Genomic DNA, 57,671 nt, shown 5'->3' on the forward strand with positions numbered 1-57,671 from the left:
GTGTTCCATCTTTTCCGGCAAGGTAGTGATTGACTACAGCTAATCTGGTTTCGAGGGAATATTTTGGCTTTGCCATAAAAAACTGCACCTTACTCAGTTGGGTATCCAACTTTTGGGGTGCAGTCCATATCCATTACCGGGCTTGTGACTCAGATCACGTTTATAACTAGCGCATTATTTTATCGCCGCGCGAGACGCCAACGATGCCCGAGCGCGCAACTTCAACTATTTTCGCCACTTCGCGAATCGTATTCAGAAAAGCGTCCAGCTTATCGCTGGTGCCGGCAAGCTGAACCGTGTACAGCGTTGGCGTGACATCAATGATTTGTCCGCGGAAAATTTCCGCGCTGCGTTTCACCTCTTCGCGCCCGTATCCGCTGGCCTGAACTTTTACCAGCATGATTTCACGTTCGACATGCGCGCCCTGCCCCAGCTCGCTCACTCGCAGAACATCCACCAGCTTATGAAGCTGCTTCTCTATCTGCTCGAGGACTTTTTCGTCGCCGACAGTTTGTATGGTCATGCGCGACAGGGTTGGATCATCCGTTGGCGCGACGGTCAGACTTTCAATGTTATAGCCACGTTGAGAGAACAGGCCGATAACCCGGGAGAGCGCCCCGGATTCGTTTTCCAGTAAGACAGATAATATCCGGCGCATATCAGGTTCTCTCCGTTTTGCTTAACCACATTTCGTCCATTCCCCCACCGCGGATCTGCATCGGGTAAACGTGCTCCGTCCCGTCAACCGTGACATCCACGAACACCAGACGCTGATTTTTTACCGCTTCCAGCGCTTGCGCCAGTTTGCTTTCCAGCTCATCAGGTTGAGTAATGCTGATACCAACGTGCCCGTAAGCCTCTGCCAGACGGACGAAATCAGGCAATGATTCCATATAAGACTGAGAATGGCGGCCCGAGTAAATCATGTCCTGCCACTGCTTAACCATGCCGAGATAGCGGTTGTTAAGGTTCAGCACAAGCACCGGCAAGCCGTACTGGAGCGCGGTAGAAAGTTCCTGAATATTCATCTGAATACTGCCGTCACCGGTCACACACACAACGGTTTCTTCAGGAAGCGCGAGTTTCACGCCAAGCGCTGCGGGTAACCCGAAGCCCATCGTGCCAAGGCCACCGGAGTTTATCCAACGACGCGGTTCATCAAAGGTGTAATAAAGCGCGGCAAACATCTGGTGCTGGCCTACATCCGATGTGACGTACGCTTCACCTTTGGTAAGCTTATAGATAGTTTCAATAACCGCCTGAGGCTTAATCTTTCCGCTTTCCCGATCAAACTCCAGGCATTGTTTTGCCCGCCAGTGTTCAATCTGTTGCCACCAGTCGCGGATGTCATCACAGGACTGGAGCGTTTCTTCGTTGGCAAGCAGTTCGAGCATTTGTTGCAGCACCAGGCGGGCGTCACCCACGACAGGAATATCTGCGCCGACCGTTTTCGAAATCGAGGTTGGGTCAATATCAATGTGCAGCACGGTGGCATTCGGACAATATTTTGCCAGGTTATTGGTTGTGCGGTCGTCAAATCTTACGCCTACGCCAAAGATCACATCAGAATTATGCATGACCATATTAGCTTCATATGTTCCGTGCATTCCTAACATGCCCAGCGCCTGCCGATGCGTGCCCGGGAACGCTCCCAGCCCCATTAAAGAGGAAACAACGGGAATATTCAGCTTCTCGGCAACTTCACGCAGCTCTGCATGACAGGCGGAGGTGATGGCGCCGCCCCCAACGTACATCACCGGCTTTTTCGCACCCAGCAAAGTCTGCAGGGCGCGTTTTATTTGGCCTTTATGACCCTGAGTGGTCGGATTATATGAGCGCATGCTCACCGTTTCCGGGTAGCTATAGGGGAACTTATTTGCAGGACTCATAATATCTTTCGGCAAATCGACCACCACAGGTCCCGGACGGCCGCTAGCGGCTAGCCAGAACGCTTTTTTGATAATGCCTGGGATATCCTCAGCCTGCTTAACCAGGAAGCTATGTTTTACCACCGGGCGCGAGATCCCGACCATGTCGCATTCCTGAAAAGCATCGTAACCGATGAGGGAAGTAGCGACCTGACCTGAAAGTACAACCAGAGGAATGGAGTCCATATAAGCGGTAGCGATACCGGTTATGGCGTTAGTTGCGCCGGGCCCTGAAGTCACCAGCACAACCCCAACCTCCCCGGTTGCTCGTGCCAGGCCATCAGCCATATGTACGGCAGCTTGTTCATGGCGTACCAGCACATGATCAATTCCACCAATTGTATGGAGCGCATCGTAAATATCGAGTACAGCGCCCCCCGGATAGCCGAATACATGCTTAACGCCCTGATCGATTAGCGATCGGACGACCATCTCGGCTCCTGACAACATCTCCATGGTTTGCCTCCAGGCTCACGTTTTTGACTGACGACAGAATTCATTTCCGCTCGGTCATTAAGGCAGGTTCTTACGCTCTGCCTGACTTTTTTATTTTAGGGATTCCTTCCTAACATAACCGTTGAAAATCGGGCAGGCAATCGCCTGACTACGCAGCCACATCATCGTTTTTAACTTCCTTGCTACAAAATGCCGACATATCGGAGTTAAGCCCTGATTATAAGCAAATACTATTACTGAATATGTTATGAACGTGAGAATTACAGGTGGAATCTAAATAACGAGGGAGATTTTATGGATTACGAAGCGACCGCCAGAAAGTGCTACAGCATAAAATGCTGGCAAAGAGACAATAATAAGAAAAACCGGCCTGTTTTTGACCGGCAGCTCATGCAGATAACATTAGAAATTACTTACGGCACACAGCAGTGAGTAATTCAGCCATCCATTGATGTCCTCTATCTTTGTTAGCGGCCTCGTGCCATGACAGATAACAGGTACGCGTATTTTCCTTGAGAGGTAGATCAAATATATTCAGATGTAAACTTTCAGAAAATTCTTCAGCCAACCAGCGAGGCGCTATTGCCACTAATTGCGTCTGCGAGACGACATTAAGCACGCTTGTCAGCGCCATACCTTGATAAGAAATACAGGCTTGCCTTTGCGGCGTTTGGTACCAGAGGGCGCTAAATGAAGCAAAACGTTCCAGAGAAACCACCGCATGCTGTTCGTTATAAATATCTCTGTCTCTTAACGTTGATATTAAACGAGGATGCTTTTGGCTGGCCACCAGAACCATTTCGTCTTCAAACAACGGCACACAGCTAAATTCCGAACGGCGAAACTCATCATAGCTGATAACGAATTCTGTTTCCTGATAGCGTAACTGGTGTTCAATATCTTTATTTAAGCAGGACTTAAACAGCAATTGAATATTGGGCGCCGATTGTCTGACGTTATTAAAAATGATGGATGTCAGTAAATTATCGAGTGGACTGCTGACGCAAAGCTGAAAAACACGCTCACTCTCACCGGCTTCAAAGCCGGTGCCTGGCAATTCATTTTGAACAAGCTGCAAAGCCTGGCGGACTGCGCCAAACAGTTGAAATGCACGAGCAGTAGGCTGTATGCCGCGCCCATAGCGCACAAACAATTCATCGTTAAACATAACTTTCAGGCGCGCCACTGCATTACTGACCGCAGGCTGCGACATTCCTAACAATTGAGCCGCCCTGGTAATGTTCTGTACCTGCATCACCGCATCAAAAACGGTCAGTAAATTTAAGTCTACCGTACGTAACTGGTATTTATTCCCGTCGTTGACGGACGGACGCTCTATATAGTCATCAGACATGATTTACTCCAGTAACAGGACAGTTCCTTCTGCACGGAAGGTACTATACGCAATTCCTTTCAACCTTAAAAAATATACTGATAGCAACAATCGACAGGTCTATTGTTTTAAAATCCCTACCATTCTTCTCAGGTATCCATGACACAAACAAATGTATTATTGTTGCAACAAACTTCACATAATGAATGGAAAAACCTGTGCGCTTCCACACAGGGTTTTACGGGCAGGCAATAAAATCACAAAACGCTCCAATGTACAATAATTCACATGATGAATAACAGTTTAAGGACTAATAAAATATTTAAAACAACCCTTTTCTCACTTTAGGAATTTACTATATGCAAATGTCTTTATGCTTCAAAAAACTAAAAACATCCACAATCGCTAAAAATATTAAAGGCAGGCGCGATAAAAATCTTGTTTATTAACCAGTTAGTACTTCAATTAACATGCAGTTCTCTACGTAATAAAAAACAGTTTTATACACCATTCATATATTTTTAAATTTACGTTTTTTTTAGCATAATAGACTACTTCTGATATTCACCGATTATGACTGTGCTAACGTCCATCAACCGCTGAGGGTTGACACAGCAAAGCAGATCAAGTACCAATAAATGCATATCGCAAACACTTGAGGCTTGAAACATGATTCGCACCTATCGCCTACTAGTTCTACTACTAAACGCATCTTATTTGCGCGGTAGACTGGTGGGCGACATCAAGCGTTGATTCAAGCCATCAGACTGAAAAAACCCGCGCCGTTGCGCGGGTTTTTTTATGCCCCTAACTTCGGCGCTAAAACAAAACAAGGACCATAACATGAGCCAACAAGTCATAATTTTTGATACGACCTTGCGTGATGGTGAGCAAGCGCTGCAGGCCAGCCTGAGTGTAAAAGAAAAGCTGCAGATAGCGATGGCGCTGGAACGTATGGGGGTTGATGTTATGGAAGTCGGTTTCCCGGTTTCCTCGCCTGGTGATTTTGAATCCGTACAGACCATCGCCCGCAACATCAAAAATAGCCGTGTATGTGGTCTGGCCCGCTGCGTAGAGAAAGATATCGATGTCGCAGCGGAATCCCTGAAAGTCGCGGAAGCTTTCCGAATTCATACCTTTATCGCCACCTCTCCGATGCATATCGCCACCAAGCTGCGCAGTACGCTGGATGAAGTAATTGAGCGCTCGATCTATATGGTGAAACGCGCCCGTAATTACACCGACGATGTTGAATTCTCCTGCGAAGATGCGGGGCGTACCCCAATCGCTGACCTGGCGCGCGTAGTAGAAGCCGCGATTAACGCAGGCGCAACCACCATCAATATCCCTGACACCGTCGGCTACACCATGCCGTTTGAGTTCGCCAATATCATCACCGGTCTGTACGAGCGCGTACCAAACATCGATAAAGCGATTATTTCCGTACATACCCACGACGATTTAGGTCTGGCGGTAGGTAACGCCATCGCCGCGGTTCACGCTGGCGCTCGCCAGGTTGAAGGCGCGATGAACGGTATCGGTGAGCGTGCGGGTAACTGCTCGCTGGAAGAAGTCATCATGGCGATTAAGGTGCGCAAAGACATCATGAACCTGCACACCAACATCAATCATCATGAAATTTGGCGTACCAGCCAGATGGTCAGCCAAATTTGCAATATGCCGGTGCCGGCTAATAAGGCCATCGTCGGGACCGGGGCTTTCGCTCACTCTTCCGGTATCCACCAGGATGGCGTGCTGAAAAATCGTGAAAACTACGAAATCATGACGCCCGAATCTATTGGCCTGAATCAGGTACAGTTGAACCTGACCTCCCGCTCAGGACGTGCCGCAGTGAAGCACCGCATGGATGAGATGGGCTACAAAGAGAGCGACTACAGCCTGGATAATCTGTACGACGCCTTCCTGAAGCTGGCGGACAAAAAAGGCCAGGTATTCGATTACGATCTGGAAGCGCTGGCCTTCATTAATAAACAGCAGGAAGAACCAGAGCATTTCCGTCTGGACTACTTCAGCGTGCAGTCTGGTTCTAACGATATCGCCACGGCCTCCGTGAAGCTGGCCTGCGGCGATGAAATCAAAGCTGAAGCCGCGAATGGCAACGGCCCGGTCGATGCTATTTACCAGGCGATTAACCGCATCACCGACTACGACATTGAGCTGGTGAAATATGGCTTAAGCGCCAAAGGTCACGGTAAAGATGCGCTGGGTCAGGTGGATATCGTAGCAAATTACAACGGCCGCCGTTTCCATGGCGTGGGGCTGGCGACCGATATCATTGAGTCATCAGCCAAGGCTATGGTGCACGTGCTGAACAACATCTGGCGCGCAGGCGAAGTCGAAAAAGAATTGCAACGCAAAGCTCAACAACAGAATAAAGAACAAAATCAGGAAACCGTGTGACATGTCAAAATCTCATCATATAGCAGTATTACCGGGCGACGGCATTGGCCCAGAAGTCATGGCGCAGGCGATGAAGGTACTGGATGCCGTTCGTACGCGCTTCGATATGCGAATCACCACCAGCTCCTATGACGTCGGCGGCATCGCCATTGACCGTCATGGCAATCCTCTGCCTCCGATTACCGTTGAAGGCTGTGAGCAGGCGGACGCTATTCTGTTTGGCTCCGTTGGCGGCCCAAAATGGGAACATTTGCCGCCGACACAACAGCCAGAACGCGGTGCGCTGCTGCCGTTGCGCAAGCATTTCAAACTGTTCAGCAACCTGCGCCCTGCGCGCCTGTATCAGGGGCTGGAGGAGTTTTGCCCGCTGCGTGCCGATATCGCCGCAAACGGCTTCGACATTCTGTGCGTGCGTGAACTGACCGGCGGCATTTACTTCGGTCAGCCAAAGGGCCGCGAAGGCACCGGCATGCATGAAAAAGCTTTTGATACCGAGGTGTATCATCGCTTTGAAATTGAGCGCATCGCTCGCATCGCCTTTGAATCCGCACGCAAACGTCGTAACAAAGTCACCTCAATCGATAAAGCGAACGTGCTGCAAACGTCCGTAATGTGGCGCGAGATCGTTAACGAAATCGCCAACGAGTACCCGGACGTTGAGCTGTCGCATATGTACATCGACAATGCCACCATGCAGTTGATTAAAGACCCGTCCCAGTTCGACGTGCTGCTGTGTTCCAACCTGTTCGGCGACATTCTGTCCGACGAATGCGCGATGATCACAGGCTCGATGGGCATGCTGCCTTCCGCCAGCCTGAATGAACAAGGCTTCGGCCTGTACGAACCTGCGGGCGGCTCAGCGCCGGATATCGCGGGCAAAAATATCGCAAACCCAATTGCGCAGATCCTCTCTCTGGCTTTATTACTGCGCTACAGCCTGGACGCTGAAGAGGCCGCCGCGGCCATCGAAAACGCCATTAACCTTGCGCTGGAAGAAGGTTTCCGTACTGGCGATTTAGCTCGCGATGGCAAAGCAATCAGCACCGATGAAATGGGCGACACCATTGCCCGCTTCGTGGCTCAGGGGAAATAATCATGGCGAAGACGTTATATCAAAAGTTGTACGATGCGCATGTCGTGTATGAAGCGGTGGACGAAACCCCGCTGCTGTATATCGACCGCCATCTGGTTCATGAAGTCACATCTCCGCAGGCGTTTGATGGTCTGCGTGCGCACAATCGCCCGGTGCGTCAGCCGGGTAAAACCTTCGCGACCATGGACCACAACGTTTCCACGCAGACGAAAGACATCAACGCCTCCGGCGAAATGGCCCGCATTCAGATGCAGGAATTGATGAAAAACTGCAAGGCATTCGGCGTTGAGCTCTATGACCTGAACCACCCCTACCAGGGCATCGTCCATGTTATGGGCCCGGAGCAAGGCATTACGCTGCCGGGTATGACCATCGTGTGCGGCGACTCCCATACCGCAACCCACGGCGCATTCGGCGCGCTGGCGTTTGGTATCGGCACCTCCGAAGTTGAACACGTGCTGGCAACGCAAACCCTGAAACAGGGTCGTGCGAAAACCATGAAAATTGAAGTTACCGGCACCGCAGCGCCGGGCATCACGGCAAAAGATATCGTGCTGGCGATCATCGGCAAAACCGGCAGCGCTGGGGGCACCGGGCACGTGGTGGAATTCTGCGGCAGCGCCATTCAGGCTCTCTCCATGGAAGGCCGCATGACGTTGTGCAACATGGCTATCGAAATGGGCGCCAAAGCGGGCATCGTTGCGCCGGATGAAACTACCTTCAACTATGTAAAAGGCCGTCTGCATGCGCCAAAAGCCGCCGACTGGGACGAAGCGGTTGCGTACTGGAAAACCTTCAGCACCGATGAAGGCGCTAAGTTCGATAGCGTTGTCACGCTGGACGCCGCCGAGATTGCTCCGCAGGTGACCTGGGGCACCAACCCAGGCCAGGTGATTTCCGTTACCGAAAATATTCCGAACCCGGAATCCTTCGCCGATCCGGTCGAACGTGCTTCTGCCGAAAAGGCGCTGGCTTATATGGGCCTGAAACCGGGCATTCCGTTAACCGAAGTGGCTATCGACAAAGTCTTTATCGGCTCCTGCACCAATTCACGCATTGAAGATTTACGCGCCGCGGCAGAAGTCGCCAAAGGCCGTAAAGTCGCACCGGGCGTGCAGGCGCTGGTCGTGCCAGGTTCTGGTCCGGTAAAAGCGCAGGCGGAAGAAGAAGGCCTGGATAAGATTTTCATCGAAGCCGGATTTGAATGGCGTTTGCCTGGCTGCTCAATGTGCCTGGCGATGAACAACGATCGTCTGGAACCGGGCGAACGCTGCGCCTCCACCAGCAACCGTAACTTTGAAGGTCGTCAGGGCCGTGGCGGGCGCACCCATTTGGTTAGCCCGGCGATGGCCGCGGCCGCCGCTGTTTCCGGCCACTTTGCTGACATCCGCACGTTGAAATAAAGGAAAACACCATGGCAGAGAAATTTACCCAACATACCGGCCTGGTCGTTCCGCTGGATGCTGCAAACGTTGATACTGACGCAATTATTCCGAAGCAGTTTTTGCAGAAGGTTACGCGTACCGGTTTCGGCGCGCATCTGTTTAACGACTGGCGTTTCCTGGACGATGCAGGCCAGCAGCCTAACCCGGAATTTGTACTGAATTTCCCGGAATTCAAAGGCGCATCCATTCTGCTTGCGCGTGAAAACTTCGGCTGCGGCTCGTCCCGTGAACACGCGCCGTGGGCGCTGACAGATTACGGCTTTAAAGTCGTCATCGCGCCAAGCTTTGCGGATATCTTCTACGGCAACTCGTTCAACAACCAGCTTCTGCCGGTCACGCTGAGCGAAGAAGAAGTCGATGAGATGTTTAAGCTGGTAGCGGCAAATCCGGGTATTAAGTTTGTTGTCGACCTGGAAGCGCAAACCGTGAAAGCGGGCGATAAAACGTACTCTTTTAATATTGATACGTTCCGCCGCCACTGCATGTTAGAAGGGCTGGATAGCATTGGGCTGACGCTGCAGCACGAAGGCGCTATTTCTGCCTACGAACAGAAGCAACCAGCGTTTATGCAGTAAGCTCCACTGCCGCCCCTTTCCTACAAAGAGAGGGGCGCAGCCGGACTGCCCGTCACCCTGCCGCCCGGCGTCTTTTTTACCCAACCCTTCGCTAAACGGCTTACTTATTTTTCATTTTAACTATCCCGCCGTTTTTCCCAATCAGATATCTGTTGCCATCGAAAGAGAAAAAGGGCTCTTCATCATTGTACTTGTAGATAGTCATAAATTTTTCTTTATCAATGCAGTTTTTTGGCGTTTGCATATCATAGAAACACATGCGGTCATATTTCCCTTCCTCTTTATACCCCTCGCCAAAATCCCAGAAAATCATGACGTAAAAACCATCTTCCGCAGGTTTTGGAGCATTATATTTTTCTTTTATTATGCTTTTATTTTCCAGCCACCACCTGATTTTACCTTTATCAGTAAAAGGGAGATTGCGCACTAAAATATCACTATAGTTATTCCGCTGATGGACGGCGACGATTTGCGCCGGATGCAGTGCTCGCCAGATAAAATAGCCCAGCAGGACGCTGCCGGCCAGGAACAGCATAAAGATAATTTTTTTACTTTTTGCTTTCATTACGCTCTCCGACGATCTCTATGGTGGCTGCCATATTGGTTATAAAAGGTTTAAAACCAAGCCGGTTGTATCTCTGAAGCACAAACCAGAGACGGAAAAAACGGAGCTTTTTAAACGTTGTATTCAGGACATCCTCCTTCACAAGGCCAACACCATCCTTTCTTCTATAATATACAGTTATGCAAACTCGCTATTTCCGACTACAAACAGAAACAACCGGCGTTTATGCAGTAATCTCCACTGCCGCACGGCATCTTTTTTACCAAATCCTTCGCAAAACGGCTTACTTATTTTTCATTTTAACTATCCCGCCGTTTTTCCCAATCAGATATCTGTTGCCATCGAAAGAGAAAAAGGGCTCTTCATCATTGTACTTGTAGATAGTCATAAATTTTTCTTTATCAATGCAGTTTTTTGGCGTTTGCATATCATAGAAACACATGCGATCATATTTCCCTTCTTCTTTGTAGCCCTCGCCAAAATCCCAGAAAATAATAGTATAACTACCATAAGATGCAGGTTTAGGAATACCATAGCGACTTTTTAGCCTATTCTTATTTTCCAGCCACCAGGCTATTTTCCCTCGATCGGTAATCGGGAAGTTTTTTACTAAAACAGAACTGAAGTGTCCATCCTCATGCACGGCAACAATTTCTATCGGCCGGAGGCTTCGCCAGATAAAATAACCCAGTAAGAGGCTGCCAGCCAGTAATACCACTGAAAGGATTTTTTTACTTTTTGCTTTCATTACGCTCTCCGACGATCTCTATAACCGCTTCCATATTGGTGATAAAAGGTTTAAAACCAAGCTGGTTGTATCTCTGAAGCACAAACCAGAGACGGAAAAAACGGAGCTTTTTAAAGGTTGTATTCAGGATGTCGTGCTTATCGAGGCCAAAATGATCCTGTATTTTATACTGTACGACCGCGCGGAAGCGATGGCCGGAAATCTGGAGCGATTTGATGGTGATATCGGTAGCCCAGGTATCGTGAACGGTGATACCCATCCCGTTAAAATTATCCTGAAAGCGATCAAATTTTGGTAACTTACCACTCATGATGGCGTCCCGTAACCTGTCCTTATATTTTTCCGGATAACACATCTTTTCCCAGTCAATATTTTTCTCTAAAACGGCTTTTAACTGCAGACGAGAGCTATTATCCGGCGATCTGTCATTAAGAATATGCGCCTTCAACGCCGCGTCCAGATACAGGTCAGTAAACGGCGCGCCATTGCCGTACTGCATATGAGAGATCATCTTTTCAATAAGCGTCTTATACGGGCCATACATAGAAAATGAACGTGATAAATAACGAAACTCATCAAAAAGGATGCCGGCGCACTCCTGACGGCTAACCTTTTCATCTTCGCTGCGGGAGCCATAAATTCGTATTTGATTAAACGGGGTAATTTTAGTCAGTGTGTAAGGATTAACTCTTGAAGAAACGTCCGTTAAATTAAACTGTGATTTTAGCTGCGCCTCCGACAGATCGCCGTAGCGCATATCGTCCGCGCCATAGTCATCCATACGCTTTTGGGTTTTGAATATCTCGCAGGGGAATTGCAATTTATCCATAGAAATACACTCCTTGTATAATCGTCATTTTGCTTTCTACAGGAGGATAAGCGATTAACCACCGGGGGAAAAACGCAGATGCTTAAATCTGATTTTTGCCCATTATTATCAGGACAACGTTTAAATATTCTGTACCCGGCTCGTCAGCGCCAATGCCACCACCGAAAGCCCGGCAATCAGCCAGTACACGGAATAGTGGCCATAACTTTCCGCAAGCGTCCCTTGTAAAACACCCGCCAGAATCACCCCGGTTGAAATACTATTAGTAAACAACGTTGTAGCAGAGCCCGGCCGCCCCGGCATTAAATCCTGAAACCAAAGCATGCCGATCCCGGCCACGATCCCGATAAACACCGCGTTAAAAAGTTGCAAAACCAGTAGCGCCGCCCGGCTGTGGAACATAATCAGCCCAACGTAGAACAGCACGCCGGCGGCCACGGCAACCACCATCATGCGTCGCTTCCCGAAACGTTTCACGTAATAGCCCGCCAGAATCATTGCCGGGATTTCCAGGCCCGCCGCCGTGCCCATCAGCAAACCGGCAAGGGACTCCGGCAGCCCTAAATCGCTGCTGATCCACAGCGGCATGTCGATGATATACATGGTATTGCAGGTCCACATCAGCATCGAGGCGATAAACAGCATGCGCACGTTTTTATCTTTCCAGCCGCTGATCTGCGTGAGCGCGACGTCGGCAGGCTGCTCAATTCTTGCAACGGAAGGCAAGGCAAAGAAGATAAGCGCCAGCGAGATGACAAAGATCCCCGCAGCAATCAGGAACATGGTGGTAAAGCCATAGTTCAGCGCCAGCATAAAGGAGAGCGGCGGGCCGATAACCCAGGCAAGCGAGAGCTGGGCACGCATCACCGAGCTGAACATCACCACTTCACGCGCGGAACTGTCCGCATATTCACGCGCTAAAGCAAAAATCTGCGGCATGGCGGTATTTGCGATGGAGGCGAACAGCACGCCGATAGTGATTAACGTCAGATAATGGCGATTAAAAGCAAACAGCACGCAGTTTGCCACCGCCATCAGGCAGCAAACCATAATGAGTTTGCGTCTGTCGCCCCGGTTGTCGGAACGTTTGGCCAGAAGCAGGCTGACCAGAATACCTGCCACGGCGTTCACGGTATAAAACAGGCCAACCCAGAAGGGACGGACTTCCACCTCACGCGACAAAAACAGGCTCAGAGTCGGTGCCTGGAGCGCCCCCGCGATACCCATCATAAAAGCAACTACCATAAAAGCGGCGTACACCGGATTGATACGTCGTCTTTTAGTGAGAAACCAGGCCATGCGGGATCCTTTAAAATTACGCGCGTTAAGTGCTGAAATCATAAACTAAAAAAGCCAGCAGTTATAATCTGCTGGCTGGTGAAAAGCACCAATACTCAGTCACACTTCGATGTCGGCGGTTCAGGGTTTCCCGATCGTTGGGGCTGTAACCTCCCACTGCATTAAGTCTTCGAGCATCCTCAGACGTTGCCCTGCTGTCAGGCGAGCCAGCCATCCAGACTCAACGAATTTCGTTGCGGCAAAGTAATTTCGGTAAAACTCAGCGGCTGATGATCGTTTCATATGCCCCTCCTCGCTTTCATCGTTGATGATTATTGGCGTAATATAGGGAAAGTTAAATTGATGAGTTTCCGCCTGGAGTTCCCCTTTTATGTCTTCTGGCCGTTTGCAACAACAGTTCATCCGTCTTTGGCAATATTGCGACGGTAAACCGCAAGAAACCACGCTCAACGATCTGGCGGAGCTGTTGAATTGCTCGCGCCGTCATATGCGTACGCTATTGAATACAATGCAGGAAAAAGGCTGGCTAAGCTGGAAGGCGAAAGTTGGGCGCGGCAAACGATCGCAGCTTGAATTTCTGTATACCGGCCTTGCGCTTCAGCAGCAGCGGGCCGAAGATCTTCTCGAACAGGATCGTATCGATCAACTGGTGCAGATCGTGGGGGACAAAGCCACCGTCCGACAGATGCTCATTTCCCACCTCGGCAGAAGCTTCCGCCAGGGCCGCCACATTCTGCGTGTGCTCTACTATCGCCCGCTGTTAAATCTGCTGCCCGGTTCCGCATTACGTCGTTCAGAAACGCATATTGCCCGCCAGATATTCAGCGGCCTGACGCGGATAAACGAGGAAAACGGGGAACTGGAAGCGGATATTGCTCATCACTGGCAACAAATTTCCCCATTACACTGGCGCTTTTATCTTCGTCCCGGCATTCATTTTCATCATGGCCGCGAGCTGGACATGCTGGATGTCATGACCTCTTTGCAGCGCATAAACAGCCTGCCGCTTTATGCCCACATTAATCAAATCAGCACGCCTACGGCCTGGACGCTGGACATTCACCTGTCCCAGCCGGACCGCTGGCTCCCATGGCTGCTTGGCAGCGTGAACGCGATGATCCTGCCGCGCGAATGGCAAACGTTAGATAATTTTTCCCGCCAGCCCGTGGGCACCGGCCCCTATTCCGTAGTGCGTAATAACAATAACCAGCTCAAGATTCAGGCCTGGGATGACTACTTCGGTTATCGCGCGCTGATTGATGAGGTGAATTTCTGGGTGCTGCCGGAAATTGGCGAGGAGGTGAGCTGCGCGGTACAGCTTCAGGGCATGCCGGATAGCGAAAAAGCGGTAGAAAGCCGGCTGGAAGAGGGCTGCTACTACCTGCTGTTCGATAGCCGTTCTTCACGCGGCAGCCATGACGGCGTGCGCGCCTGGGTAAGCCATGTGCTTGCTCCCATTCATCTTCTGTATAGCGCAGGCGAGCAAAATCAGCAGTACTGGTTCCCGGCCTACGGCCTGCTTCCTCGCTGGCACCATACGCGCCCGCAGCCCGCAGGCGTGAAGCCCGCCGGGCTGGAAAGCCTTACCCTTACCTTCTATCGCGACCACGTAGAACATCGCGCGATCGGCAATATTATGGCGCAGCTTCTCGCCGCACACGGCGTCCATCTGCAGATACAGGAAGTAAGCTACGAAGAGTGGCATCAGGGCGATTCTGCCAGCGATATCTGGCTTAACAGCGCCAACTTCACCCTGCCGCTGGAATTTTCACTTTTCTCTCATCTCTACGAAGTGCCGTTAATACAAAAATGCATCGACATTGACTGGGAAACGGACACCAGCAAGTGGCACAAAGGCGAACTAAAGCTTCCGGAGTGGTGCCAGCAACGCGTTGAGAAACATGATATTTTGCCGCTCATTCACCACTGGCTGCGCATCGAAGGCCAGCGCAGTATGCGCGGCGTAAGAATGAACACGCTCGGCTGGTTCGATTTTAAATCCGCCTGGTTTGCGCCGCCTGAACCATAGCGCTTCCGAATCATTCACAGAATCATTACAATGGCGCGTTCTCAACGGGGTGCCAGGACCATTGTCCGAGCTGAGATAATACCCGTCGAACCTGATCCGGATAACGCCGGCGAAGGGATTTGAGGCTTACCGCTCAAAGTCCTTTGCCACCCCTAATTTAAGAGGTGCAAAGTGTTCAAAAAATTACTGCCGCTGCTCATACTTGTTGCCGCCCCTGCTTTCGCTAAACCCCTGCTCACCGTTTATACCTATGATTCATTCGCCGCTGACTGGGGCCCGGGGCCTGCGGTAAAAAAGGCATTTGAAGCTGACTGTAACTGCGAACTGAAATTCGTCGCCCTTGAGGATGGCGTATCGCTGCTCAATCGTCTGCGCATGGAAGGCAAAAACAGCAAAGCCGACGTGGTGTTGGGCCTGGACAACAATCTTATTGAAGCGGCTTTGCAAACCAAACTCTTTGCCCCGGCTAACGTCGATACCAGCGCCCTGAAAATCCCCGGCGGCTGGAAGAGCGATACATTCGTTCCCTTCGATTACGGCTATTTCGCTTTTGTATACGATAAAAACAAGCTGAAAAACCCGCCGAAGAGCCTGAAGGAACTGGTGGAAAGCGACCAGAAATGGAAAGTGATTTATCAGGATCCGCGCACCAGCACGCCGGGCCTGGGCCTGCTGCTGTGGATGCAAAAAGTTTATGGCGACAAAGCGCCTGATGCGTGGGCGAAGCTGGCAAGCAAAACCGTCACCGTCACCAAGGGCTGGTCTGAAGCCTATGGCCTGTTCCTGAAAGGCGAAGGAGATCTGGTACTGAGCTATACCACCTCTCCGGCCTACCACATCATCGAAGAGAAAAAAGATAACTACGCCGCCGCAGATTTCAGCGAAGGGCATTATCTGCAGGTAGAAGTGGCAGGCCGCCTTGCAGCCAGCAAACAGCCAGAGCTTGCGGAAAAATTCATGAAGTTCATCACCCAGCCGGGCTTCCAGAACACCATTCCAACCGGCAACTGGATGTACCCGGTCACCGAGGTGAATCTGCCGGAAGGTTTTAGCAGCATCAAAAAACCACAAACCTCGCTGGAATTCACGCCGAAGGAAGTCTCTGACCTCCGCGCAAGCTGGATTAATACATGGCTTCGCGCAGTCAGCCGCTAATCCCCGGCTGGCTGTTTCCAGGGCTATTCGCCGCCACGCTTGTGGTGGCAGTAGCCCTGGCGGCTTTTCTGGCGCTGTGGATTAACGCGCCGCAAAGCGATATCCGTGCGCTGGCGCAGGATAGCTACCTGTGGCACGTCCTGCGCTTCTCATTCTGGCAGGCGTTTCTCTCGGCTGTACTTTCGGTATTCCCGGCAATATTCCTTGCGCGCGCGCTCTACCGTCGCCGTTTTCCTGGCCGCCTGGCCCTATTGCGCCTGTGCGCGATGACGCTGGTGCTGCCGGTACTGGTGGCCGTATTTGGAATACTGAGCGTTTACGGACGCGTTGGCTGGCTGGCTTCGCTCTGCGCGCGGCTGGGCGTGGAATGGACTTTTTCGCCGTACGGTCTGCAGGGCATTCTGCTGGCGCACGTCTTCTTTAATTTACCGATGGCCACGCGGCTTTTGTTGCAGGCGCTGGAGAATATTCCCGGTGAACAACGGCAGCTCGCCGCACAGCTTGGCATGCAGGGCTGGAATTTCTTCCGATTTGTGGAATGGCCGTGGCTACGCCGCCAGATCCTGCCCGCCGCCGCGCTTATTTTCATGCTTTGCTTCGCAAGCTTCGCCACGGTGCTGTCGCTTGGGGGCGGGCCGCAGGCGACGACCATCGAACTCGCTATTTTCCAGGCGCTGAGCTACGACTACGATCCTGCCCGCGCGGCACTCCTCGCGCTGGTGCAAATGATTTGCTGTCTTGGTCTGGTGCTCCTCAGCCAGCGGCTCAGCAAAGCGATTCCCGTCGGCACAAGTCAGGTTCAGGGCTGGCGAGATCCGCAGGACAATTTGCGCCGCAGGCTGTGCGATGGCGCGCTAATCATCCTCGCGCTGTTGCTGTTGCTGCCACCGCTGTTAGCGGTAATCATTGACGGCATCAATAGCGGATTCAGCGCGGTGCTTTCGCAGCCGATGCTCTGGCAGGCGCTATTTACCTCGCTGAGAATAGCCATCGCAGCCGGGATCATCTGCGTCATAATCACCATGATGCTGCTGTGGAGTTCACGTGAATTGCGCCTGCGTAACCGTGCATTTGCCGGGCAAACGCTGGAGCTGAGCGGCATGTTAATCCTTGCCATGCCGGGCATCGTGCTCGCCACGGGATTCTTCCTGCTGCTGAACAATACCGTGGGTCTGCCGCAGTCAGCCGACGGTATAGTGATTTTCACCAACGCGCTGATGGCCATTCCTTATGCGCTGAAAGTGCTGGAAAATCCTATGCTTGATGTAGCCGAACGTTACGGCAAGCTTTGTCAGTCGCTGGATATTAAAGGCTTTCATCGTTTGCGCTTGATTGAACTTCGGGCGCTGAAAATCCCGCTGGCCCAGGCGCTGGCTTTTGCCTGCGTGCTGTCGATAGGTGATTTTGGCGTGGTGGCGCTGTTCGGCAACGACGATTTCCGCACGCTGCCTTTCTATCTTTATCAGCAGATTGGATCTTATCGTAGCGAGGCGGGCGCCGTAACCGCGCTTATCCTGCTGATGCTGTGCTTTGCTTTATTCACCTTGATTGAGAAACTTCCGGGGCGCCATGCTAACGCTGACTGATGTAACCTGGCTTTATCGCCACCTGCCGATGCGCTTCTCCCTTAACGTGACGGCAGGCGAGCGCGTTGCGGTGCTGGGGCCAAGCGGCGCCGGGAAAAGCACCCTGCTGAGTTTGATTGCCGGTTTTCTGACACCCGCAAACGGGGAAATAAGTTTGTGCGGTGAAAATCATACCCGAACCGCACCCGCTCAACGTCCTGTTTCCATGCTGTTTCAGGAGAACAATCTTTTCAATCACTTAAGCGTGCGAGAAAACATCGGGCTGGGCATAAATCCTGGGCTGAAACTCAATCAGGAACAACGAGAGCGCCTTGGAACGATTGCCGAACAGATGGCGATTGGCGATTTGCTGGATCGCTTACCTTCACAGCTTTCCGGCGGCCAGCGTCAACGCGTGGCCCTTGCCCGCTGCCTTGTGCGTAAACAGCCTATTTTACTGCTCGATGAACCCTTTTCCGCCCTCGATCCGGCGCTGCGTCTGGAGATGCTGCAATTACTGGACGATGTTTGCCGCCAGCAGCAACTCACCCTGCTAATGGTTTCCCACAGCATTGAAGATGCGGCACGCATAGCCGAAAGAAGCCTGGTGGTGGTGGATGGCCGCATCACCTGGGATGGCGACACGGCAACATTGCTAAGCGGCGAAGCGAGCGCTTCTGGTCTGCTGGGGATAAAAACGGGTCAGGCCTGACCCGTTAGAACCTTCCAGAGAATGTTAAGGTAGATCGGCATCAGCGGGTGCATCTGTAACGCTACAAAGCTGCCAGTCGCCAGCGCTATCGTTAAGGGAGCAAGCCAGTGCAAACGCGCACGCGGCAAATAGCGCGTCAAACGGTCTGAACCTGACTTACCGCTGCGCCACCAGCGCCAGCTCAGCCAACCCGCCAGCCACACCAGCAGCGCCACGCCGAGCAACAGCCATTTGAAGCTGCTGCTTTGCATATCCGCAGGAATATCGATGGCCGCTCCGGCCAGAATGCCCGGCATAAAATAGAGCGGCGGCCAGAAGATGCAGCCAATGATATTAGGCAGGATAAATTTCGAGACGGGCAAATCCAGCATTCCCGCCACCATCGGCACCAGCGGACGCGTCGGGCCAACAAAGCGGCCAATCAGAATGGTAAACATGCTGTGCTGATGAAGCGCATGCTCGGTTTTATCAAGCAACGCTTTGTTTTTCTTCATGAACGACCATCGGTGCAACGGCCCTTTAAACCGCCCGCCCAGCCAGAAGGAGATCCAGTCGCCCAACAGGCAGCCCACAATTCCCGCCGCCCAGGCGTGCCAGAAGCCAACCTGTCCACTGCCAATCAGCGCGCCGAGCCCCGCCATCATGACCGTGCCCGGCAGAATCAGCCCCACCAGCGCAAGCGACTCAAGAAAGGCCACCAACATCACCGCGATAAGCGAATACGCCACTGACTGTGTAATAAAGTGTTCCAGCAAAGCTTCCATAAAGCATCCGTCGAGAAACGAGTGGGCGATTCTCCTGAGTGATTACATCAGCGTCAAGCCAACAATTGTATGAATAAATAATAGCGACTATTCGCAGCCCGCGCGGAATTCACTCGGGCTTGCCCCGGTACACTTTTTAAACACCCGGGAAAAGTAGAGCTGGTCCTCAAAACCCACGTTGCGCCCGACGCTTGCAATCGGCATACGCGTGGTGCTCAGCAGCAGCTTTGCCTGGCTGATGCGCTGATCTTCACGCCAGCTTAAAACGCTGACGCCAAGCTGCTGACGAAACAGGTGGGAGAGTCTGGAAGGCGACAAACAGACGTGCTGCGCCACGCTTGCAATGTCGAAATGGCCGTCGGCAAGATGGTCGCTAATGTACTGGCAGGCATCGCGAACGCGGTTATCCAGCGGCGGGTTGAGCGATGCGTTCAAGACTTCCATGCGCCGCAGCAAAAGCTGCTCAAGGAGGTTAATCGCCAGCAGCTCCGCATAGCGTCCTTCCGCCTGCCCTGCGTCAATAATCTGCTGAAAAAGTTGTGAAAATCCTTCCTGGTGCGCATCGTCAGGACGGTAAAAACCCGTATGGGCGAAAATCGGTTCCCAGTTCAGCCACTCCTGCCAGTAGGCGCGCGGGCGGAAGTAAACCCACTGGTGATACCACTCTTTGCTGTCCGGCGCGCGCCCGTAGTGATGCACTTCGCCGGGCGGGAACAGCAGCATATCACCGGGACGGCAAACATAATTCTTCCCCTGATTGTTGATAACCCCTTCGCCACGCACGGTGAGATTAAGGATATAGCCTTTCATGCCCAGCGGCCGATCGATGAAAAAATCCAGCGGCCCCAGCGCTTCGATAGGCGTTAATCCTGCCACAAGATGTGCGTTAAAAGAGTAGCCGGGCAACAGGGGATCGTTTTGCAATTCAGGCATCATGAAGCTCGCTTTTCAGTCAGGGTAATAGAAACAATTTGTCCATATCCATGCTTAACGCCTCATCGCCCCCGGCGGCATTTCAACAAACAGGCTGATTTTTATCATAAAGCCACGATCTGCAAGCACCTATGCTTTTTAACGGGTCATCACACACTTTTACGAAGACAACCAAAGTGTCTATAACAGTGGCAGAAAAGTCCACATGGAATATTTGCGGAGCGTCACATTTCGCGCGTCCATAGCTATTTTATCCATAACTACAGCGATTACGACCTGACCCTTTTTTGCTGCAAAACCTACTGTTCACTGCATGAGTGTTTGACTGTATGGAGTGGAAAAATGTCGATTGCGCTGGGCCTCGATTTTGGCAGCGATTCTGTGCGCGCCTTAGCAGTGGATTGTGAAAACGGAGCCGAACTGGCCACAAGCGTTGAGTGGTACCCCCGCTGGCAAGAAGGCCGCTACTGCGATGCCGCCAGCAATCAGTTCCGTCACCATCCTCAGGATTACATTGAGTCAATGGAACGGGCGCTGAAAACGGTGCTGAAAGAGCTGACGGCCGAGCAGCGCGACGCTATTTGCGGCATTGGCGTGGACAGCACCGGTTCAACCCCTGCTCCGATAGACGCCAACGGCAACGTGCTGGCGCTGAATCCGGAATTCGCCGACAACCCGAACGCCATGTTCGTGCTGTGGAAAGATCACACCTCGGTCGAAGAAGCCGAAGCTATTACCCGTCTTTGCCATACTCCCGGCAAAAATGATTACTCGCGCTATATTGGCGGTATTTACTCCAGCGAATGGTTCTGGGCCAAAATCCTGCACGTTACCCGCGCGGACAGCCAGGTCGCCCAGGCTGCGGCTTCGTGGATTGAACTGTGCGACTGGGTGCCCGCCCTGCTTTCCGGCACCACAGCTCCGCAGGATATACGCCGCGGACGCTGTAGCGCGGGTCACAAATCTCTCTGGCACGAAGACTGGGGCGGCTTGCCCCCCGCCAGCTTCTTTGATGACCTTGACCCGATAATCAACCAGAACCTCGATTACCCCCTGTTCACCGAGACCTGGACGGCCGATATTCCGGTGGGCAACCTTTGCGCCGAATGGGCTGAACGCCTTGGCCTGCCGCAAAGCGTGGTGATTTCCGGCGGCGCGTTTGACTGCCATATGGGCGCCGTCGGCGCAGGCGCGCAGCCAAATACGCTGGTCAAAGTCATCGGCACATCCACCTGTGACATCCTGATTGCCGACAAACCGACCGTAGGCGAGCGCGCCGTAAAAGGAATTTGCGGGCAGGTGGACGGAAGCGTGGTGCCTGATTTTATCGGGCTCGAAGCCGGGCAGTCCGCCTTTGGCGATATGTATGCCTGGTTTGGTCGCGTGCTCGGCTGGCCGCTGGAACAACTGGCGCAACAGCATCCTGAACTGCGCAGTCAAATCAACGCCAGCAAAAAACAACTGCTGCCAGAGCTGACCGAAGCCTGGGCCAAAAACTCTTCTCTGCAACATCTGCCGGTCATTCTCGACTGGTTTAACGGCCGCCGCACCCCGAACGCCAACCAGCGCCTGAAAGGCGTAATTACCGATTTAAATCTGGCGACCGATGCGCCAGCGCTGTTCGGCGGGCTGATTGCCGCGACTGCATTCGGCGCCCGCGCCATTATGGAGTGCTTCACCGAGCAAGGCATTCCGGTCAACAACGTGATGGCGCTGGGCGGCATTGCCCGTAAATCCCCGGTCATTATGCAGGTGTGCTGCGACGTGCTGAACCGTCCGTTGCAGATTGTCGCCTCCGACCAGTGCTGCGCCCTTGGCGCAGCGATTTTTGCCGCCGTTGCCGCAGGCAAGCATGTGGATATCTCGCAGGCGCAACAGGCCATGGCAAGCCCAATCGAAAATACCCTTCAACCCATTGGGCAACGCGCCGAGCGTTTCGAACAGCTATACCGCCGCTATCAGCAGTGGGCCATCAGCGCGGAACAACATTATCTCCCTTCAGCCCCTGCCGCGGTATCAACCGTAAAGCAGGCTGCGACGACTCTTTAAGGACATAACGATGAACATTTTTGAACAGTACGAAGTGTGGTTTGTCATTGGTAGCCAGCATCTTTATGGCCCGGAAACGCTGCGCCAGGTGACGCAGCATGCTGAACACGTCGTAAATGCGCTGAATAAAGAAGCTAAGCTGCCATGCAAACTGGTTCTTAAACCGCTCGGTACTACGCCGGATGAAATCACCGCGATTTGCCGCGATGCGAGCTACAGCGATAAATGTGCCGGGATGGTGGTGTGGCTGCACACCTTCTCGCCCGCCAAAATGTGGATTAACGGCCTGAGTATCCTCACCAAGCCGCTGCTGCAATTCCACACCCAGTTCAATGCGCAGATCCCGTGGGGCAGCATTGATATGGACTTTATGAACCTGAACCAGACCGCTCATGGCGGCCGCGAGTTCGGCTTTATCGGCGCGCGCATGCGCCAGCAGCATACCGTTGTCACCGGCCACTGGCAGGATCCACAGGCGCATAAGCGTATCGGCTCCTGGATGCGTCAGGCCGTATCTAAGCAAGATACCCGCCAACTGAAAGTGGTGCGTTTTGGCGACAACATGCGTGAAGTTGCGGTCACCGACGGCGATAAAGTGGCCGCGCAGATGAAATTCGGCTTCTCGGTCAATACCTGGGCGGTGGGCGATCTGGTAGCGGTTGTTAATGCCGTCAGCGATGGCGACGTAAATGCTCTGGTTGATGAATACGAAAGCAGCTATCGCCTGACGCCTGCCGCGCAGATAAACGGCGAAAAACGTCAGAACGTGCTGGACGCAGCCCGCATTGAGCTGGGGATGAAAAAATTCCTGGTCGACGGGGGATTCCACGCTTTCACCACTACCTTTGAAGACCTGCACGGCCTCAAACAGCTACCGGGCCTTGCGGTTCAACGTCTGATGCAGCAGGGCTACGGCTTTGCGGGAGAAGGCGACTGGAAAACCGCCGCCCTGCTTCGCATCATGAAGGTCATGTCGACTGGCCTTGCCGGCGGCACCTCCTTTATGGAGGATTACACCTACAACTTTGAAAACGGCAACGACATGGTGCTTGGCTCGCACATGCTGGAAGTTTGTCCGACTATCGCGATTGCGGAAAAACCCATCCTTGATGTGCAGCACCTGGGCATTGGCGGCAAAGCCGATCCAGCGCGCCTGATTTTCTCTACTACAACCGGCCCGGCGGTAAACGCGAGCCTAATCGATCTGGGCGATCGTTTCCGCCTGCTGGTGAACTGCGTGGACGCGGTAGAAACCCCGCATCAGTTGCCAAAACTGCCGGTCGCCAACGCGCTGTGGAAAGCGCAGCCGGATCTGCCGACCGCATCCGAAGCCTGGATCCTCGCAGGCGGCGCGCACCATACCGTTTTCAGCCAGTCGCTGACGTTGGATGACATGCGCACATTCACCGAACTGCACGGTATCGAACTCGCCGTTATCGATAACGAGACCCGCCTGCCCGCGTTCAAAGACGCCCTGCGCTGGAACGAGGTTTATTACAGCTTTAAGCGCTGACTCTCCATCGCTTTTGTAGGGCGGGTAAGCCTGGCGCCACCCGCCGATAAGATGAAAGTGGCGGATGGCGCTTTGCTTATCCACCCTACGTAATTCCTGGGGCTCAATATGTTAGAAGATCTAAAACGCCAGGTGCTGGAAGCGAATCTGGCACTGCCGGAACACAATCTGGTGACGCTGACCTGGGGCAACGTCAGCGCGGTCGATCGCGAGCGCGGCGTACTGGTAATCAAGCCATCAGGCGTCGATTACGGCATTATGACCGTCGAAGACATGGTGGTAGTGAGCCTGGAAACGGGTGAAGTGGTTGAAGGCAACAAGAAGCCGTCTTCAGATACGCCGACCCACCGCCTGCTGTATCAGCATTTTCCGCATATTGGCGGCATCGTTCACACCCACTCGCGCCACGCCACCATCTGGGCGCAGGCCGGGCAACCCATTCCGGCTACCGGCACCACCCAAGCCGACTATTTCTACGGCGCCATTCCCTGCACACGCAGGATGACCGACGAAGAAATAAATGGCGATTATGAATGGCAAACCGGCGAGGTTATCGTGAAAACCTTTGCCGAACGTGGAATAGATGCGCAGCAAATGCCCGGCGTGCTGGTGCATTCCCACGGTCCGTTCGCTTGGGGCAAAGATCCAATGGACGCCGTACATAACGCCATTGTGCTTGAAGAAGTGGCCTATATGGGCATTTTCTGTCGCCAACTGGCGCCGGATTTACCCGATATGCAGCAAACATTGCTGGATAAACACTATCTGCGTAAACATGGCGCGAAAGCTTATTACGGGCAATAAACACTGTATATAAAAGCAGTAAACGCCGGCAAAGTGGTCTATAATCAGACCACTTTTTCTTTTAAGAGATGACAGCGTGTCGCAAGCTCGGCAGGGGTTTCTGTTAACGCGTCACTGGCGTGACACCCCGCATGGTACAGAGGTGGATTTCTGGCTGGCAACGGACGATGGCCCGGTTAAAGTGCGCCTGCCGTATCAGGAATCCGTGGCGTTTATTCCTCAGTCGCAGCAAAGCGAAGCCGCGCGTCTGCTTGCCGGCGAAAGCAAGTATCGGCTCGCCCCGCTCCCCTTAAAGGATTTCCATCGCCAGCCCGTCTGCGGCCTGTATTGCCGTCAGCATCGTCAGTTAATGCGCCTTGAAAAACTTCTGCGTGACGGCGGCGTAAAGGTTTATGAAGCCGATATCCGCCCGCCGGAACGCTTTTTGATGGAGCGTTTTATCACCGCTCCGGTGTGGTTTAGCGGTGAGGAACGCAACGGCGAGATAACCGAAACGCGCCTTAAACCAGCCCCCGGGTATCGTCCTTCGTTGAAGTGGGTTTCACTGGATATTGAAACCAACCGGCACGGCGAGCTGTATTGCATTGGGCTTGAAGGCTGCGGGCAGCGAATTGTCTATATGCTCGGCCCGGAAAACGGCGACGCCAGCCAACTGGATTTTACCCTTGAATATGTTGCCAGCCGTCCGCAGTTAATTGAAAAACTGAACGCCTGGTTCGCACAGTACGATCCCGATGTGCTGATCGGCTGGAACGTGGTGCAGTTCGACCTGCGTATGCTGCAAAAGCTGGCTGAACGCTATCAGGTTCCGTTGCGTCTCGGACGCGGCAATAGCGTACTGGAATGGCGCGAACACGGCTTTAAACAAGGGGTGTTTTTTGCGCAATTGCCAGGACGAGCGATTATTGACGGCATAGATGGGCTGAAGTCGGCTTTCTGGAATTTCTCTTCGTTTTCCCTGGAAGCTGTTTCACAGGAACTGCTCGGCGAAGGCAAGTCGATTGATAATCCCTGGGACAGAATGGACGAAATCAACCGCCGCTTCGCGGAAGATAAGCCTGCGCTGGCAAAGTACAACCTCAAGGATTGCGAGCTGGTAACAAGGATTTTCCACAAAACCGAACTGATGCCTTTTCTGCTTGAGCGAGCCTCGGTTAACGGCTTGCCGCTGGACAAACACGGCGGTTCCGTCGCCGCTTTTAGCCACCTTTATATTCCGCGCATGCACCGCGCCGGTTATGTCGCCCCGAATCTGGGCGAAGTTCCGCCGCAGGCAAGCCCTGGCGGCTACGTCATGGATTCCCGCCCCGGCCTTTATGATTCGGTGCTGGTGCTTGATTACAAAAGCCTGTATCCGTCCATTATTCGTACTTTCCTTATCGATCCTGTGGGGCTGGTTGAAGGCATGGCGCATCCCGAACCGGAACAGGCCGTCGAAGGTTTTCTTGGCGCGCATTTCTCAAGAACCACGCACTGCCTGCCGGAGATTGTCAGCCAAATCTGGTCAGGGCGCGACGAAGCCAAACGCCACGGGAATAAGCCGCTGTCACAGGCGTTGAAGATAATTATGAATGCCTTTTATGGCGTGCTGGGCACCAGCGCCTGTCGCTTCTTCGATCCTCGGCTTGCCTCGTCGATCACTATGCGTGGGCATCAGATCATGCTTAAAACCCGCGAGCTTATCGAATCCCAGGGCTTTGACGTAATTTACGGCGATACGGATTCCACCTTCGTCTGGCTAAAGAAAGCCCATTCAGAAGAAGATGCCGCACGCATTGGCAAGCGGTTAGTCAACTATGTGAATGAATGGTGGACGCAGCATTTACAGGACACGCACCAGCTAACCAGCGCGCTTGAAATCGAGTTTGAATCCCATTTCTGCCGCTTCCTGATGCCCACTATTCGCGGCACGGTAGAAGGCAGTAAAAAGCGTTACGCGGGGATGATTCAGGAAGGCGAGAAGCAGCGCATGGTCTTTAAAGGGCTGGAGACAGTACGCACGGACTGGACGCCGCTGGCCCAGCGGTTTCAGCAAACGCTCTATCTGCGGGTGTTCCGTAAGGAGCCGTATCAGGATTATATCCGTGAGACGATTGCCAGCCTGATGGCAGGCGAACTCGATAACCAGCTTGTCTATCGCAAAAGGCTGCGCCGTCCGCTCAGCGAATATCAAAAAAACGTGCCGCCGCACGTGCGTGCCGCTCGCCTGGCCGATGAACATAATCAGCGCCTTGGCCGCCCGCCTCAGTATCAGAACCGCGGCACGATTAAATACGTCATGACGATGAGCGGCCCCGAGCCGGTGGATTACCAGAGCTCGCCGCTTGATTACGATCACTACCTCACCCGCCAGCTCCAGCCGGTGGCGGAAGGAATTTTACCTTTCCTTGAGGATGACTTTGCTACACTGATGACAGGGCAATTAGGGCTATTTTGACGGTGACGAACGCGTTTGCTTCCAGTACCATAGCGCCCTCCTGAAACATCCATACATCTACTACCCAACCACCGCCCACTTTTGCGCGCGGTTGTTATGCTATTGCCTGCAAATCTTAGTAACTGATAATAGAGCCGAAATCTTATGCCTTTTACACTTGGTCAACGTTGGATCAGCGATACCGAAAGCGAACTGGGACTGGGAACCGTCGTCGCAGTAGACCCAAGGATGGTTACCCTGCTTTTCCCTGCCACCGGTGAAAATCGTCTGTATTCCAGAAATGACTCGCCTATTACCCGCGTCATGTTTAACCCGGGCGATACCGTTACCAGCCATGAAGGCTGGCAACTCAAAGTTGATGAAGTTAAAGAAGAAAATGGCTTATTCGCCTATATTGGCACCCGCCTGGACACCGAAGAAGCCGGCACGATGCTGCGCGAAGTTTTCCTCGACAGCAAGCTGGTCTTCAGCAAGCCGCAGGACCGTCTGTTTGCCGGTCAAATCGACCGCATGGACCGCTTTGCCCTGCGTTTTCGCGCCAGAAAATATCAGAGCGAGCAGTACCGTCAGCCGTGGAGCGGCCTGCGCGGCATGCGCACCAGTCTGATCCCGCACCAGTTGAATATCGCCCACGACGTGGGTCGTCGTCATGCGCCACGCGTGCTGCTGGCGGACGAAGTAGGCCTGGGTAAAACCATCGAAGCCGGGATGATCCTGCATCAGCAACTGCTGGCCGGCAGCGCCGAGCGCGTCCTGATCGTGGTGCCAGAAACCTTGCAGCACCAGTGGCTGGTTGAAATGCTGCGTCGTTTTAACCTGCGTTTCGCGCTGTTTGACGATGAGCGCTATGCAGAAGCCCAGCACGACAGCGATAACCCGTTCGAAACCGAACAACTGGTTATCTGCTCCCTTGATTTTGTGCGCCGCAGCAAGCAACGCCTTGAACATCTGTGCGACGCCGAGTGGGATTTAATGGTCGTCGACGAAGCCCACCACCTGGTCTGGAGCGAAGACGCGCCGAGCCGTGAATATCAGGCAATCGAACAGCTCGCCGAGCGCGTGCCGGGCGTGCTGCTGCTGACCGCAACCCCTGAACAACTGGGAATGGAAAGCCACTTCGCCCGTTTGCGTTTGCTGGACCCGGACCGTTTCCACAATTTCGAACAGTTTGTTGAAGAACAGCAAAACTACCGTCCGGTGGCGGATGCCGTAGCGCTGCTTCTGGCCGGCAACCATCTGACCAACGATCGGCTCAACGCCATAAGCGAGCTTATCGGCGAGCAGGATATTGAACCGCTGCTGCAAACCGCCAACAGCAATCGTGAAGGCAGCGATGCCGCGCGTCAGGAACTGATTTCCATGCTGATGGACCGCCACGGCACCAGCCGCGTGCTGTTCCGTAATACCCGTAACGGCGTGAAAGGTTTCCCGAAACGCGAGCTGCACACTCTGCGCCTGCCGCTGCCGACGCAGTACCAGACGGCGATTAAAGTCTCCGGGATTATGAGCGCCCGTAAATCCGTTGAAGATCGCGCTCGCGACATGCTGTATCCGGAGCAGATTTACCAGGAATTTGAAGGCGATAGCGGCACCTGGTGGAACTTCGATCCGCGCGTTGAATGGTTAATGGGCTATCTGACAAGCCACCGCTCCCAGAAGGTGCTGGTAATTTGTGCGAAAGCCGCCACCGCGCTGCAACTGGAGCAGGTTTTGCGCGAGCGCGAAGGTATTCGGGCAGCCGTGTTCCACGAAGGCATGTCGATTATCGAGCGTGACCGCGCCGCAGCCTGGTTTGCAGAAGAAGATACTGGCGCTCAGGTACTGCTGTGCTCTGAAATCGGCTCCGAAGGCCGTAACTTCCAGTTTGCAAGCCAGCTTGTGATGTTCGATCTGCCGTTTAATCCGGACCTGCTTGAGCAGCGTATCGGCCGTCTGGACCGTATCGGCCAGGCGCATGACATTCAGATTCACGTGCCGTATCTCGAAAAAACCGCACAGGCGGTGCTGGTGCAGTGGTATCACGAAGGGCTGGACGCCTTCGAACACACCTGCCCGACGGGGCGAGCTATTTACGACAATGTTTACACGCAACTGATTGAATACCTTGCCGCGCCGGAGAATACCGACGGTTTCGATGCGCTGATCAAACGGTGCCGCGAACAGCACGAAGCGCTGAAGCTTCAGCTTGAGCAAGGCCGCGACCGCCTGCTGGAAATCCACTCCAACGGCGGGGAGAAATCCCAGGCGCTGGCCGAAGCGATTTCAGAGCAGGACAACGACACCGGTCTGGTGAGTTTCGCTCTGAACCTGTTCGATATTGTCGGTATCAACCAGGACGATCGCGGCGACAACATGGTCGTGCTCACGCCTTCGGATCATATGCTGGTGCCTGATTTCCCTGGCCTGCCGGAAGATGGCTGCACGATAACATTTGAGCGTGATGTGGCACTGTCGCGTGAAGATGCGCAGTTCGTCACCTGGGAGCATCCGATCATTCGCAACGGTCTGGATCTGATTCTTTCCGGCGATACAGGTAGCTGCGCCCTTTCGCTGCTGAAGAATAAAGCGCTGCCGGTGGGCACGCTGCTGCTGGAGCTGGTGTATGTTGTGGAAGCGAAAGCGCCGAAACAGCTACAGCTCAACCGCTTCCTGCCGCCAACGCCGGTTCGTATGCTGGTGGATAAAAACGGCACCAATCTCGCAGGCCAGGTGGAGTTTGAAAGCTTCAACCGTCAGCTTAGCGCGGTGAATCGTCATACCGGCAGCAAACTGGTGAATGCGGTGCAGCAGGATGTGCATGCAATTTTGCAATTAGCGGAAGAGAAAGTGGAAGCGGCCGCTCAGGAGTTAATTAAAGCGGCGCGTGAAGAGGCGGACGAGAAGCTTAGCGCAGAATTGTCCCGTCTCGAGGCGCTCAAAGCCGTTAACCCGAACATTCGTGATGACGAGCTGGAAGCTATCGAAAGCAACCGCCTGCAGGTGCTTGAAAGCCTCGCGCAGGCTAACTGGCGGCTGGACGCGCTGCGTCTGATCGTTGTGACGCACCAGTAATGATTATGGAACCCTACAACCCGCCGCAGGCCCCCTGGCTGGTCATTCTTTATCAGGATAAGCACATCATGGTGGTCAACAAGCCTTCGGGCCTGTTGTCCGTGCCGGGGCGTCTTGATGAGCACAAAGACAGCGTGATGACGCGTATTCAGCGTGACTTCCCGCTGGCGGAGTCGGTGCATCGTCTGGATATGGCTACCAGCGGCGTGATTGCGGTGGCCCTGACGAAAGACAGCGAGCGCGAGCTGAAACGCCAGTTCCGCGAACGTGAGCCGAAGAAGCAATATGTGGCTCGGGTGTGGGGTCATCCGCAGCCTGAAGAGGGTCTGGTGGATTTACCGCTGATTTGCGACTGGCCGAACAGGCCTAAGCAGAAGGTGTGTTATGAAACCGGCAAGTCCGCGCAGACGGAATATCAGGTGCTGGAGTATGCGGCGGATAATACCGCCCGCATCCTTTTAAAACCGATTACCGGGCGATCGCACCAGCTACGGGTGCATATGCAAGCGTTGGGACACCCGATTCTGGGCGATCGTTTCTATGCGACGCCGGAGGCTCTGGCAATGGCTCCACGTTTACAACTTCACGCGGAAATGCTGACCATTACCCATCCCGCTTACGGTACGCCAATGACGTTTCGCGCACCGGCTGACTTTTAGCGGTTTGTAGGGTGGATGAGCGTAAACGCCATCCACCTGTTATGTCGGGTGGCGCTGCGCTTACCCGACCTACAAAAGAAGTTTCCTCCGCACTCGCTCTTTTTATTTGAACCCTTTCGCCGTTTTTAGCAAATCATAGGCTTTCTGGATTTCCTGCGCTTTCTGCTTCGCCATCTGCATCATTTCCGGCGGCAGCCCTTTGGCGACCAGTTTATCCGGGTGATGCTCGCTCATTAATTTGCGATAGGCGCGTTTAATGACCGTTGGTTCATCGCTGCTCTTCACGCCCAGCACGTTGCAGGCGTCCTCAAGCGTAGGCCCTCGCTGTTGCTGCTGAAAACCACCGCCCTGCTGCTGGCTGTAGCCGCCGCCAAACTGCTGGCCGCCTTCCATCATGCGCAGAAACTGGTCGAACTGAACGCGTGAAATACCCAGTTCTTCCGCTATCACGTAAAGCACCTGCCGTTCGTTGGGATGCAACGAACCATCGGCGAAAGCAGCCTGAATCTGGATTTCCAGAAACATCCTAATTAAATCAAAACGACCAAAACAGACGCTGCGTAGCTGACGCATTTTCTCGCGCAGCGGATAACCGTTCTCTTTACCGACGCGAAAAGCATGCTGCGCAGCACTTCTGGCGTCGCCGTGCAGTTGCATTCGGTCCATCAACAGGGACGCTATCTGTATATCCGCTTCGGTAACACGTCCTTTAGATTTGGTGAGATGCCCCATCACTTCAAAAGTGGTGCTAAAAAACAGAGACTGGCGCTGCTGTTGGTTAGAAAACCAGGCGCTACGGCGGCTGCGCACTTTATCGATCATATGACCGATCAATAGCCCTAAGACCACGCCCCAGAAGCCACCGCCCATGATAAGTGCTATTGCGACACCGAGTACTTTACCCCAATACTGCATATACTCCCCAAATCGTCATGCTGTCGGCTAGAATTTGCTTTATCATACCCGTCATTGATAGCGGTGCCTAACGGCAGGCTGCTGAACGGGCAGGATTAACACTAGCGCTGTGTTGATGAGTAAGTTAGTCTCTGACCGTTTGCCGACGCTAAGCCATTGATGATGGAACAACGAATAACACGTATGAAAAAACGTATTCCCACCTTGCTGGCCACCCTGATTGGCTCAGCGCTTTATAGCCAACAAGGCATGGCTGCCGATCTTGCCTCGCAATGTATGCTTGGCGTACCCAGCTACAACCGCCCTTTGATCGAAGGCGATACCAATAACCTGCCGGTTACGATTAATGCTGACCACGCGAAAGGTGATTACCCTGATAACGCGGTCTTTACCGGTAATGTGGATATTCAGCAAGGCAACAGCCGCCTGCAGTCCGATGAAGTTCAACTGCACCAGAAGCAGGTTGAAGGACAGCCCGACCCCGTACGGACGGTCGACGCGCTGGGTAATGTGCACTACGACGATAATCAGGTCATCCTGAAAGGTCCTAAAGCGTGGTCCAACTTAAATACCAAAGATACTAACGTCTGGGAAGGCGATTATCAGATGGTTGACCGCCAGGGCCGCGGCACGGCCGACGTGATGAAACAGCGTGGCAATAACCGCTATACAATCCTGGATAACGGGACATTCACCTCTTGTCTGCCGGGCTCTAATACCTGGAGCGTTGTCGGAAGCGAAGTCATTCAGGACCGTGAGGAGCAGGTTGCGGAAATCTGGAACGCCCGCTTTAAGCTTGGCCCGGTACCGGTGTTCTACAGCCCTTATTTGCAGTTGCCGATCGGCGATAAACGCCGTTCTGGCTTCCTTATTCCTAATGCGAAGTACAGTACCAACAACGGCCTGGAATTCACCCTGCCGTATTACTGGAATATCGCGCCAAACTTTGATGCCACCATTACTCCGCATTATATGGAAAAACGCGGGACGCAATGGCAGAACGAATTCCGTTATTTGACCGTAGCGGGTACGGGCCTCATGGAGTTTGACTATCTGGGTTCTGACGACGAATACAAAAATGAATCGGGCGTTAATCCAGACGACAGCGATCATCGTTGGTTATTCTACTGGCGTCACAGTGGCGTAATGGATCAGGTATGGCGTTTCAACGTTGATTACACCAAAGTCAGTGATGATAAATACTTTAACGACTTTACTTCACAGTACGGTTCCAGCACCGATGGCTACGCAACACAGAAATTCAGCGTCGGCTATGCCAATGAAAACTTTGACGCAACGTTAGCCACCAAACAGTTCCAGGTCTTTGATTCCCAGCGCACACGTAACTCATACCGTGCAGAGCCACAGCTGGATGTTAACTTTTACCAGAATGATATAGGTCCGTTCGATACGCGCATCTACGGCCAGGCTGTTCACTTCACTAACGTGAATGAAAGCCTGCCAGAAGCGACGCGTCTGCATATCGAGCCAACCATTAGCCTGCCGTTATCCAACGGCTGGGCAAGTCTGAATACCGAAGCTAAGGTAATGGCGACGCATTATCAGCAGAGCAATCTGGATGAGTATCGCTATTACGTCAGAAATAACGCATCAAGCCTTGCAGCGGCGAACAGACTGGACGAGACCGTTAACCGCACCCTGCCGCAGTTTAAAATGGACGGTAAGCTGATTTTCGACAGGAATATGGACTCAGCCGAAGGCTGGACGCAAACGCTGGAACCCCGTGTTCAGTATCTTTATGTCCCTTATAAAGACCAAAGCAATATCAATAACTACGATTCATCCCTGCTGCAATCCGATTACAGCGGGCTGTTCCGCGACCGAACTTATGGCGGTCTTGACCGTATCGCCTCAGCCAACCAGGTGACTACCGGGTTAACTTCGCGTGTTTATGATGATGCGGCGATTGAACGTTTTAACGTTTCTGCGGGTCAAATCTACTACTTCACCCAGTCGCGTACCGGCGATGATAATATCAACTGGGAGAAGGATAAGCAGACGGGTGCTGTTGTCTGGGCTGGCGATACCTACTGGCGTGTTACCGATCGCTGGAATTTACGCGGTGGTCTGCAATACGATGCGCGCCTTGATAACGTCGCGACCGGCAACGGCGTGATTGAATATCGTCGCGATGCCGACCGTCTTGTGCAATTGAACTATCGCTACGCCAGCCCGGAATACATTCAGGCGACGCTGCCAAGTTTTGCTACTGCAAGCCAGTACAAAGAAGGTATTTCGCAGGTGGGTATGACGGCGAGTTGGCCGGTTGTCGATCGTTGGTCAGTGGTTGGTGCTTACTACTACGACACTAACGCGCAACAAGTGGCAGACTCCATGCTTGCCGTGCAGTACAGCTCATGCTGTTATGCGATTCGTGTCGGTTACGAGCGTAAAATTAACGGCTGGGAAGACAACCAAAGCAAATACGACAACGTATTCGGCTTTAACATCGAGTTACGCGGCCTGAGTTCGAACTATGGCCTGGGCACGCAGCAGATGTTGCGCTCCAACATTCTGCCGTATCAAAGCTCGATGTAATTCACTTTGACTAATACTCTAAATGTTTCGCATTGCGACTAAGTTAATGGAAAAAGTATGAAGAACTGGAGAACGCTGCTTCTTGGTATCGCCCTGGTGGCGAATACTACCTTCGCGGCGCCACAAGTGGTCGACAAAGTAGCAGCCGTAGTGAACAACGGTGTAGTCCTTGAAAGCGATGTCGATGGCTTAATGCAATCGGTAAAATTGAACGCTCAACAAGCGGGCCAGCAGTTGCCGGATGACAATACGCTGCGCCATCAGATCCTGGAGCGTCTGATCATGGACCAAATCGTCCTGCAAATGGGCGAGAAAATGGGCGTAAAAATCACCGACGAGCAGCTTGATAAAGCTATCGCGGACATTGCCGCGCAAAATAAAATGACCATGGATCAGATGCGTAGCCGTCTGGCCTATGACGGTATCAATTACAATACGTACCGCGCACAAATCCGCAAAGAGATGACTATCTCTGAAGTGCGAAATAACGAAGTGCGTCGCCGTGTCACCATTCTGCCACAGGAAGTTGATTCCCTGGCGCAGCAGGTCGGCAGTCAAAACGACAGCAGCACCGAGCTGAATCTGAGTCACATCCTGATCCCGCTGCCGGAAAACCCAACCTCTGCTCAGGTTGACGATGCGGAAAAGCAGGCGCGTGATATCGTTTCTCAGGCGCAAAACGGCGCGGACTTCGGCAAGCTGGCTATCACCTATTCAGCAGACCAACAGGCGCTGAAAGGCGGTCAAATGGGTTGGGGCCGTATCCAGGAATTGCCATCGATTTTCGCCCAGGCTTTGGCTACCGCGAAAAAAGGTGACGTCATCGGCCCGGTACGTTCCGGTGTCGGTTTCCATATTCTGAAGGTGAACGATCTGCGCGGCCAGACCCAAAGCATTTCCGTGACCGAAGTACATGCGCGTCACATTCTGCTTAAGCCATCGCCGATCATGACCGATCAGCAGGCGCGTCTGAAGCTTGAGCAAATCGCAGCCGACATCAAGAGTGGCAAAACGACCTTTGATAAAGCCGCGAAAGCGTTCTCTGACGATCCGGGTTCTGCCAATCAGGGCGGCGATCTGGGCTGGGCTTCCCCGGACATCTACGATCCGGCCTTCCGTGATGCCATCATGAAGCTCAATAAAGGCCAGACCAGCGCGCCTGTGCATTCTTCCTTCGGGTGGCATTTAATCGAGCTGTTGGATACCCGCAACGTCGACAAAACTGACGCGGCACAAAAAGATCGTGCGTATCGCATGCTCTTTAACCGTAAATTCTCTGAAGAAGCGCAGACCTGGATGCAGGAACAGCGCGCCAGCGCTTACGTGAAGATTAACGGCAGCAATGGCTAATATCTCTCGTGTGACCCTCACTCCCGGCGAACCCGCCGGGATTGGTCCCGACCTGGTCGTCGCGCTAGCGCAACGCGACTGGCCCGTTGAACTGGTCGTCTGCGCCGCCCCCGAATTATTGCTTGAAAGAGCAGCTTTGCTTGGTTTGCCACTTACGCTCCAGCCTTATCAACCTGACCTGCCTCCCGCTCGCCAGGCTGCGGGAACGCTGACTATTTTGCCAGTCGCTTTGCATGCTCCGGCAGTTCCCGGCCAACTGGATAAGCGTAACAGCGCTTATGTGGTTGAAACGCTGGCCCGCGCCTGCGATGGCTGTATTAACGGTGAGTTTGCAGCGCTAATTACTGGGCCGGTACACAAAGGCATCATCAACGATGCCGGTATTCCGTTTATCGGCCATACAGAATTCTTCGAAGAGCGCTCGCAAAGCGAGAAAGTTGTGATGATGCTGGCAACCGAAGAACTGCGGGTTGCCCTGGCGACCACGCATCTGCCGTTAAAAGCGATTAGCGATGCCATCACGCCAGATTTATTACGCCAGATAATCTCCATCCTGTATCATGACCTGCAAACCAAGTTTGGTATTGCGCAGCCTCACGTGCTGGTGTGCGGCCTGAATCCCCATGCGGGTGAAGGCGGCCATATGGGCACAGAAGAGATTGATACGATAATTCCGGTGCTCAACGAGATGCGCGCGCAGGGGATGAACCTTTCAGGTCCGCTCCCGGCTGATACGCTCTTTCAGCCGAAATATCTCGACCATGCCGATGCGGTACTGGCGATGTATCACGACCAGGGTTTACCGGTATTAAAATACCAGGGCTTTGGTCGAGCGGTGAATATCACCTTAGGCTTACCTTTTATCCGCACGTCTGTTGACCACGGGACTGCTCTTGAACTTGCAGCCCAGGGAAAAGCCGATGTCGGCAGTTTTATTACGGCGCTTAATCTCGCCATCAAAATGATTACGAATACTCAATGAATACTCGCGTCCACCAGGGCCACCTTGCCCGTAAACGTTTTGGACAAAACTTCCTTAATGACCAGTTCGTTATCGACAGTATTGTCTCCGCTATTAACCCGCAGAAAGGCCAGGCGATGGTAGAAATCGGCCCCGGCCTCGGTGCATTAACCGAGCCTGTGGGTGAGCGCCTGGACGAAATGACCGTCATCGAGCTCGACCGCGATCTGGCAGCCCGTCTGCAGACGCATCCTTTCCTGGCTCCTAAGCTGACGATTTATCAGCAGGATGCCATGACAATGGATTTTGGCGAGCTCTCGCAAAAAATCGGCCAGCCGTTGCGCGTGTTCGGCAACCTGCCGTATAACATCTCTACGCCGTTGATGTTCCATCTCTTTAGCTATACTGATGCCATTGCGGACATGCATTTTATGCTGCAAAAAGAGGTTGTGAACCGTCTGGTTGCAGGCCCGAACAGTAAAGCGTATGGTCGTTTATCGGTAATGGCGCAATATTACTGCAACGTTATCCCGGTGCTCGAAGTGCCGCCAACCGCCTTCACACCTGCACCTAAAGTGGATTCCGCAGTGGTACGCCTGGTTCCCCATGCAACCATTCCGCATCCGGTGAAAGAGCTGCGCGTGTTAAGCCGCATTACGACCGAAGCGTTTAATAAACGCCGTAAAACGATTCGTAACAGCCTCGGTCATCTGTTCAGCGCGGAAGTCATGGCGGAGCTGGGGATAGATGCAACTCTGCGTGCTGAGAACATTTCAGTCGCCCAGTATTGCCAACTGGCAAACTATTTGGCTGAGCACCCACAGCCGAAGGAGAGTTAACGATGTTAAATTCGCCCCGCGTATGTGTTCAGGTACAAAGCGTTTATATCGAATCTCAGTCCTCGCCGGAGAACGAACGTTTCGTCTTTGCTTATACCGTAACCATCCGGAATCTGGGGCGAACGCCGGTGCAGTTGCTTGGTCGTTACTGGCTTATCACCAACGGAAACGGCCATGAAACTGAAGTGCAGGGCGAAGGCGTGATCGGCGTCCAGCCTCATATCGAACCAGGCAACGAATACAGTTATACCAGCGGCGCGGTGCTTGAAACGCCGCTGGGCACTATGCAGGGCCATTACGAAATGGTCGATTCTCAGGGCGAGGCCTTCCGCGTCGCCATTCCTGTCTTCCGTCTGGCCATTCCAGCCTTCATTCACTGATACGATGTCTACATACCTGATTGGCGACGTTCACGGTTGCTACGATGAACTGGTAGCCCTACTGCAACAGGTTGAGTTTGCGCCTGGAAAAGATATTTTATGGCTTACGGGCGATCTTGTTGCACGAGGTCCAGGCTCTCTTGAAGTGTTGCGCTACGTCCGCGGGCTGGGCGACAGCGTGCGCATCGTGCTAGGTAATCATGACCTGCACTTGCTTGCGGTTTACGCGGGTATTAGCCGTAATAAACCGAAAGACCGCGTCTCACAGTTGCTCGAAGCGCCAGATGCGGATGAGCTGCTCAACTGGCTGCGTCGCCAGCCGTTGATTCAGGTCGATGAAGAGAAAAAACTGGTTATGGCGCACGCCGGGATCACACCGCAGTGGGATATTAATACGGCTATCGCCTGCGCCCGTGATGTCGAAGCTGTGCTGTCAAGCGACAGCTATCCGCTATTCCTCGACGCGATGTATGGCGATATGCCAAACAACTGGTCGCAGGATCTTACCGGCCTCGCCCGCTTGCGTTTCATTACTAACGCGCTCACGCGCATGCGCTACTGCTTCCCGAACGGCCAGTTGGATATGTATTGCAAAGACACGCCGGAAAGCGCCCCTGCGCCGCTGAAACCGTGGTTTGCGATCCCGGGTCCGGTGACGGATGCGTATTCAGTCATCTTTGGTCATTGGGCTTCGCTTGAAGGCAAAGGAACGCCGGAAGGAATTTACGGGCTGGATACCGGCTGCTGCTGGGGCGGCGAATTAACCTGCCTGCGCTGGGAAGATAAAACGTATTTTACTCAGCCATCGAATCGTAAAGCCGATCTCGGCGATGGCGAAGCAGCCATAGCATCATAAAAAAACCAGCGACTGACGACAAACCTGCCGGCGCTAAAAAGCTAAAGGGGTCGTTTAAAATACAAGCAAAATCAATCAATTGATTTTCAGCAGATCAACGAAAAAGAAGGAAAACACGCTTTTTCCTTCTTTTTTCAGCAAACTGACCCGGCGAATAACCGGGTTTTTATTTAGCGTCGATCCAGAATCTCGAAACAATAGCCGTGCGAGTTGTTTTCGTCAGCATCGTGGAATTCGCTGAACGTCGACTGCCATTCGTCCGGATCGTAGTCCGGGAAATGCGTATCGCCTTCCACTTCCGCATCAATGTGCGTCAGATACAGACGCTGAGCTTTTGGCAGGAATTGCTCATAGACGCGTCCGCCGCCAATCACCATGATCTCTTCCGCATCGCCGCAGGCTTGAATCGCCTCATCAACGGAACCGACCCACTCAACGCGAGCGTCGGTGCCCGGTTTGCTGCTGATAACGATGTTCTTGCGGCCAGGCAATGGGCGGCCGATGGATTCCCATGTCAAACGTCCCATCACGACCGGTTTATTTAACGTATTGCGTTTAAACCAAGCCAGATCGGCAGGTAAGTTCCACGGCATGGCGTTTTCCATGCCAATAACGCGATCTACCGCTAATGCAGCAATCAGACTGATCATTCTATTAACCCAAGGATGGTGAAAAAATTGCCGCCACTATACGTAAAGCGCATTCTTTCGTCGACTGCCCTTACCCTTCACGACAAAAATTATTTTTGTTCTGCTACGCCGGGCAGAAAGTGCCGCCTCGCCAGTCCTAACCCGAACAAGGGGTTAGCGAAAATCACCGAGGCATTCCTTTAATAAGCGCTTATACATTGCGGACGCCGCTATAAGTTTATGCAATGGCTGGGGTATAGTGCATTTTTATTCTCTGCGCTGGATATCGTCATGCTGGAAACTACCCTCTTTGTCGCCACTATTGCCACACTGGGCATGCTCTCTCCCGGGCCCGATTTCTTTCTGGTGATAAAAAATGCAGCGCGCTATACGCGCCCGGCGGCAATGATGACTTCCCTCGGAGTGATAAGCGGCGTAGCAACTCACATGACCTATTGCGTTGCCGGACTTGCCGTTGTCATCACCACCACCCCATGGCTGTTTGGCCTGTTGAAATACGCTGGTGCGGCGTATCTGGTCTGGGTTGGCCTGCACGCCTTGTTTGCCCGTAGCGGCAGCAAAATGGATGTCAGCCAGATTGCCCGCCAGCAAACTACGCTCAGGAAAGCTTTTCTGCAGGGCTATCTATGCAATCTGCTAAATCCAAAAGCGACGCTTTTTTTCCTGTCGATTTTTACTCAGGTGCTGAGCGTCAATTCAGACACGCTCGATAAACTATGGTATGCCGGCGTGATCCTGGCGCTTTCGGTTATCTGGTGGCCGCTGCTTGTGGTGTTAATCCAGAGCGCGCCGGTGCGCCTTGGCCTCGCAAAAGCGCAGAAAATCGTAGATAAATTGCTGGGTGGAATGCTGGTTGCGCTTGGCATTAAAGTCGCGCTGAGCTAAAAAATGCTCCCGTCAGGGAGCATATTGTCTTAATTCTCAGGTTTTGCCGGCGGCTCATCCGTCAGTTTTCCGGAATGAACGCCTTCCTCTGTACCTTGCCAGCCGTGCCGCTGAATGACGTTCAGATGCGTACGGTCTTCATTAATCACTTCGGTCAACATTGCGCTGGTGCGCTTAAGCACATCTGCGCGGGCTGGCATATCTACTGCGGCAACCATCTCTTCCACCATTTGCATATTGAAACGTCGGAAGTGATCGGCTCGCTCGCGCGCTTCATAGCCGCCAACGCCCAGCCCTTCCAGCGCGCGGCGCCCCACCTTCAGGGCGCTTTCAAACGTTTCACGCTCTGGCTGCTCAACGCCCGCCTGACGCAGACGGATAAAGTGGTCAAGATCGCGTGCTCTGGCGATAACCTGCAGATGCGGGAAATGCTCCTGCGCCAGTTCCGAAAGCTGGATATTGGCGTCAGGATCGTCGATGGCGTTGATCAGCACTTCCGCTTTCGCCGCTCCGGCAGATTCGAGTAGATCAACGCGAGTGGCGTCGCCGTAAAATACTTTGGTGCCAAATTTACGCAGCGTTTCGATATGATCCGGATCGTGGTCGAGAACCACCATTTTGACACCGCTGGTCAGCAGCAAACGTCCGGCGATTTGCCCGAAACGGCCAAATCCCGCAATGATTACTCGCGGCTGTTCTTCGTCGATCTCATCGGCCTCGCGCGCCTGCTCTTTGGCTGATTTTTCCAGGCGGCTCAGCAGAACCAAAAGCAGCGGCGTTGCGGCCATGGAAAGCGCAACGGCAAGCGTCAGGGATTTCGCCCAGTCGTCGTCAAGCACCTGCGCCATTCTTGCCGTGCCGAAAATCACAAAGGCGAACTCGCTGCCCTGCCCCAGCAGAACGGCAAACCAGCGGCCTTGCTTGCGCGGCACCTTCAGCAACCCTGCAATAAGCCACAGCATCAAGGTTTTGATTATCAGGAAGCCTGCCAGCAGCGCAATAATGCGCAGCGGATTTTCCGCCAGCGTACCAAAGTCTATCGACATGCCTACACCGATAAAAAACAGCCCAAGCAGTAAACCTTTAAACGGCTCGATATCGCTTTCCAGCGCGTGACGATATTCCGAGCTCGCCAGTAAAACGCCCGCCAGAAACGCGCCCATCGCCATCGATAAACCGGCTTCTTCAAGCAACAATCCAAAACCGAAGACAAGGAATAACGCTACGGCGCTGAACGCCTCCCGCAGGCCGGAGCGAGCGACAAAGCGTAATACCGGGCGCGTAACATAGCGCCCCAGCAGAACAACCAAAGCCAGCGCCCCCGCCACTTTCAGCGCTGAAATAGAGAATGCGGCGAAAGTTGTGGTTGCGCCGCTGCTCGCAAGCAACGGGATCATCGCCACCAGCGGAATAGCCGCGATATCCTGGAACAGCAGCACAGCAAAAGCGCTGCGTCCCATCTGCGAAATCGTCAGGTTACGTTCGTTCATCGCCTGCATGGCAATCGCCGTCGATGAAAGCGCAAGGGTCAGGCCAATCAATACAGCGACCTGCCAGCGCAATCCCATTAGCATGCAGAATAAACCGAGGAACAGCCCGCAGGTCGCCATTTGCAAGAAGCCGCCGCCAAATACCGAAGCACGCAGCGTCCATAACCGGCGCGGGTCGAGTTCAAGCCCGATAACAAACAGCATCAGCACGACGCCAATCTCAGCGAAATGCAAAATCGCCCCGGCATCCGTGACCAGCCGTAACCCCCACGGGCCGATGATACAGCCAGCAATCAGGTAGCCGAGCACCGAACCTAAACCCAGGCGTACCGCAACAGGCACGATAAGCGCGGCGGATCCAAGATAGATCAGCGCCTGAATCATGCTATGACTATCCATGGTTCGTCTCCTGCCAGTCAGCCAGACGCTGTTTGTAAAGCTCTGCCTGCACATCGAGCGTGTTTTCATCGCAAACAAAAGTGAAATGAATAGCAAAACTCGGCAACCATTTCATGCCGCAGTAAAGCGCTGTCGCCTGCAAAGGCTGCCCCAGAATATCGAAACCGGGATGATCGCCCAGCTCAAAGTGCCCTTCACCGCCGCCGGTCGTCACCGCCCACATAACATTTTTACCGTGCAGCGCGGTGCCGCCGCGGCCATAGGCCCAGCCGTGAGAAAGCACTTTGTCGATCCACAGCTTCATTAACGGCGGCATGCTGTACCACTGCATCGGATGCTGCCAGATAATCAGATCGGCCCGGCTCACCGCTTCCTGTTCAGCGGCAATATCAATATTAAAATCGGGATAGAGTTCGTACAACGAGCGGACTTCCACGTCAGGCAGCGTCGTGGCTCTTTCTAACATTTTACGATTGGCGTGGGAGTGTTGCGGATAGGGGTGCGCATAAATAATTAAAATCATGAATTAGCCTGTTGTTTTACCGCTTTCTTCTGCAGGAGAGTGTAGTCAGTAATTCAGCAGGCTAATAGTCAATATTGCTGGCGGGTTAAGTCGGTAAAACTGAATTAGTTATCCAGTTCGCCCATCGACTTCACCTGATCGCGATTGATCTGCTCGGTCTGGCCGGTTTCCGCATTTTTATAGGATACCAGGCCAGTTTCGTCATCAACCTGCGGTTTGCCGTCGGTGATAATGGTTTTGCCATCGGTCGTTTTTACCGCCTGGTTAGATGAACAGCCCGCAACGGTAAACAGCGTCGCGGCGGTGAATACGGAAGCCATCAGAATTTTGTTTTGCATGTTGCTCTCCCTGTTTGTAGCCAATTTTCATTATCTGACTCAAAACTTTAGCAGAGCCTTCAAGCTTTAGCGGAAAATGCGGAACTCTCCGAAACCTGCCGTACCCGCTAAAAACCTCAGTTAACGGGTGGGAAAGGCAATAAAAAACCCGCGTGAGCGGGTTTTAGGATTAATCAGAGGAAGTTATTTTGCAATTTGCGCGTGCATTTCCTGAACGGAGATGACTTTTTCAGTCGCGTCAGCGTTCAGGGCCATCGCCGTGGCAAAACCGCCGTTCAGCGTGGTGTCGTAATGCACTTTATATTGCAGCGCGCTGCGGCGAATCAGCTTGGAATCTTCAATCGCCTGGCGGCCCGCGGTGGTGTTGATGATGTAGGTGTATTCGCCGTTCTTGATACGGTCCTGAATGTGCGGACGACCTTCATGTACCTTGTTTACCAGACGTGGGTTAATGCCCGCTTCGCCCAGCACGATAGCCGTGCCGTGGGTGGCGTCCAGCTCAAAGCCCTGTTTAAGCAGCTTAGCGGCGAGGTCTACCACGCGCTCTTTGTCGCCTTCGCGAACGGAGAGCAGCGCGCGGCCTGGTTTACGCATGGTGGACTGGCTGCCGAGCATCGCTTTGGAGAAAGCTTCTGCGAAGGTGCGGCCGACGCCCATTACTTCGCCGGTAGAGCGCATTTCTGGCCCTAACAGCGGGTCGACGCCCGGGAACTTGTTGAACGGCAACACGACTTCTTTTACAGAGTAGTAAGGCGGGATTATCTCTTTCGTCATGCCCTGCTCAACCAGCGTCTGGCCAACCATCACGCGCGCGGCAACTTTCGCCAGCGCCATACCCGTTGCCTTAGAGACAAACGGCACGGTACGTGCGGCGCGCGGGTTCACTTCAATCAGATAAACTTCGTTGTCCTTCACCGCAAACTGCACGTTCATCAGACCGCGCACCTGTAGCTCAAAGGCCAGTTTCTGCACCTGCTGGCGCATCACGTCCTGAATTTCCTGGCTCAGCGTGTAGGCTGGCAGGGAACATGCGGAGTCGCCGGAATGCACGCCCGCCTGCTCGATATGTTCCATGATGCCGCCAATCAGCACGGTTTCGCCGTCGCAGATGGCATCTACGTCCACTTCTACCGCGTCGTCCAGGAAACGGTCCAGCAGCACTGGCGCATCGTTGGAGACGCTAACCGCGGTCTGGAAGTAGCGACGCAGGTCCGCTTCGTCATAAACGATTTCCATCGCCCGCCCGCCCAGTACGTAGGACGGACGCACAACCAGCGGATAGCCGATTTGTGCCGCTTTCTCTACGGCCTGCTCGATGGCGGTTACGGTGGCGTTCGCAGGTTGCTTCAGCTTCAGACGATCAACCGCATGCTGGAAACGCTCGCGGTCTTCAGCGCGGTCAATCGCATCCGGGCTGGTGCCGATGATTGGTACGCCAGCGGCTTCCAGTTCACGCGCCAGTTTCAGCGGAGTCTGGCCGCCGTACTGCACGATGACGCCTTTTGGTTTCTCAACGCGCACGATTTCCAGCACGTCTTCGAAGGTCACGGGTTCAAAGTACAGGCGGTCTGAAGTGTCGTAGTCGGTAGAAACTGTTTCCGGGTTGCAGTTAACCATGATGGTTTCATAACCATCTTCGCGCAGCGCCAGCGAGGCGTGTACGCAGCAGTAGTCAAACTCAATGCCCTGGCCGATACGGTTCGGCCCGCCGCCCAGCACCATGATTTTGTCACGGTCATTGTTTGGGTTAGCTTCGCATTCATCTTCATAGGTGGAGTACATGTACGCGGTGTCGGTTGAGAACTCCGCCGCACAGGTATCAACACGCTTATAAACCGGGTGCAGCTTGTGCTGTTCGCGCAGTTTGCGGATTTCAGACTCGCGAACGCCGGCCAGTTTCGCCAGGCGCGCATCGGCAAAGCCTTTACGCTTGAGCATGCGCAGGAAGTCATAGTCCAGGCCGGTGATGCCCACTTCTTCCACTTTCTCTTCCAGACGCACCAGCTCTTCAATCTGCACCAGGAACCAGCGGTCGATATTGGTCAGGTTGAATACGCCATCGACAGACAGGCCTGCGCGGAACGCGTCGGCGACATACCAGATACGCTCGGCGCCGGCGTCTTTGAGTTCGCGACGAATTTTGGTCAGCGCTTCCGGGTCGTCCAGATTCACTTTTGGATCAAGGCCGGTTGCGCCCACTTCCAGGCCGCGCAGCGCTTTTTGCAGGGATTCCTGTTGGGTACGGCCAATCGCCATCACTTCGCCGACGGATTTCATCTGCGTGGTCAGGCGGTCGTTGGCACCGACAAATTTCTCAAAGTTAAAGCGAGGAATTTTGGTTACAACGTAGTCGATAGACGGCTCGAAGGAGGCAGGCGTTTTGCCGCCGGTGATGTCGTTCATCAGCTCATCGAGGGTGTAACCCACCGCCAGCTTCGCGGCTACTTTGGCAATCGGGAAGCCGGTTGCTTTTGAGGCCAGCGCGGAGGAGCGGGACACGCGCGGGTTCATCTCAATAACAATCAGACGGCCGGTTTTCGGGTTTACCGAGAACTGTACGTTGGAGCCGCCGGTTTCTACGCCGATTTCACGCAGCACCGCCATCGAGGCGTTACGCATGATTTGGTATTCTTTGTCGGTCAGCGTCTGGGCAGGCGCGACGGTGATAGAGTCGCCGGTGTGGATGCCCATCGGGTCGAAGTTTTCGATAGAGCAAACGATGATGCAGTTGTCGTTTTTATCACGCACCACTTCCATCTCGTACTCTTTCCAGCCGATGAGCGACTCGTCGATCAGCAGCTCTTTGGTTGGGGAAAGATCCAGACCGCGCTCGCAAATCTCTTCGAACTCTTCGCGGTTATAGGCGATACCGCCGCCGGTGCCGCCCATCGTAAATGATGGACGGATGATGCATGGATAGCCCACGTCAGCGGCAACCGCCAGCGCTTCTTCCATGGTGTGAGCGATACCGGAACGCGCGGTGTCGAGGCCGATTTTCTTCATCGCCACGTCAAAGCGGCGGCGGTCTTCTGCTTTATCAATCGCGTCGGCCGTCGCGCCAATCATGGTGACGCCGAATTCTTCCAGCACGCCCTGACGTTCCAGCTCCAGCGCGCAGTTCAGCGCCGTCTGGCCGCCCATAGTCGGCAGCACCGCGTCCGGACGCTCTTTTTCAATGATTTTACGCACGACTTCCCAGTGAATCGGCTCGATATAGGTCGCATCGGCCATTTCCGGGTCGGTCATGATGGTGGCTGGGTTGGAGTTCACCAGAATGACGCGGTAACCCTCTTCACGCAGCGCTTTACACGCTTGCGCGCCGGAGTAGTCAAACTCACACGCCTGGCCGATGACAATCGGGCCTGCACCAAGGATCAGGATGCTTTTAATATCTGTACGTTTTGGCATTTTTTATGGCTCCTGATACTTACTTGCTGGAAAGAGTGGCGGTAGAACGGTAGTGCTTAATCAAGTCGATAAAGTGGTCAAACAGCGGCGCGGCATCGTGCGGGCCCGGGCTCGCCTCAGGGTGACCCTGGAAGCTAAACGCTGGCTTATCGGTGCGGTGAATACCCTGCAGGGTGCCATCGAACAGCGATTTGTGCGTCACGCGCAGATTTGACGGAAGCGTTGCTTCATCTACTGCAAAGCCGTGGTTCTGGGCGGTAATCATCACGCAGTCGCGGTCTAAATCTTTAACCGGGTGGTTGCCGCCGTGGTGGCCGAACTTCATCTTCACGGTTTTCGCGCCGCTTGCCAGAGCCAGCAACTGGTGGCCAAGGCAGATGCCGAATACCGGCACTTCTGTTTCCAGGAAGGATTCGATAGCGCTAATCGCATAGTCGCAAGGCGCCGGGTCGCCGGGACCGTTGGAAAGGAAGACGCCGTCCGGATTCATCTTTAATACTTCTTGCGCTGAAGTCTGCGCCGGAACAATCGTCAGGCGGCAGCCGCGGTCAACCAGCATACGCAGGATGTTGCGCTTCACGCCGTAGTCATAGGCCACCACGTGGAAGGGTAAATCTTCTTCTTTCGCCGCTTCCGGCAGTTCGCCTTCAAGCGTCCAGCTACCCTGCTGCCAGCTATAAGCTTCTTTGGTGGTCACTTCTTTTGCGAGGTCCATGCCGTTGAGGCCCGGGAACGCTTTCGCTTTCTCAAGCGCCAGAGCAGCATCGATACTGTCGCCTGCGATGATACAGCCGTTCTGAGCGCCTTTCTCACGCAGCAGACGAGTCAGCTTACGGGTATCGATATCGGCAATCGCCACGATGTTATGGCGCTTTAAGTAAGAAGAGAGGTCCTCGGTATTGCGGTAGTTGCTGGCAATCAGCGGCAGGTCGCGAATGACGAGGCCCTGAGCATGTACCTGAGAGGATTCTTCGTCGGCGGAATTGGTGCCGACATTGCCGATATGAGGATAAGTAAGAGTGACGATCTGGCGGGAGTAGGAAGGATCAGTGAGGATTTCTTGATAACCGGTCATAGAAGTGTTGAAAACGACTTCTCCCACTGCCTGACCCGATGCCCCGATGGCCCGACCGTGGAATTGGGTTCCGTCTTCCAGAACCAATATTGCTGACTTAATCAAAACGTCCTCCAGGGGAATAAACATTCAATTTATTCGCATATTAATTCAAAACACATGCCTGAATCAAATGCAAAACAGCCTGTCATTTGGATTTTTGACAAACGGCGGCATTCTAAGGACAAGATGGATAAAAGTCTACCTTAAGACGAACTTTTTATAGGTATTTTGCCGCTCTGGTTAGAAAAACAGGCATGAACAGGCAAAACGAACAGCTAACTTAACACAGGTAATCGTTTGCGAGGCAGGAAGAATAGATATTTGTCTTTGCGAGTCGGTAAAAGTGGACCAGATGGTCAAAATTAACGTATCAACAACAAAAAATGAGGGGAAAAAGGGTATTTATGGAGCATTAGAGATGATATGTAGCTATAAGGCGAAAAATAAAAAGGGCAATAAAATATTGCCCCGCCAATCAAACAATTATGATTGTAATAACCACATCACGATGGGTAATAACGTTTACAATTTGTTGAGATCAAGCACGTCTCGCATATCATAAAGACCCGTTTTTCGGTCTTTTAACCACAAAGCGGAACGAACCGCGCCATTTGCAAAAGTCATGCGGCTTGACGCCTTGTGGCTGATTTCAATGCGCTCGCCGATGTCGGCAAACATCGCGGTATGCTCACCGACAATATCTCCGGCACGCACGGTCGCAAAACCAATGGTTCCAGGCACTCGTTCACCGGTATAGCCTTCGCGCGAATAGACCGCGCAATCCTTTAAATCTTTATCCATCGCCTGAGCTATGGCTTCACCCATTGCCAGCGCGGTGCCCGACGGCGCATCCACCTTGTGGCGGTGATGGGCTTCGATAATTTCGATATCAGTGTAGTCGCCCATCACTTTGGCCGCTTTTTCCAGCAGCTTAAGCATAACGTTCACGCCTACGCTGAAATTCGCCGCAAAGACGATGGGAATCTCCGCCGACGCATCGCGAATCGCCTGCTTACCTGCATCGTCAAAACCTGTCGTGCCGATGACCATGCCTTTGCCGTGCTGACGGCAAAATGCGAGATGGTTCAGCGTGCCTTCCGGACGAGTGAAATCGATAAACACGTCAAAATCGTTAACCACGTCATCCAGGCTGTCGCTGACGATTACGCCCGTTTTCGCAACGCCGGCCAGTTCACCCGCATCGCTACCGAGCAAGGATGAACCCGGGCGTTCAAGCGCTGCGCCAGGCTGCACGCCTTCCAGTTGCAGGGCTGCCTGAATAAGTTGCCGTCCCATACGACCGCCCGCGCCCGCAATCGCGACGCGGAGCTGTGCTTCAATCATATTCACTCTCTTTAGTCATCTGCTTACAAAACATTCTCAGGTTAACCAGCCCCGCTAAAGGCCGCCAGCCGAAAACACCAATAATTAGAAATTTATGTCAAACCGCCGCAGTTATCAGTAAAAGCTATTATTTCCTCAATAAAAACAGGGGCTACTTAAAACCGCACGATTCACGCACGACAAGCGTTGGCGGCAGGATAATACGCTTTGGGGGTTCATCGTTACCCTGAATACGGCTGAATAACAGCTCTCCCGCTTTGCGACCAATCTCTTTAGCAGCGACCGAAACCGTTGTCAGCGCGGGTTGCACCAGCGCCGCTTCGGTAACATCGTCAAAGCCTATCAACGCAAAATCTTTGCCCGGCATGCGCCCCATTTTGCGTAAGGTCTGCATAACGCCAAGCGCCACAATATCCTGATAACAAACCGCGGCGGTGATTTCCGGATAACGTTCAAACAGCGCTTCAGCCACTCGGGCGCCGTCGCTCTGGCTGGCAGCCGAAGAGATAACCCACTCGCTCTTTGGCTGAATGCGATTTTCCAGCAGTTTGCTGCTGTAGCCGCCAATACGCTGCGCACGGCTGATAGAATTTTCGCTCCCACCGATAAAAGCAATATGGCGATGTCCGAGCCGCAGAAGATGCTGCGTTGCAAGCTGTGTGCCGAGAAAATTATCCGTACCCACGAAATCAAAATCTACGTCATCCAGCGGGCGCACCACCATTATGGCCGGGATATTGCGACGCTTGAGCGTTTCAAAAAACAGCGGCGGCGTTTCACGTGCCGCGCACAGCACCATTCCGCAGGCATTGTTACGCATCAAAGAATCAACAAACTTCTGCTGGCGAACGCCGGACTCTTCGCTGTTTGCCAGAAACAGCAGCAGATCGTGGCGTTCCATCTCCTGACTTAGTCCCGCCGTCATTTCACCGTAAAACGGGTTGGTAATGTCATGCAGCAATAGCCCAACCTGGTTGCTGGTGCGATTGCGCAGGTTTGCTGCGGTCTGGTTATAAACGTATCCCAGTTCATCAAGCGCCAGAAGCACGCGCTCACGCGTGGCGCTTGAAATCCGCCCTCGGTTACGCAAAACCATAGAAACGGTTGCGGTGGAAACAGACGCGCGCTGGGCGACCTGGGCCAGGGTGACGGTGCTCATTTTTTTTCCTCCAACGAAACCGATAAAGAAGATTAATCGAATAACCAAAGAATTGCATTTCCACCTGTGAAAGCCATCACAATTAATGGCTTATTTCGGCGCTCATTGCCAAAAATGGCGGGTTAATCGCGTTTACCACCCTTTCTAAATAAGGTTAATCGATTAATCTTAAACTACCGACATCAGGGAGCCATTTATGAAGCACGCAACGTACGATAAATATCCCGAAATACGCATAAAGGGATTTGAAAACCAGGCATGGCTTGGCTGGAAAGCCATTGCGCAGGCGATTCAGGCTCGGTTGAAGAGCGGGGAAAAAGTCGTTCTGACAATCGATTGTTATCCCGGCGTGCGCGCTGATGAGCTGCGCGCACAGCTAATTGCGCATCTCAAACCTGCTCTGGCTATCAACGCCGACGTGGCCCGTTTGAGCGAGCAGCATCTGCACGATCTTCTGGCGCAAAATCTGACGGATGACCGCGTGTTCGGCGTACTTTCCTGCCACCAGCTCCACGAATTTTTCTGCCCCGATAAACTGGCGCAGGCACAGCGCGAAGTAAACGAAGCGAGCGGGATTATTGTGATTTACGGTCCCGGCGCCTCGCTTATTCATCAGGGCGACATTCTCGTTTACGCTGATTTAGCGCGCTGGGAAATTCAGCAGCGCTTCCGCAGCGGCGAGATGGGCAACTGGGGCGCTAATAACGAAAACGAAGATATTCTGCGGCGCTACAAGCGAGCCTTTTTCATTGAATGGCGCGTATTTGACCGCCATAAAACGCCGTTGCTCAAACGCGCCGACTTCCTGCTTGATACCAATACGGCAAACGCCCCGGCGATGGTCAGCGGTGAAGCATTACATCACGCCCTGCAACAAGCCACGCGGCAGCCGTTCCGCGTAGTGCCGTTTTTCGATCCCGGCGTCTGGGGCGGACAATGGATGAAAGACAAATTTGATCTCGATCCCTCAAAGCCAAACTACGCATGGTGTTTTGACTGTGTGCCCGAGGAGAATAGCCTGTTACTGCGTTTTGGCGACGTGCGGATCGAGATCCCCTCTCAGGATCTGGTATTGCTTTATCCTCGCCCGCTGCTGGGTGAAAAAGTCCATGCGCGCTTTGGCGCAGAATTCCCGATCCGCTTTGACTTTCTCGATACCATTGGTGGCCAGAATCTTAGCTTCCAGGTGCATCCGCTTACCGAATATATCCAGCAGCACTTTGGTATGCATTACACCCAGGATGAAAGCTATTACCTGCTGGAAGCCGAACCGGGCGCAGAGGTGTATCTGGGCACGAAAACAGGTATCGATCCTCAGGAAATGCTCGACGATCTTGCGAGCGCCCGGCGTGGAGAAAAAGCGTTTGATGACGAGAAATTCGTTAACCGCTTCCCGGCGCGTAAACACGATCACTTCCTGATCCCGGCCGGTACCGTGCACTGTTCCGGCGCCGGCGCGATGGTGCTCGAAATCAGCGCCACGCCGTATATCTTCACTTTCAAGCTTTGGGATTGGGGGCGTCTGGGTTTAGATGGTCTGCCACGCCCGGTGCATCTGGAACATGGCGCAAAAGTCATCGACTGGCAGCGCGATACCCGCTGGGTAACCGAACATCTGGTCAACCATTTCGAGCCAATAGCCGAAGGAGACGGCTGGCGTGAAGAACGCACCGGCCTGCACGAACGCGAATTTATCGAAACCCGCCGTCACTGGTTCAGCAAACCGGTTGTGCATCACACCCACGGCGGCGTCAACGTGCTCAATCTGGTTGAGGGCAGCGAAGCGCTGGTGGACAGCCCGGCAAACGCTTTCGAACCGTTCGTGGTGCATTACGCCGAGACATTTATCATTCCGGCGGCAGTAGGCGAATACCGCATTTCCCCGTATGGCAGCGGCTCAGGACAAACGCTCGCCACCATGAAAGCCTGGGTAAGAGGATAACACTATGATTAACGTCATTCTGGCGACACACGGCGAGCTTGCTGAAGCTCTGCTGGGCAGCAGCAAAATGGTTTACGGCAAATTAACGCACGTTTTTCCGGTAATGCTCAGCGAAACCAAAGGCATTAACAGCTTTCGCGATGAGTTCGCAGAGGTGCTGAAGCAGGCGAGCAAGGGCGCTGACGGCGTCATCGTCCTGTGCGATATGCAAAGCGGCACGCCATGGAATATTGCCTGCCATCACGCTTTCAATCCGCAAACGCAACCGCCTGTCGCGGTGCTCGCGGGCGTGAACTTCCCCATGCTGCTGCTGAGCGACGAAATAAAAGAGTTGCAGGATCTGGAACAAGCCGCCGCGCAACTTCTGGAACAAACCCAGGAGACGCTGGTGCAGGCTCGCCTGGCAGAAACCGCGCAATCTGATGATTTCTAGGGGGCAACGATGAGCATTTCCTTTGTACGCATTGACGACCGGGTTATTCACGGCCAGCTCGTGACCCGCTGGGCAAAAGAGCTGCCTTGCGATGGCATTGTCGCCATCGACGATGCCGTTGCCGCCGACCCGCTGCTTTCGTCGGTAATGAAAGGGGCGGTGCAGGACATTAAAGTCTGGCTGTTTGATACCGCTACGGCGATTGAGAAGCTGCCGAAAATCATCGCCAGCGACAAACATTATTTCGTGATAGGCAAATCGCCAGTGACGCTCAAACGCATTGAAGATGCGGGCGTCAGCCTGCAAAACGCCAATCGCAAAATTAACGTCGGGCCGATGAGCGCCCGCGCCGGAACCACCACCATCGGGCCCAATCAGTCGGTCAGCCCGGAAGAAGCGGCAGCGTTTGATTTTCTGTCGCAACGCGGTCACCAGATTGAGTTTCGTCTGGTGCCGGACGCCAGTTGTTATAGCTGGCAGGACGCGCGTCTTAAAATCAAATAGAGGAAAGCATTATGGCTTTTGAAGCTGCATTAATTGGCATTCTCTGTTACCTCGGTGCGCTCAGTAGCCCCTGGCTATTAGGGCTCACCGGCGGCTGGTATCTGATTACCCGCCCGCTGGTTTCAGGCATGCTGGTAGGCTTTATACTCGGCGATGTGCAAACCGGGATCATCATCGGCGTGGCCGTGCAGGCGGTTTATATCGCGATGGTGACCCCCGGAGGTTCAATGCCCGCCGATCTTAACTTTGTCGCTTTTCCGGCAATCGCGCTGGGGATTTTATCCAACAAAGGGCCGGAAGTGGCCGTTGCGCTGGCGGCAACCATCGGTATCGCGGGAACCGTGCTGTTTAACGCCATGATGGTGCTGAATTCATGGTGGAACCACCGGGCCGATGTCGCGCTGGAAAAAGGCGACGATCGCGGCGTTTACCTCAACAGCGCCATCTGGCCGCAGGCCACTAACTTCCTGATGCGCTTTATCCCGACTTTTATCGCCGTCTATTTTGGCGCGCAGTACATCAATGCCTTTATGGATAGCCTGCCGCATATCGTGCTGGCGACCATGAACGTACTTGGCGGCATTTTGCCGGCCGTGGGGATAGCCATCCTGCTTAAGCAAATCATTAAAAACTACAGCATGTTGATTTACTTCCTGGTGGGCTTTATCTGCATTGTTTTCCTGAAGCTCAACATGGTGGCGCTGGTTATCGTAGGCAGCCTGCTGGCGCTTATCCATTACAACTACAAGCCAGAACCGCAGGCGGCAAGCGCGGCAAAACCGGCTGATGACGAGGATGAATTCTGATGGCAGAACGTAAACTCACCCGCCAGGATCTCAGGCGCTGCTGGCGGAGCTGGATGATGTATAACCTCTCCTCCATGAGCTTTGAACGTCTTGAATCTTTTGGTTTTTGTCTGAGCATGCTGCCGGTGGCGAAAAAACTCTATCCGGACGCTCAGGAACGCAAAGAGATGCTTAAGCGGCACGCGTCTTTTTACAACACTGAACCGCAGCTCGGCGCGATTGTGAACGGCATGGTGCTGGGGCTTGAGGAAAAACGCGCTAACGGCGAGCCGATTGACGGCGAAACCATCAATACCCTGAAGGTTGGCCTGATGGGCCCGGTGGCCGGAATTGGCGATTCGATGATCCCCGGCATGCTCATTCCTATTTTGTTGAGTATCGGCATGGCGCTGGCGGCGGGCGGCAATATCCTCGGGCCGCTGTTTTACTGCGTTGCCTGGCTTGCGATTATCATTCCCGGTTCGTGGTTCCTGTTTTTAAAGGGCTACCGCATGGGTTCGACCTCCGTCGAGATGCTGGTCAGCAGCAAATCGACCCGCCTGCGCGAAGCGCTCTCTCTGCTTGGCGTTTTTGTTATGGGCGGCGTGGCGGCAAGCTATGTAAAGCTTGGCACCGGGCTGGAGTTCGTCACAAAAGATGGGGTTAACATCCACCTGCAACAAATGCTGGACGGAATTTTTCCGCAGCTTTTGCCGCTCATCGTAGTAATTGGCACCTGGTACCTGATGGCGAAACGCGGCGTATCGCCGGTCAAAGCCATGTTGATGCTGCTGGCGCTTGCCGCTGCGGGCGTGGCGGTGGGGTTGTTTGCCTGAATGTGCGTCGGGTGATGGCTCACGCCTTACCCGACCTACGGTTATGTAAGGTGGATGGCGCTTGCGCCATCCACCTTTTCATTAAGGATGAAAATTCACCCATTTCTGCGCGGCAGTTCCCGGTTTTGAAATAAACTGAAAGCGTGCCGGATCGTCAATAAACTGCTGATACAGCGGCTCATCGGTAATACCAAACTCACTGTACTGCCGCGGCGAAGCCACCTGTAATCTTCCTGGCATATAACGCCGGTTATGCTGCCAGGCGATATGCTCATCCTGCAATAGCGGATACCAGGCCAGCCCTTTATATGCCCGCACCGCATCGTATTCAAACCCGTATTCCCTGTCGCACCAGGCACCAAAGGTCAGCGGCTCTTCTGGTGAAGCAGAGATAGTGGCATGCGCCCAGCCCGGCGGCACCAGCACTTTTTCTCCAGGTCCCGCGCAGACGGCAAAACAGCGCCCCGGATCGTCGGCGACGTATTCCTGCATATAGATAATCGCTTTGCCCTGCCAGATTTCGTAAAGCTCCGGCGGCGACCAGCCGCTATGCGCGCTGATGCGATGGATGTGGCCCTGGCTACGGATGGGCTCATCGCCCAGCCGCCCGCTTGCGTAAGTCACTACACCAAACAGCAGCATGCGCTTTTTGAGCTCTTCACGATCTTTAAGGCGGGCGACGTCCATCGCGATGGCATAAACATCCTCAGGACCAGCGCACCGGGGATCGCGCAGCGAGGCCCGGATCTGATCGAGCTTACGGATCTCCGGCAGCGGACCCATCACCTCTTCGCCATAGCTGAATCCCATCGGCGAATGATGGATTGTCATATCAAGGCCAAAATCAAAGCGCTGCTCAGCCATTTTGCACCTCTCTGACCTGAACTTTGCCGCCGCGCTCAACCACTCTTAACGCAAAACCCTGCGTCAGCGACGCATAATCGTGCCCGGCAATGCTCGGCCAGACGGCCAGCGCAGAGAGAATTTCGTTTCCGGTATTAATAAGACGATGAGCGCTAAAGCCTGGAATAATATGGACAGAGCCCGGCGACACCCGCTCCAGACGAGCGTCGCCCTTCTCATCTTGCAGCAACAGCAGGCCGGCGCCTTTTAACCCAAAGTAAACTTCCCCCTGCTCCCGACGCTGATGGAAATGCCCTCGGGTCATATAAAACTCATCGCCCACCCGTCCCGGCTGTAAATGCGTAACCCCGGCATACAGCTCTCCTTCACCCTGTGGGGAGCGCAGCATTTCAACTTCATAAATTGGGGTTTCAGGCGAGATTGCCTGCCATGAATCACCATCGTGAAACACGCCGCGTAGATCTCCACTGCGCGTCACTTTTTTAATTACGTTTTCAGCCGAAAACTGACCGTTCAGGAACGCCACGCTCGGCGGCGTGCTAACAGATATGCTCATTAATTTTCTCCGGCCCAAGGAGAACAGCACGGCAAGGATAGCAGATTAATCGATTAACCTCAGATCGGGCCTGCTGCTTTGCAATCGCAATCACACTCTCTGTGCCTGCGATTATTTAATAGCGTAATTGACGATTAGCTGGCCTTTTTTCACTTTGATGCCGGTAATATCAAGGGAGCCAATCTCAGACAGCGAGCTGACGTGCGTACCGCCACACATGTAGGCAGACAGCTCGCCAAACCGTACTTTGCGCCGACCCTCTTCAAATTCAATATGGCGAACCAACCTGTCCGTTTGCCAGCGTTCGATTTTTTCCGTTAACGCAGCGGCATCGGGTACCGCGGCGTATTCCCCGGCGGCAAAGACGATCCGCCCTTCGCCCGGCCAGTGGTGCGCCTTAACCGGCTGCCAGCCGTATTGTTCCCCGGCATAGCCAATCAGATGCCCGGCGGAATGCCAGCGGGAATGCAGCATGCGGGTCGCCGCGTTCACTAGCACATCCACTTCACCTGATTCCAGCGGCTGCGGCAAAATATGCACCACGCTTTCGCCGCGTTGTACTACCTCCTCAACGGGTACGCCAGCAATCCAGCCTTTATCTGCCGGTTGTCCTCCCCCCTGCGGATGGAATAATGTTTTGTCCAGCTCAACCGCATGGCGTCCGTCTGGCTCGGCTATACAGCACGTCACCCGCGCGTGCCCTTCTGTTTCATCGCTTGTGTAATAAAGGCGTTCAGTCATTGTGTCCTCCTCATGATAAGGAGAGTATATTGTGATTATTTACAGAGATAATCCGCCTGATAATCAATGCACTTTTGCCTGGTAAGCACAAATGAATTCTACGCTGCTCCCCGACCTCGCCACTTTCGTTTTGATTGTTGAACACGGCAGCTTTTCCGCTGCCGCCCGCACATCCGGCGCGACGCCCTCCGCCATCAGCCGCAGCGTATCGCGGCTTGAGCGCGAAATGGGGGCTAAGCTTCTGCACCGAACAACGCGTAAGCTTGCGCTGAGCGAAACGGGAAAAACGGTTTATGAGCACGCGCTCGATATGCTGGAAGCCGCCAGGCAGGCGGTGGACTCCGGCAGCAGCCTGCAAACCGTCGCCCAGGGCAGGCTGACGCTCAGCGTCCCAAAAGCGGTTGGCCGGTTCGTTATCCATCCGCTTATGCCTGAATTTCTGGCGCGCAATCCGCAGGTGGATGTTTGCCTGCGTCTGGAAGATCGCTATATGGATTTGATTGATGACGGCGTGGATCTGGCGCTGCGTATCACCAATACTCCTTCGCCAGGGCTCTACGGCAAGCCGCTGATGCCCGTCACGCATATTATCTGCGCAACGCCAGAATATATAGAACGGCATGGCACGCCGAAAGAGCCACGGGATTTACGCGCGCATAGCTGTATCAGCCTGGGCGAAACGCCTGCCGACTCGCGCTGGAAATTCTGTCAGCAAGGTAAAACGGAAACTATTCAGACACATGGCCGGTATGCGGCAAACCATACCGGCGTGCGGCTGGATGTGGTAAAACGCCATCTCGGTATCGGCAGCCTGCCGCTATTCACCGCCCGCGAAGCGCTGGAGACGGGCGAGATCGTTCAGGTATTACCCGAATGGGAGTTTATCAGCACCTACTCCGGCGAGCTGTGGCTGCTGTGGACGCGTAATAAACATATGCCCGCCCGCATGCGGGTGATGATTAATTATCTCAGCGAGAAAATGACCGCGTTGCCCGCCGGTTCTTAAGGAGCCAGCGCCAGCACGTCGGCGACCCATTGTTGAAAGCCCGGAACATCAATATCCAGCGCCACCTGGGTATTAGCCGCCCGGCCCAGCCTTCCTTCAATATCCACCACCGTGGTCCCGGAGGTATAAGTCCCCTGAGTCTCCACCGCCACAAAGCAGGGTTGAGTGGTAAAGAGTTCAGGTTTTACAAGCCAGGCAATCGCGCACAGGTCATGCATTCGCAGACCGGTTGTCATGCTGCCGCTGCGATAATGGCTGAATAATGCATGAAGCATTTTCCCGGTTTGATTTTTCAGCGGAAGTTGCTGCAAATACTGCGGGCTAAGCATCGCTCGGTTGGTGACGTCCAGCCCGCACATGACGATTTCCAGCCCGCTTTCAAAAACGCGTGCCGCCGCCTCAGGATCGATCGCAATATTAAATTCGGCGTTTGGGGTGAAGTTGCCCCGTCCGGCAGAGCCGCCCATC

Annotated in this window: 50 protein-coding genes, 1 pseudogene and 1 riboswitch (1 of these 52 running past the window's edge); of the genes and pseudogenes, 27 read left to right on the forward strand and 24 right to left on the reverse strand. The window is 53.6% G+C overall.

Annotated elements, in window-relative coordinates; translation table 11 throughout:
- Nucleotides 1-166: 166 nt before the first annotated feature.
- The 3 genes from ilvN to leuO all read right to left on the reverse strand — a co-directional run bounded on the left by ilvN (nucleotide 167) and on the right by leuO (nucleotide 3,738).
- Complete coding sequence (gene ilvN / locus MUA00_RS08240; protein WP_121266960.1) at nucleotides 167-658, reverse strand: acetolactate synthase small subunit; 492 nt, start codon at nucleotides 656-658, stop codon at nucleotides 167-169.
- A 1-nt stretch (nucleotide 659) separates the two neighbouring features.
- Nucleotides 660-2,384, reverse strand: coding sequence for an acetolactate synthase 3 large subunit (gene ilvI / locus MUA00_RS08245; RefSeq protein ID WP_271122619.1), 1,725 nt, complete (start codon nucleotides 2,382-2,384; stop codon nucleotides 660-662).
- Between the two features lie 409 nt (nucleotides 2,385-2,793).
- Nucleotides 2,794-3,738 (reverse strand): transcriptional regulator LeuO, encoded by a 945-nt coding sequence (gene leuO, locus MUA00_RS08250; RefSeq protein WP_271122620.1) that lies wholly within the window; start codon nucleotides 3,736-3,738, stop codon nucleotides 2,794-2,796.
- A gap of 822 nt (nucleotides 3,739-4,560) precedes the next feature.
- On the opposite strand from leuO, the gene leuA reads away from it, so the two are divergent.
- The 4 genes from leuA to leuD are packed head-to-tail and all read left to right on the forward strand — an operon-like array spanning nucleotide 4,561 to nucleotide 9,251.
- The gene (gene leuA / locus MUA00_RS08255; protein ID WP_271122621.1) at nucleotides 4,561-6,138 is read left to right on the forward strand and encodes a 2-isopropylmalate synthase; all 1,578 of its coding nucleotides are present in this window, start codon (nucleotides 4,561-4,563) and stop codon (nucleotides 6,136-6,138) included.
- 1 nt (nucleotide 6,139) lies between these two features.
- The gene (gene leuB, locus MUA00_RS08260) at nucleotides 6,140-7,231 is read left to right on the forward strand and encodes a 3-isopropylmalate dehydrogenase (RefSeq protein ID WP_271122622.1); all 1,092 of its coding nucleotides are present in this window, start codon (nucleotides 6,140-6,142) and stop codon (nucleotides 7,229-7,231) included.
- Between the two features lie 2 nt (nucleotides 7,232-7,233).
- Nucleotides 7,234-8,634, forward strand: coding sequence for a 3-isopropylmalate dehydratase large subunit (gene leuC, locus MUA00_RS08265; protein WP_271122623.1), 1,401 nt, complete (start codon nucleotides 7,234-7,236; stop codon nucleotides 8,632-8,634).
- A gap of 11 nt (nucleotides 8,635-8,645) precedes the next feature.
- Nucleotides 8,646-9,251, forward strand: a complete 606-nt coding sequence (leuD, locus tag MUA00_RS08270; protein WP_271122624.1) for a 3-isopropylmalate dehydratase small subunit — start codon at nucleotides 8,646-8,648, stop codon at nucleotides 9,249-9,251.
- Nucleotides 9,252-9,351: 100 nt separating this feature from the next.
- On the opposite strand, the gene MUA00_RS08275 is transcribed toward leuD, so the two are convergent.
- From MUA00_RS08275 to sgrT, 6 genes and pseudogenes are all read right to left on the reverse strand, one after another.
- On the reverse strand, nucleotides 9,352-9,816 hold the full coding sequence (locus MUA00_RS08275; protein ID WP_271122625.1) for a DUF943 family protein: 465 nt from the start codon (nucleotides 9,814-9,816) through the stop codon (nucleotides 9,352-9,354).
- A pseudogene (locus MUA00_RS08280) lies at nucleotides 9,800-9,991 on the reverse strand (DUF3289 family protein); the annotation flags it as partial. The pseudogene MUA00_RS08280 and the gene MUA00_RS08275, both read right to left, overlap by 17 nt.
- Nucleotides 9,992-10,099: 108 nt before the next feature.
- Entirely contained in the window at nucleotides 10,100-10,564 is a 465-nt protein-coding gene (locus tag MUA00_RS08285) for a DUF943 family protein (protein WP_271122626.1), read from the reverse strand.
- Nucleotides 10,548-11,393, reverse strand: a complete 846-nt coding sequence (locus MUA00_RS08290; protein ID WP_271122627.1) for a YPO3983 family protein — start codon at nucleotides 11,391-11,393, stop codon at nucleotides 10,548-10,550. Before MUA00_RS08290 ends, MUA00_RS08285 begins: the two co-directional genes overlap by 17 nt.
- Before the next feature lie 120 nt (nucleotides 11,394-11,513).
- Complete coding sequence (locus tag MUA00_RS08295; RefSeq protein WP_271122628.1) at nucleotides 11,514-12,692, reverse strand: sugar efflux transporter; 1,179 nt, start codon at nucleotides 12,690-12,692, stop codon at nucleotides 11,514-11,516.
- Nucleotides 12,693-12,812: 120 nt separating this feature from the next.
- Nucleotides 12,813-13,094, reverse strand: coding sequence for a glucose uptake inhibitor SgrT (gene sgrT, locus MUA00_RS21295; RefSeq protein WP_408639693.1), 282 nt, complete (start codon nucleotides 13,092-13,094; stop codon nucleotides 12,813-12,815).
- On the opposite strand from sgrT, the gene sgrR reads away from it, so the two are divergent.
- From sgrR to thiQ, 4 genes are all read left to right on the forward strand, one after another.
- Complete coding sequence (gene sgrR, locus MUA00_RS08305) at nucleotides 13,063-14,721, forward strand: HTH-type transcriptional regulator SgrR (protein WP_271122630.1); 1,659 nt, start codon at nucleotides 13,063-13,065, stop codon at nucleotides 14,719-14,721. The genes sgrT and sgrR overlap by 32 nt on opposite strands.
- Before the next feature lie 35 nt (nucleotides 14,722-14,756).
- A riboswitch (TPP riboswitch) is annotated at nucleotides 14,757-14,857 on the forward strand.
- Nucleotides 14,858-14,892: 35 nt separating this feature from the next.
- Nucleotides 14,893-15,876 (forward strand): thiamine ABC transporter substrate binding subunit, encoded by a 984-nt coding sequence (gene thiB, locus MUA00_RS08310; RefSeq protein ID WP_271122631.1) that lies wholly within the window; start codon nucleotides 14,893-14,895, stop codon nucleotides 15,874-15,876.
- On the forward strand, nucleotides 15,852-17,462 hold the full coding sequence (gene thiP, locus MUA00_RS08315) for a thiamine/thiamine pyrophosphate ABC transporter permease ThiP (RefSeq protein ID WP_271122632.1): 1,611 nt from the start codon (nucleotides 15,852-15,854) through the stop codon (nucleotides 17,460-17,462). Before thiB ends, thiP begins: the two co-directional genes overlap by 25 nt.
- Complete coding sequence (gene thiQ, locus MUA00_RS08320; protein WP_271122633.1) at nucleotides 17,446-18,153, forward strand: thiamine ABC transporter ATP-binding protein ThiQ; 708 nt, start codon at nucleotides 17,446-17,448, stop codon at nucleotides 18,151-18,153. Before thiP ends, thiQ begins: the two co-directional genes overlap by 17 nt.
- Here the strand turns inward: thiQ and MUA00_RS08325 are convergent.
- Complete coding sequence (locus MUA00_RS08325; protein ID WP_271122634.1) at nucleotides 18,144-18,917, reverse strand: DedA family protein; 774 nt, start codon at nucleotides 18,915-18,917, stop codon at nucleotides 18,144-18,146. The genes thiQ and MUA00_RS08325 overlap by 10 nt on opposite strands.
- Before the next feature lie 87 nt (nucleotides 18,918-19,004).
- The gene (gene araC / locus MUA00_RS08330; RefSeq protein ID WP_271122852.1) at nucleotides 19,005-19,850 is read right to left on the reverse strand and encodes an arabinose operon transcriptional regulator AraC; all 846 of its coding nucleotides are present in this window, start codon (nucleotides 19,848-19,850) and stop codon (nucleotides 19,005-19,007) included.
- Nucleotides 19,851-20,192: 342 nt separating this feature from the next.
- Between araC and araB the strand changes: the two genes are divergently transcribed.
- From araB to rluA, 6 genes are all read left to right on the forward strand, one after another.
- Entirely contained in the window at nucleotides 20,193-21,899 is a 1,707-nt protein-coding gene (gene araB / locus MUA00_RS08335) for a ribulokinase (protein WP_271122635.1), read from the forward strand.
- Nucleotides 21,900-21,909: 10 nt separating this feature from the next.
- Nucleotides 21,910-23,412, forward strand: a complete 1,503-nt coding sequence (araA, locus tag MUA00_RS08340; RefSeq protein ID WP_271122636.1) for an L-arabinose isomerase — start codon at nucleotides 21,910-21,912, stop codon at nucleotides 23,410-23,412.
- 108 nt (nucleotides 23,413-23,520) lie between these two features.
- Complete coding sequence (gene araD / locus MUA00_RS08345; protein WP_271122637.1) at nucleotides 23,521-24,216, forward strand: L-ribulose-5-phosphate 4-epimerase; 696 nt, start codon at nucleotides 23,521-23,523, stop codon at nucleotides 24,214-24,216.
- Between the two features lie 76 nt (nucleotides 24,217-24,292).
- Nucleotides 24,293-26,653, forward strand: a complete 2,361-nt coding sequence (polB, locus tag MUA00_RS08350) for a DNA polymerase II (RefSeq protein WP_271122638.1) — start codon at nucleotides 24,293-24,295, stop codon at nucleotides 26,651-26,653.
- Between the two features lie 144 nt (nucleotides 26,654-26,797).
- Nucleotides 26,798-29,704 (forward strand): RNA polymerase-associated protein RapA, encoded by a 2,907-nt coding sequence (gene rapA / locus MUA00_RS08355; RefSeq protein ID WP_271122639.1) that lies wholly within the window; start codon nucleotides 26,798-26,800, stop codon nucleotides 29,702-29,704.
- On the forward strand, nucleotides 29,704-30,363 hold the full coding sequence (rluA, locus tag MUA00_RS08360; RefSeq protein WP_271122640.1) for a bifunctional tRNA pseudouridine(32) synthase/23S rRNA pseudouridine(746) synthase RluA: 660 nt from the start codon (nucleotides 29,704-29,706) through the stop codon (nucleotides 30,361-30,363). The genes rapA and rluA overlap by 1 nt, the downstream gene beginning before the upstream one ends.
- A 102-nt stretch (nucleotides 30,364-30,465) precedes the next feature.
- Here the strand turns inward: rluA and djlA are convergent, their stop codons facing one another.
- Nucleotides 30,466-31,278, reverse strand: a complete 813-nt coding sequence (gene djlA / locus MUA00_RS08365) for a co-chaperone DjlA (RefSeq protein WP_271122641.1) — start codon at nucleotides 31,276-31,278, stop codon at nucleotides 30,466-30,468.
- A 183-nt stretch (nucleotides 31,279-31,461) separates the two neighbouring features.
- Here djlA and lptD point away from each other — a divergent pair, with 183 nt between their 5' ends.
- The 6 genes from lptD to apaH are packed head-to-tail and all read left to right on the forward strand — an operon-like array spanning nucleotide 31,462 to nucleotide 38,223.
- Nucleotides 31,462-33,837 (forward strand): LPS assembly protein LptD, encoded by a 2,376-nt coding sequence (gene lptD, locus MUA00_RS08370; RefSeq protein WP_271122642.1) that lies wholly within the window; start codon nucleotides 31,462-31,464, stop codon nucleotides 33,835-33,837.
- A gap of 57 nt (nucleotides 33,838-33,894) precedes the next feature.
- The gene (surA, locus tag MUA00_RS08375) at nucleotides 33,895-35,187 is read left to right on the forward strand and encodes a peptidylprolyl isomerase SurA (protein ID WP_271122643.1); all 1,293 of its coding nucleotides are present in this window, start codon (nucleotides 33,895-33,897) and stop codon (nucleotides 35,185-35,187) included.
- A complete protein-coding gene (pdxA, locus tag MUA00_RS08380; RefSeq protein ID WP_271122644.1) occupies nucleotides 35,180-36,169 on the forward strand; it encodes a 4-hydroxythreonine-4-phosphate dehydrogenase PdxA in 990 nt (329 codons plus the stop codon). Before surA ends, pdxA begins: the two co-directional genes overlap by 8 nt.
- Complete coding sequence (gene rsmA / locus MUA00_RS08385; RefSeq protein ID WP_271122645.1) at nucleotides 36,166-36,987, forward strand: 16S rRNA (adenine(1518)-N(6)/adenine(1519)-N(6))-dimethyltransferase RsmA; 822 nt, start codon at nucleotides 36,166-36,168, stop codon at nucleotides 36,985-36,987. Before pdxA ends, rsmA begins: the two co-directional genes overlap by 4 nt.
- A 2-nt stretch (nucleotides 36,988-36,989) precedes the next feature.
- Nucleotides 36,990-37,367 (forward strand): Co2+/Mg2+ efflux protein ApaG, encoded by a 378-nt coding sequence (gene apaG / locus MUA00_RS08390; RefSeq protein ID WP_167611223.1) that lies wholly within the window; start codon nucleotides 36,990-36,992, stop codon nucleotides 37,365-37,367.
- A gap of 4 nt (nucleotides 37,368-37,371) precedes the next feature.
- Nucleotides 37,372-38,223 (forward strand): bis(5'-nucleosyl)-tetraphosphatase (symmetrical) ApaH, encoded by an 852-nt coding sequence (gene apaH, locus MUA00_RS08395; RefSeq protein ID WP_271122646.1) that lies wholly within the window; start codon nucleotides 37,372-37,374, stop codon nucleotides 38,221-38,223.
- Nucleotides 38,224-38,393: 170 nt separating this feature from the next.
- On the opposite strand, the gene folA is transcribed toward apaH, so the two are convergent.
- A complete protein-coding gene (gene folA, locus MUA00_RS08400) occupies nucleotides 38,394-38,873 on the reverse strand; it encodes a type 3 dihydrofolate reductase (RefSeq protein ID WP_271122647.1) in 480 nt (159 codons plus the stop codon).
- Nucleotides 38,874-39,143: 270 nt separating this feature from the next.
- On the opposite strand from folA, the gene MUA00_RS08405 reads away from it, so the two are divergent.
- Nucleotides 39,144-39,758 (forward strand): LysE family transporter, encoded by a 615-nt coding sequence (locus tag MUA00_RS08405; protein WP_271122648.1) that lies wholly within the window; start codon nucleotides 39,144-39,146, stop codon nucleotides 39,756-39,758.
- Nucleotides 39,759-39,787: 29 nt separating this feature from the next.
- On the opposite strand, the gene kefC is transcribed toward MUA00_RS08405, so the two are convergent.
- The 7 genes from kefC to MUA00_RS08440 form a co-directional block, all read right to left on the reverse strand.
- The gene (gene kefC, locus MUA00_RS08410; RefSeq protein WP_271122649.1) at nucleotides 39,788-41,647 is read right to left on the reverse strand and encodes a glutathione-regulated potassium-efflux system protein KefC; all 1,860 of its coding nucleotides are present in this window, start codon (nucleotides 41,645-41,647) and stop codon (nucleotides 39,788-39,790) included.
- A complete protein-coding gene (kefF, locus tag MUA00_RS08415) occupies nucleotides 41,640-42,170 on the reverse strand; it encodes a glutathione-regulated potassium-efflux system oxidoreductase KefF (protein ID WP_271122650.1) in 531 nt (176 codons plus the stop codon). The genes kefC and kefF overlap by 8 nt, the downstream gene beginning before the upstream one ends.
- 104 nt (nucleotides 42,171-42,274) lie before the next feature.
- Nucleotides 42,275-42,508, reverse strand: coding sequence for a YgdI/YgdR family lipoprotein (locus MUA00_RS08420; protein ID WP_271122651.1), 234 nt, complete (start codon nucleotides 42,506-42,508; stop codon nucleotides 42,275-42,277).
- Between the two features lie 183 nt (nucleotides 42,509-42,691).
- Nucleotides 42,692-45,916: a carbamoyl-phosphate synthase large subunit gene (gene carB, locus MUA00_RS08425; protein ID WP_271122652.1), complete on the reverse strand. Its 3,225-nt coding sequence runs from the start codon at nucleotides 45,914-45,916 to the stop codon at nucleotides 42,692-42,694.
- A gap of 19 nt (nucleotides 45,917-45,935) precedes the next feature.
- A complete protein-coding gene (gene carA / locus MUA00_RS08430; protein WP_271122653.1) occupies nucleotides 45,936-47,096 on the reverse strand; it encodes a glutamine-hydrolyzing carbamoyl-phosphate synthase small subunit in 1,161 nt (386 codons plus the stop codon).
- Between the two features lie 459 nt (nucleotides 47,097-47,555).
- A complete protein-coding gene (gene dapB / locus MUA00_RS08435; RefSeq protein WP_271122654.1) occupies nucleotides 47,556-48,377 on the reverse strand; it encodes a 4-hydroxy-tetrahydrodipicolinate reductase in 822 nt (273 codons plus the stop codon).
- Between the two features lie 151 nt (nucleotides 48,378-48,528).
- A complete protein-coding gene (locus tag MUA00_RS08440; RefSeq protein WP_271122655.1) occupies nucleotides 48,529-49,536 on the reverse strand; it encodes a LacI family DNA-binding transcriptional regulator in 1,008 nt (335 codons plus the stop codon).
- 196 nt (nucleotides 49,537-49,732) lie between these two features.
- Here MUA00_RS08440 and MUA00_RS08445 point away from each other — a divergent pair, with 196 nt between their 5' ends.
- The 5 genes from MUA00_RS08445 to MUA00_RS08465 are packed head-to-tail and all read left to right on the forward strand — an operon-like array spanning nucleotide 49,733 to nucleotide 54,036.
- The gene (locus MUA00_RS08445) at nucleotides 49,733-51,478 is read left to right on the forward strand and encodes a class I mannose-6-phosphate isomerase (RefSeq protein ID WP_271122656.1); all 1,746 of its coding nucleotides are present in this window, start codon (nucleotides 49,733-49,735) and stop codon (nucleotides 51,476-51,478) included.
- A 4-nt stretch (nucleotides 51,479-51,482) separates the two neighbouring features.
- Nucleotides 51,483-51,911 carry a PTS sugar transporter subunit IIA gene (locus MUA00_RS08450; RefSeq protein WP_271122657.1) on the forward strand — a complete coding sequence of 143 codons (429 nt, stop codon included), beginning with the start codon at nucleotides 51,483-51,485 and terminating at the stop codon, nucleotides 51,909-51,911.
- 9 nt (nucleotides 51,912-51,920) lie between these two features.
- Nucleotides 51,921-52,415 (forward strand): PTS system mannose/fructose/N-acetylgalactosamine-transporter subunit IIB, encoded by a 495-nt coding sequence (locus tag MUA00_RS08455; protein ID WP_271122658.1) that lies wholly within the window; start codon nucleotides 51,921-51,923, stop codon nucleotides 52,413-52,415.
- 11 nt (nucleotides 52,416-52,426) lie between these two features.
- On the forward strand, nucleotides 52,427-53,221 hold the full coding sequence (locus MUA00_RS08460) for a PTS mannose/fructose/sorbose/N-acetylgalactosamine transporter subunit IIC (protein ID WP_271122659.1): 795 nt from the start codon (nucleotides 52,427-52,429) through the stop codon (nucleotides 53,219-53,221).
- On the forward strand, nucleotides 53,221-54,036 hold the full coding sequence (locus MUA00_RS08465) for a PTS system mannose/fructose/sorbose family transporter subunit IID (RefSeq protein ID WP_271122660.1): 816 nt from the start codon (nucleotides 53,221-53,223) through the stop codon (nucleotides 54,034-54,036). Before MUA00_RS08460 ends, MUA00_RS08465 begins: the two co-directional genes overlap by 1 nt.
- A gap of 81 nt (nucleotides 54,037-54,117) precedes the next feature.
- Here MUA00_RS08465 and MUA00_RS08470 read toward each other — a convergent pair whose 3' ends face one another.
- From MUA00_RS08470 to MUA00_RS08480, 3 genes are all read right to left on the reverse strand, one after another.
- Entirely contained in the window at nucleotides 54,118-54,900 is a 783-nt protein-coding gene (locus MUA00_RS08470) for a glucose-6-phosphate isomerase family protein (protein WP_271122661.1), read from the reverse strand.
- A complete protein-coding gene (locus MUA00_RS08475; protein WP_271122662.1) occupies nucleotides 54,893-55,456 on the reverse strand; it encodes a glucose-6-phosphate isomerase family protein in 564 nt (187 codons plus the stop codon). The genes MUA00_RS08470 and MUA00_RS08475 overlap by 8 nt, the downstream gene beginning before the upstream one ends.
- Nucleotides 55,457-55,567: 111 nt before the next feature.
- A complete protein-coding gene (locus MUA00_RS08480; protein WP_271122663.1) occupies nucleotides 55,568-56,197 on the reverse strand; it encodes an alanyl-tRNA editing protein in 630 nt (209 codons plus the stop codon).
- Nucleotides 56,198-56,288: 91 nt separating this feature from the next.
- Here MUA00_RS08480 and MUA00_RS08485 point away from each other — a divergent pair, with 91 nt between their 5' ends.
- On the forward strand, nucleotides 56,289-57,203 hold the full coding sequence (locus MUA00_RS08485; RefSeq protein ID WP_271122664.1) for a LysR family transcriptional regulator: 915 nt from the start codon (nucleotides 56,289-56,291) through the stop codon (nucleotides 57,201-57,203).
- Here the strand turns inward: MUA00_RS08485 and rihC are convergent.
- Nucleotides 57,200-57,671 carry the 3' portion of a ribonucleoside hydrolase RihC gene (gene rihC, locus MUA00_RS08490; RefSeq protein WP_271122665.1) on the reverse strand. Its footprint extends 446 nt past the window's final position, so the window shows 472 of its 918 coding nt (coding positions 447-918); the start codon falls outside the window, past its right edge; its stop codon occupies nucleotides 57,200-57,202. The genes MUA00_RS08485 and rihC overlap by 4 nt on opposite strands.

The organism is Dryocola boscaweniae (genome assembly GCF_025215095.1).
Taxonomy (GTDB): domain Bacteria; phylum Pseudomonadota; class Gammaproteobacteria; order Enterobacterales; family Enterobacteriaceae; genus Dryocola; species Dryocola boscaweniae.

Bases quoted from the DNA above. Each gene is read 5' to 3' on its own strand.
- surA (WP_271122643.1), top strand. From the start codon at position 33,895: ATGAAGAACTGGAGAACGCTGCTTCTTGGTATCGCCCTGGTGGCGAAT.
- rluA (WP_271122640.1), top strand. From the start codon at position 29,704: ATGATTATGGAACCCTACAACCCGCCGCAGGCCCCCTGGCTGGTCATT.
- thiP (WP_271122632.1), top strand. From the start codon at position 15,852: ATGGCTTCGCGCAGTCAGCCGCTAATCCCCGGCTGGCTGTTTCCAGGG.
- araD (WP_271122637.1), top strand. From the start codon at position 23,521: ATGTTAGAAGATCTAAAACGCCAGGTGCTGGAAGCGAATCTGGCACTG.
- rsmA (WP_271122645.1), top strand. From the start codon at position 36,166: ATGAATACTCGCGTCCACCAGGGCCACCTTGCCCGTAAACGTTTTGGA.
- MUA00_RS08475 (WP_271122662.1), bottom strand. From the start codon at position 55,456: ATGAGCATATCTGTTAGCACGCCGCCGAGCGTGGCGTTCCTGAACGGT.
- dapB (WP_271122654.1), bottom strand. From the start codon at position 48,377: ATGATTGAAGCACAGCTCCGCGTCGCGATTGCGGGCGCGGGCGGTCGT.
- rapA (WP_271122639.1), top strand. From the start codon at position 26,798: ATGCCTTTTACACTTGGTCAACGTTGGATCAGCGATACCGAAAGCGAA.
- kefC (WP_271122649.1), bottom strand. From the start codon at position 41,647: ATGGATAGTCATAGCATGATTCAGGCGCTGATCTATCTTGGATCCGCC.
- leuC (WP_271122623.1), top strand. From the start codon at position 7,234: ATGGCGAAGACGTTATATCAAAAGTTGTACGATGCGCATGTCGTGTAT.
- leuB (WP_271122622.1), top strand. From the start codon at position 6,140: ATGTCAAAATCTCATCATATAGCAGTATTACCGGGCGACGGCATTGGC.
- leuO (WP_271122620.1), bottom strand. From the start codon at position 3,738: ATGTCTGATGACTATATAGAGCGTCCGTCCGTCAACGACGGGAATAAA.
- MUA00_RS08275 (WP_271122625.1), bottom strand. From the start codon at position 9,816: ATGAAAGCAAAAAGTAAAAAAATTATCTTTATGCTGTTCCTGGCCGGC.
- MUA00_RS08405 (WP_271122648.1), top strand. From the start codon at position 39,144: ATGCTGGAAACTACCCTCTTTGTCGCCACTATTGCCACACTGGGCATG.
- lptD (WP_271122642.1), top strand. From the start codon at position 31,462: ATGAAAAAACGTATTCCCACCTTGCTGGCCACCCTGATTGGCTCAGCG.
- MUA00_RS08465 (WP_271122660.1), top strand. From the start codon at position 53,221: ATGGCAGAACGTAAACTCACCCGCCAGGATCTCAGGCGCTGCTGGCGG.
- MUA00_RS08460 (WP_271122659.1), top strand. From the start codon at position 52,427: ATGGCTTTTGAAGCTGCATTAATTGGCATTCTCTGTTACCTCGGTGCG.
- apaG (WP_167611223.1), top strand. From the start codon at position 36,990: ATGTTAAATTCGCCCCGCGTATGTGTTCAGGTACAAAGCGTTTATATC.
- araC (WP_271122852.1), bottom strand. From the start codon at position 19,850: ATGCCTGAATTGCAAAACGATCCCCTGTTGCCCGGCTACTCTTTTAAC.
- thiQ (WP_271122633.1), top strand. From the start codon at position 17,446: ATGCTAACGCTGACTGATGTAACCTGGCTTTATCGCCACCTGCCGATG.
- MUA00_RS08325 (WP_271122634.1), bottom strand. From the start codon at position 18,917: ATGGAAGCTTTGCTGGAACACTTTATTACACAGTCAGTGGCGTATTCG.
- pdxA (WP_271122644.1), top strand. From the start codon at position 35,180: ATGGCTAATATCTCTCGTGTGACCCTCACTCCCGGCGAACCCGCCGGG.
- MUA00_RS08295 (WP_271122628.1), bottom strand. From the start codon at position 12,692: ATGGCCTGGTTTCTCACTAAAAGACGACGTATCAATCCGGTGTACGCC.
- leuD (WP_271122624.1), top strand. From the start codon at position 8,646: ATGGCAGAGAAATTTACCCAACATACCGGCCTGGTCGTTCCGCTGGAT.
- araB (WP_271122635.1), top strand. From the start codon at position 20,193: ATGTCGATTGCGCTGGGCCTCGATTTTGGCAGCGATTCTGTGCGCGCC.
- MUA00_RS08470 (WP_271122661.1), bottom strand. From the start codon at position 54,900: ATGGCTGAGCAGCGCTTTGATTTTGGCCTTGATATGACAATCCATCAT.
- MUA00_RS08485 (WP_271122664.1), top strand. From the start codon at position 56,289: ATGAATTCTACGCTGCTCCCCGACCTCGCCACTTTCGTTTTGATTGTT.
- ilvN (WP_121266960.1), bottom strand. From the start codon at position 658: ATGCGCCGGATATTATCTGTCTTACTGGAAAACGAATCCGGGGCGCTC.
- leuA (WP_271122621.1), top strand. From the start codon at position 4,561: ATGAGCCAACAAGTCATAATTTTTGATACGACCTTGCGTGATGGTGAG.
- araA (WP_271122636.1), top strand. From the start codon at position 21,910: ATGAACATTTTTGAACAGTACGAAGTGTGGTTTGTCATTGGTAGCCAG.
- sgrT (WP_408639693.1), bottom strand. From the start codon at position 13,094: ATGAACTGTTGTTGCAAACGGCCAGAAGACATAAAAGGGGAACTCCAG.
- MUA00_RS08480 (WP_271122663.1), bottom strand. From the start codon at position 56,197: ATGACTGAACGCCTTTATTACACAAGCGATGAAACAGAAGGGCACGCG.
- MUA00_RS08290 (WP_271122627.1), bottom strand. From the start codon at position 11,393: ATGGATAAATTGCAATTCCCCTGCGAGATATTCAAAACCCAAAAGCGT.
- apaH (WP_271122646.1), top strand. From the start codon at position 37,372: ATGTCTACATACCTGATTGGCGACGTTCACGGTTGCTACGATGAACTG.
- ilvI (WP_271122619.1), bottom strand. From the start codon at position 2,384: ATGGAGATGTTGTCAGGAGCCGAGATGGTCGTCCGATCGCTAATCGAT.
- MUA00_RS08420 (WP_271122651.1), bottom strand. From the start codon at position 42,508: ATGCAAAACAAAATTCTGATGGCTTCCGTATTCACCGCCGCGACGCTG.
- MUA00_RS08440 (WP_271122655.1), bottom strand. From the start codon at position 49,536: ATGAGCACCGTCACCCTGGCCCAGGTCGCCCAGCGCGCGTCTGTTTCC.
- MUA00_RS08445 (WP_271122656.1), top strand. From the start codon at position 49,733: ATGAAGCACGCAACGTACGATAAATATCCCGAAATACGCATAAAGGGA.
- folA (WP_271122647.1), bottom strand. From the start codon at position 38,873: ATGATCAGTCTGATTGCTGCATTAGCGGTAGATCGCGTTATTGGCATG.
- MUA00_RS08455 (WP_271122658.1), top strand. From the start codon at position 51,921: ATGAGCATTTCCTTTGTACGCATTGACGACCGGGTTATTCACGGCCAG.
- MUA00_RS08285 (WP_271122626.1), bottom strand. From the start codon at position 10,564: ATGAAAGCAAAAAGTAAAAAAATCCTTTCAGTGGTATTACTGGCTGGC.
- carB (WP_271122652.1), bottom strand. From the start codon at position 45,916: ATGCCAAAACGTACAGATATTAAAAGCATCCTGATCCTTGGTGCAGGC.
- kefF (WP_271122650.1), bottom strand. From the start codon at position 42,170: ATGATTTTAATTATTTATGCGCACCCCTATCCGCAACACTCCCACGCC.
- MUA00_RS08450 (WP_271122657.1), top strand. From the start codon at position 51,483: ATGATTAACGTCATTCTGGCGACACACGGCGAGCTTGCTGAAGCTCTG.
- djlA (WP_271122641.1), bottom strand. From the start codon at position 31,278: ATGCAGTATTGGGGTAAAGTACTCGGTGTCGCAATAGCACTTATCATG.
- sgrR (WP_271122630.1), top strand. From the start codon at position 13,063: ATGTCTTCTGGCCGTTTGCAACAACAGTTCATCCGTCTTTGGCAATAT.